Annotated in this window: 57 protein-coding genes, 1 tRNA gene and 1 pseudogene (1 of these 59 running past the window's edge); 42 read left to right on the top strand and 17 right to left on the bottom strand. The window is 53.8% G+C overall.

Features of this window, described 5'->3' with window-relative positions:
- The 28 genes from C7386_RS00295 to tsaD form a co-directional block, all read left to right on the top strand.
- A protein-coding gene (locus C7386_RS00295; protein ID WP_116704606.1) for an ABC transporter substrate-binding protein crosses the window boundary here: on the top strand, window positions 1–198 show its end. Its footprint begins 987 nt before the window's first position; the window shows 198 of its 1,185 coding nt (coding positions 988–1,185); its start codon lies off the left edge, out of view; the stop codon is at window positions 196–198.
- A 301-nt stretch (window positions 199–499) separates the two neighbouring features.
- A complete protein-coding gene (locus C7386_RS00290) occupies window positions 500–1,381 on the top strand; it encodes a branched-chain amino acid ABC transporter permease (protein WP_116704605.1) in 882 nt (293 codons plus the stop codon).
- A 12-nt stretch (window positions 1,382–1,393) separates the two neighbouring features.
- The gene (locus tag C7386_RS00285; protein WP_116704604.1) at window positions 1,394–2,476 is read left to right on the top strand and encodes a branched-chain amino acid ABC transporter permease; all 1,083 of its coding nucleotides are present in this window, start codon (window positions 1,394–1,396) and stop codon (window positions 2,474–2,476) included.
- A 3-nt stretch (window positions 2,477–2,479) separates the two neighbouring features.
- On the top strand, window positions 2,480–3,238 hold the full coding sequence (locus C7386_RS00280; protein WP_110435077.1) for an ABC transporter ATP-binding protein: 759 nt from the start codon (window positions 2,480–2,482) through the stop codon (window positions 3,236–3,238).
- A gap of 17 nt (window positions 3,239–3,255) precedes the next feature.
- A complete protein-coding gene (locus tag C7386_RS00275) occupies window positions 3,256–3,963 on the top strand; it encodes an ABC transporter ATP-binding protein (RefSeq protein ID WP_110435076.1) in 708 nt (235 codons plus the stop codon).
- A gap of 179 nt (window positions 3,964–4,142) precedes the next feature.
- Window positions 4,143–4,769 (top strand): cytidylate kinase-like family protein, encoded by a 627-nt coding sequence (locus C7386_RS00270; protein WP_110435075.1) that lies wholly within the window; start codon window positions 4,143–4,145, stop codon window positions 4,767–4,769.
- A 454-nt stretch (window positions 4,770–5,223) separates the two neighbouring features.
- Window positions 5,224–5,314: transfer RNA gene (locus tag C7386_RS00265), tRNA-Ser, on the top strand.
- 354 nt (window positions 5,315–5,668) lie between these two features.
- Window positions 5,669–6,286, top strand: a complete 618-nt coding sequence (locus C7386_RS00260; RefSeq protein ID WP_165815415.1) for a DUF4373 domain-containing protein — start codon at window positions 5,669–5,671, stop codon at window positions 6,284–6,286.
- Between the two features lie 80 nt (window positions 6,287–6,366).
- Window positions 6,367–6,624, top strand: coding sequence for a hypothetical protein (locus tag C7386_RS13335; protein ID WP_116704602.1), 258 nt, complete (start codon window positions 6,367–6,369; stop codon window positions 6,622–6,624).
- A gap of 57 nt (window positions 6,625–6,681) precedes the next feature.
- Window positions 6,682–7,773, top strand: a complete 1,092-nt coding sequence (gene fliB / locus C7386_RS00250; RefSeq protein ID WP_116704601.1) for a flagellin lysine-N-methylase — start codon at window positions 6,682–6,684, stop codon at window positions 7,771–7,773.
- Between the two features lie 1,050 nt (window positions 7,774–8,823).
- Window positions 8,824–9,486, top strand: a complete 663-nt coding sequence (locus C7386_RS00245; protein WP_318261152.1) for a polyphosphate polymerase domain-containing protein — start codon at window positions 8,824–8,826, stop codon at window positions 9,484–9,486.
- Window positions 9,479–10,156, top strand: coding sequence for a DUF4956 domain-containing protein (locus C7386_RS00240; protein ID WP_116704600.1), 678 nt, complete (start codon window positions 9,479–9,481; stop codon window positions 10,154–10,156). The genes C7386_RS00245 and C7386_RS00240 overlap by 8 nt, the downstream gene beginning before the upstream one ends.
- Before the next feature lie 151 nt (window positions 10,157–10,307).
- Window positions 10,308–12,689, top strand: a complete 2,382-nt coding sequence (locus tag C7386_RS00235) for a carbohydrate-binding domain-containing protein (protein WP_116704599.1) — start codon at window positions 10,308–10,310, stop codon at window positions 12,687–12,689.
- A 393-nt stretch (window positions 12,690–13,082) separates the two neighbouring features.
- Window positions 13,083–13,808, top strand: coding sequence for a sigma factor (locus C7386_RS00230; protein WP_110435069.1), 726 nt, complete (start codon window positions 13,083–13,085; stop codon window positions 13,806–13,808).
- A complete protein-coding gene (locus C7386_RS00225; protein ID WP_110435068.1) occupies window positions 13,796–14,383 on the top strand; it encodes a hypothetical protein in 588 nt (195 codons plus the stop codon). Before C7386_RS00230 ends, C7386_RS00225 begins: the two co-directional genes overlap by 13 nt.
- Before the next feature lie 884 nt (window positions 14,384–15,267).
- Complete coding sequence (locus C7386_RS00220) at window positions 15,268–16,518, top strand: DUF4317 domain-containing protein (protein WP_110435067.1); 1,251 nt, start codon at window positions 15,268–15,270, stop codon at window positions 16,516–16,518.
- 1,545 nt (window positions 16,519–18,063) lie between these two features.
- Window positions 18,064–18,612, top strand: a complete 549-nt coding sequence (locus C7386_RS00215; RefSeq protein WP_165815414.1) for a DUF3793 family protein — start codon at window positions 18,064–18,066, stop codon at window positions 18,610–18,612.
- 56 nt (window positions 18,613–18,668) lie between these two features.
- Window positions 18,669–19,100 (top strand): flavodoxin, encoded by a 432-nt coding sequence (locus C7386_RS00210; protein ID WP_116704598.1) that lies wholly within the window; start codon window positions 18,669–18,671, stop codon window positions 19,098–19,100.
- 417 nt (window positions 19,101–19,517) lie between these two features.
- The gene (locus C7386_RS00205; protein WP_207655830.1) at window positions 19,518–19,727 is read left to right on the top strand and encodes a FeoA family protein; all 210 of its coding nucleotides are present in this window, start codon (window positions 19,518–19,520) and stop codon (window positions 19,725–19,727) included.
- A gap of 21 nt (window positions 19,728–19,748) precedes the next feature.
- Window positions 19,749–19,970, top strand: coding sequence for a FeoA family protein (locus tag C7386_RS00200; RefSeq protein WP_110435064.1), 222 nt, complete (start codon window positions 19,749–19,751; stop codon window positions 19,968–19,970).
- 242 nt (window positions 19,971–20,212) lie between these two features.
- Window positions 20,213–22,726 carry a ferrous iron transporter B gene (feoB, locus tag C7386_RS00195; RefSeq protein ID WP_116704597.1) on the top strand — a complete coding sequence of 838 codons (2,514 nt, stop codon included), beginning with the start codon at window positions 20,213–20,215 and terminating at the stop codon, window positions 22,724–22,726.
- Window positions 22,727–22,757: 31 nt separating this feature from the next.
- On the top strand, window positions 22,758–22,916 hold the full coding sequence (locus C7386_RS00190) for a FeoB-associated Cys-rich membrane protein (protein ID WP_207736795.1): 159 nt from the start codon (window positions 22,758–22,760) through the stop codon (window positions 22,914–22,916).
- Window positions 22,917–23,063: 147 nt separating this feature from the next.
- Window positions 23,064–23,756 carry a TraX family protein gene (locus C7386_RS00185; protein ID WP_110435062.1) on the top strand — a complete coding sequence of 231 codons (693 nt, stop codon included), beginning with the start codon at window positions 23,064–23,066 and terminating at the stop codon, window positions 23,754–23,756.
- A 52-nt stretch (window positions 23,757–23,808) separates the two neighbouring features.
- Entirely contained in the window at window positions 23,809–26,442 is a 2,634-nt protein-coding gene (gene polA, locus C7386_RS00180) for a DNA polymerase I (RefSeq protein WP_116704596.1), read from the top strand.
- A 182-nt stretch (window positions 26,443–26,624) separates the two neighbouring features.
- Entirely contained in the window at window positions 26,625–27,056 is a 432-nt protein-coding gene (locus C7386_RS00175) for a low molecular weight protein arginine phosphatase (RefSeq protein WP_116704595.1), read from the top strand.
- Complete coding sequence (gene rimI / locus C7386_RS00170) at window positions 27,053–27,484, top strand: ribosomal protein S18-alanine N-acetyltransferase (RefSeq protein ID WP_116704594.1); 432 nt, start codon at window positions 27,053–27,055, stop codon at window positions 27,482–27,484. The genes C7386_RS00175 and rimI overlap by 4 nt, the downstream gene beginning before the upstream one ends.
- Before the next feature lie 14 nt (window positions 27,485–27,498).
- On the top strand, window positions 27,499–27,954 hold the full coding sequence (locus C7386_RS00165) for a GNAT family N-acetyltransferase (protein WP_116704593.1): 456 nt from the start codon (window positions 27,499–27,501) through the stop codon (window positions 27,952–27,954).
- A gap of 2 nt (window positions 27,955–27,956) precedes the next feature.
- Window positions 27,957–28,976: a tRNA (adenosine(37)-N6)-threonylcarbamoyltransferase complex transferase subunit TsaD gene (gene tsaD, locus C7386_RS00160; RefSeq protein ID WP_116704592.1), complete on the top strand. Its 1,020-nt coding sequence runs from the start codon at window positions 27,957–27,959 to the stop codon at window positions 28,974–28,976.
- A 762-nt stretch (window positions 28,977–29,738) separates the two neighbouring features.
- On the opposite strand, the gene C7386_RS00155 is transcribed toward tsaD, so the two are convergent.
- On the bottom strand, window positions 29,739–30,902 hold the full coding sequence (locus C7386_RS00155; protein ID WP_116704591.1) for a glycoside hydrolase family 3 protein: 1,164 nt from the start codon (window positions 30,900–30,902) through the stop codon (window positions 29,739–29,741).
- A 234-nt stretch (window positions 30,903–31,136) separates the two neighbouring features.
- Between C7386_RS00155 and C7386_RS00150 the strand changes: the two genes are divergently transcribed.
- From C7386_RS00150 to C7386_RS00115, 8 genes are all read left to right on the top strand, one after another.
- Window positions 31,137–31,847, top strand: a complete 711-nt coding sequence (locus C7386_RS00150; RefSeq protein ID WP_165815413.1) for a flavodoxin family protein — start codon at window positions 31,137–31,139, stop codon at window positions 31,845–31,847.
- On the top strand, window positions 31,847–32,176 hold the full coding sequence (locus tag C7386_RS00145) for a TfoX/Sxy family protein (RefSeq protein ID WP_110435054.1): 330 nt from the start codon (window positions 31,847–31,849) through the stop codon (window positions 32,174–32,176). The genes C7386_RS00150 and C7386_RS00145 overlap by 1 nt, the downstream gene beginning before the upstream one ends.
- A gap of 5 nt (window positions 32,177–32,181) precedes the next feature.
- A complete protein-coding gene (gluQRS, locus tag C7386_RS00140) occupies window positions 32,182–33,114 on the top strand; it encodes a tRNA glutamyl-Q(34) synthetase GluQRS (RefSeq protein ID WP_116704589.1) in 933 nt (310 codons plus the stop codon).
- Between the two features lie 660 nt (window positions 33,115–33,774).
- Window positions 33,775–34,152, top strand: a complete 378-nt coding sequence (locus tag C7386_RS00135; protein WP_116704588.1) for a GntR family transcriptional regulator — start codon at window positions 33,775–33,777, stop codon at window positions 34,150–34,152.
- Complete coding sequence (locus tag C7386_RS00130) at window positions 34,145–34,849, top strand: ABC transporter ATP-binding protein (protein ID WP_110435051.1); 705 nt, start codon at window positions 34,145–34,147, stop codon at window positions 34,847–34,849. The genes C7386_RS00135 and C7386_RS00130 overlap by 8 nt, the downstream gene beginning before the upstream one ends.
- Window positions 34,843–35,652, top strand: a complete 810-nt coding sequence (locus C7386_RS00125; RefSeq protein WP_116704587.1) for a hypothetical protein — start codon at window positions 34,843–34,845, stop codon at window positions 35,650–35,652. Before C7386_RS00130 ends, C7386_RS00125 begins: the two co-directional genes overlap by 7 nt.
- Window positions 35,653–36,064: 412 nt before the next feature.
- Window positions 36,065–36,907 (top strand): hypothetical protein, encoded by an 843-nt coding sequence (locus C7386_RS00120; protein ID WP_116704586.1) that lies wholly within the window; start codon window positions 36,065–36,067, stop codon window positions 36,905–36,907.
- 452 nt (window positions 36,908–37,359) lie between these two features.
- The gene (locus C7386_RS00115; protein WP_207655829.1) at window positions 37,360–37,557 is read left to right on the top strand and encodes a hypothetical protein; all 198 of its coding nucleotides are present in this window, start codon (window positions 37,360–37,362) and stop codon (window positions 37,555–37,557) included.
- A gap of 23 nt (window positions 37,558–37,580) precedes the next feature.
- Here the strand turns inward: C7386_RS00115 and C7386_RS00110 are convergent, their stop codons facing one another.
- A complete protein-coding gene (locus C7386_RS00110; RefSeq protein ID WP_116704585.1) occupies window positions 37,581–38,231 on the bottom strand; it encodes a YczE/YyaS/YitT family protein in 651 nt (216 codons plus the stop codon).
- A gap of 97 nt (window positions 38,232–38,328) precedes the next feature.
- Window positions 38,329–39,042, bottom strand: a complete 714-nt coding sequence (locus C7386_RS00105; protein ID WP_116704584.1) for a helix-turn-helix transcriptional regulator — start codon at window positions 39,040–39,042, stop codon at window positions 38,329–38,331.
- Window positions 39,043–39,400: 358 nt separating this feature from the next.
- Between C7386_RS00105 and C7386_RS00100 the strand changes: the two genes are divergently transcribed.
- On the top strand, window positions 39,401–39,886 hold the full coding sequence (locus C7386_RS00100) for a phosphate-starvation-inducible PsiE family protein (protein WP_110435046.1): 486 nt from the start codon (window positions 39,401–39,403) through the stop codon (window positions 39,884–39,886).
- Between the two features lie 270 nt (window positions 39,887–40,156).
- Here C7386_RS00100 and C7386_RS00095 read toward each other — a convergent pair.
- From C7386_RS00095 to C7386_RS00070, 5 genes and pseudogenes are all read right to left on the bottom strand, one after another.
- A pseudogene (locus C7386_RS00095) lies at window positions 40,157–40,282 on the bottom strand (sporulation initiation factor Spo0A C-terminal domain-containing protein); the annotation flags it as partial.
- 315 nt (window positions 40,283–40,597) lie between these two features.
- Window positions 40,598–41,200, bottom strand: coding sequence for a recombinase family protein (locus C7386_RS00090; protein WP_110435045.1), 603 nt, complete (start codon window positions 41,198–41,200; stop codon window positions 40,598–40,600).
- 209 nt (window positions 41,201–41,409) lie between these two features.
- Window positions 41,410–43,602, bottom strand: coding sequence for a hypothetical protein (locus C7386_RS13330; RefSeq protein WP_165815412.1), 2,193 nt, complete (start codon window positions 43,600–43,602; stop codon window positions 41,410–41,412).
- Window positions 43,603–43,639: 37 nt separating this feature from the next.
- Window positions 43,640–44,740: a DUF5050 domain-containing protein gene (locus C7386_RS00075; protein WP_165815411.1), complete on the bottom strand. Its 1,101-nt coding sequence runs from the start codon at window positions 44,738–44,740 to the stop codon at window positions 43,640–43,642.
- Between the two features lie 62 nt (window positions 44,741–44,802).
- A complete protein-coding gene (locus tag C7386_RS00070; RefSeq protein ID WP_165815410.1) occupies window positions 44,803–45,270 on the bottom strand; it encodes a zinc-ribbon domain-containing protein in 468 nt (155 codons plus the stop codon).
- A gap of 112 nt (window positions 45,271–45,382) precedes the next feature.
- On the opposite strand from C7386_RS00070, the gene C7386_RS13245 reads away from it, so the two are divergent.
- A complete protein-coding gene (locus C7386_RS13245; protein WP_117752136.1) occupies window positions 45,383–45,583 on the top strand; it encodes a ribbon-helix-helix domain-containing protein in 201 nt (66 codons plus the stop codon).
- A 452-nt stretch (window positions 45,584–46,035) separates the two neighbouring features.
- Here the strand turns inward: C7386_RS13245 and C7386_RS00065 are convergent, their stop codons facing one another.
- From C7386_RS00065 to C7386_RS00025, 9 genes are all read right to left on the bottom strand, one after another.
- Window positions 46,036–47,283, bottom strand: coding sequence for a YonV C-terminus-related protein (locus C7386_RS00065; protein WP_116704580.1), 1,248 nt, complete (start codon window positions 47,281–47,283; stop codon window positions 46,036–46,038).
- A 784-nt stretch (window positions 47,284–48,067) separates the two neighbouring features.
- Entirely contained in the window at window positions 48,068–48,610 is a 543-nt protein-coding gene (locus tag C7386_RS00060) for an NUMOD4 motif-containing HNH endonuclease (protein ID WP_110437357.1), read from the bottom strand.
- A 193-nt stretch (window positions 48,611–48,803) separates the two neighbouring features.
- Window positions 48,804–49,790, bottom strand: a complete 987-nt coding sequence (locus tag C7386_RS00055; RefSeq protein ID WP_110437356.1) for a tyrosine-type recombinase/integrase — start codon at window positions 49,788–49,790, stop codon at window positions 48,804–48,806.
- 230 nt (window positions 49,791–50,020) lie between these two features.
- Window positions 50,021–50,770 (bottom strand): sporulation transcription factor Spo0A, encoded by a 750-nt coding sequence (spo0A, locus tag C7386_RS00050; RefSeq protein WP_227109945.1) that lies wholly within the window; start codon window positions 50,768–50,770, stop codon window positions 50,021–50,023.
- A 411-nt stretch (window positions 50,771–51,181) separates the two neighbouring features.
- Entirely contained in the window at window positions 51,182–52,189 is a 1,008-nt protein-coding gene (spoIVB, locus tag C7386_RS00045; RefSeq protein WP_110437354.1) for a SpoIVB peptidase, read from the bottom strand.
- A 178-nt stretch (window positions 52,190–52,367) separates the two neighbouring features.
- Entirely contained in the window at window positions 52,368–52,997 is a 630-nt protein-coding gene (locus C7386_RS00040; protein ID WP_110437353.1) for an ECF transporter S component, read from the bottom strand.
- 90 nt (window positions 52,998–53,087) lie between these two features.
- Complete coding sequence (locus C7386_RS00035; RefSeq protein ID WP_165815409.1) at window positions 53,088–53,861, bottom strand: type III pantothenate kinase; 774 nt, start codon at window positions 53,859–53,861, stop codon at window positions 53,088–53,090.
- An 84-nt stretch (window positions 53,862–53,945) separates the two neighbouring features.
- Entirely contained in the window at window positions 53,946–54,299 is a 354-nt protein-coding gene (locus C7386_RS00030; protein WP_252197247.1) for a putative ABC transporter permease, read from the bottom strand.
- Window positions 54,300–54,684: 385 nt separating this feature from the next.
- Window positions 54,685–56,031 carry a glucose-6-phosphate isomerase gene (locus tag C7386_RS00025; RefSeq protein WP_110437350.1) on the bottom strand — a complete coding sequence of 449 codons (1,347 nt, stop codon included), beginning with the start codon at window positions 56,029–56,031 and terminating at the stop codon, window positions 54,685–54,687.
- Between the two features lie 209 nt (window positions 56,032–56,240).
- Between C7386_RS00025 and C7386_RS00020 the strand changes: the two genes are divergently transcribed.
- The 4 genes from C7386_RS00020 to C7386_RS00005 form a co-directional block, all read left to right on the top strand.
- Window positions 56,241–56,525 carry a hypothetical protein gene (locus tag C7386_RS00020; protein WP_116704578.1) on the top strand — a complete coding sequence of 95 codons (285 nt, stop codon included), beginning with the start codon at window positions 56,241–56,243 and terminating at the stop codon, window positions 56,523–56,525.
- 90 nt (window positions 56,526–56,615) lie between these two features.
- Window positions 56,616–56,939, top strand: coding sequence for a hypothetical protein (locus C7386_RS00015; RefSeq protein ID WP_116704577.1), 324 nt, complete (start codon window positions 56,616–56,618; stop codon window positions 56,937–56,939).
- Window positions 56,936–57,292 carry a hypothetical protein gene (locus C7386_RS00010; protein ID WP_116704576.1) on the top strand — a complete coding sequence of 119 codons (357 nt, stop codon included), beginning with the start codon at window positions 56,936–56,938 and terminating at the stop codon, window positions 57,290–57,292. Before C7386_RS00015 ends, C7386_RS00010 begins: the two co-directional genes overlap by 4 nt.
- Before the next feature lie 72 nt (window positions 57,293–57,364).
- On the top strand, window positions 57,365–57,671 hold a 307-nt coding region (locus C7386_RS00005; protein WP_165815408.1), incomplete at its 3' end, for a ParA family protein.

Here is a 57,671-nt window from a genome sequence, read left to right as displayed (position 1 = left end):
TACAAGCAGGCACTCGAGAATGCAGGCGCTACGCCGGATATGTCCGCAGAGGATCTGTGCGACAAGATGATCGAGCAGTTCACCTCCATGACCTTTGACGGTCTGACCGGCGAGGGCATGACCTGGGATGAGACCGGTGCCGTATCCAAGTCCCCGAAGGGCATGGTTATCGAGAACGGCGCTTACGTTGGTATGTAAGACAGAACCGTAGGGTTCCAACAGCATAAACGCAAGGGCGAGTGAAGGAGGTCTGGAAGCAGTCCTCCTTTACCGCTATTATAAAGAAGATAGGAGGTAGGAGATAGGAGGTAGGAGTGGACGACGATAAACGTTTCCCGTAGGGCGCGACGACTCGGCGCGCCGTATAAACCGTATGCACATCGTTACGAACGGCGCGCCGGGGTCGTCGCGCCCTACGGTACGGGTAAATCATCGGATAAATTCCTACCTCCTCCCTCCTAACTCCTACCTTAAAAGAAAGAATGAGGTGTTCCAAACCATGAGCTTTTTGAATCATTTGATCAGCGGCATCAGTCTGGGCAGCATCTACGCCATCATCGCACTCGGCTACACGATGGTTTACGGCATTGCAAAAATGCTGAACTTCGCGCACGGCGATGTTATCATGGTAGGCGGCTACATGTGCTTCTGCGCTACCACCTATCTCGGCTGGCCGGCGTGGATGGGCGTTGTGCTGGCTGTTATTGTCTGCACCGCGCTCGGTGTTGTTATTGAGAGACTTGCCTACAAGCCGCTGCGCATGGCGCCGTCGCTGGCGGTGCTGATCACAGCCATCGGCGTTTCGTACTTCCTGCAGAATGCAGCGCTGCTGATCTGGTCCTCCAACCCGAAGACCTTTACCTCGGTCGTTACCGGCGAGGCGCTCAGCCTGTTCGGCGGTCAGATGCAGATCTCCAAGGTGACGCTCGTTGCCATTGCGGCCTGCCTTGTCATCATGGTCGCTCTGATGCTGTTCACCGGCAAGAGCAAGGTCGGCACGGCGATGCGCGCCGTTTCCGAGGACAAGGGCGCGGCCCAGCTGATGGGCATCAACGTCAACACGACCATTTCCATCACCTTTGCGATCGGCTCGGGTCTGGCAGCCATCGCGGGCGTGCTGCTGTGCTCCGCGTACCCGACCCTGATGCCGACCACCGGCTCTCTGCCGGGCATCAAGGCGTTCACCGCTGCCGTATTCGGCGGCATCGGCTCGATTCCGGGCGCGTTCATCGGCGGCATTCTGCTCGGCATCATCGAGATTTTCGCCAAGGCGTACATTTCCACGCAGCTGTCGGACGCGATCGTGTTCGCAGTGCTCATCGTGGTGCTGCTGGTCAAGCCGGACGGCCTGCTCGGCAAGCATGTGAGCGAAAAGGTTTAAGGGGGCAGTCATATGAACAAGTTAAAATCCTATGCTGCGTCCAAGCGCGGACGTGACACGCTGCTGTGCTTCGGCATTGTCATTATTGCGTATATCATCGTGCAGGCAGCCATCGCGGGCGGCGGCATCTCCAGCCAGATCAAGGGTCTGCTCGTGCCGATCTGCGCGTATGTTGTCATGGCGATCTCGCTCAACCTGACCGTCGGCATCCTCGGTGAGCTGTCGCTCGGCCATGCGGGCTTTATGTCGGTCGGCGCGTTTGCGGGCATTGTCACCACCACCTGTCTGGCGGATGCGATTCCGCTTGCACCGCTGCGTCTGGCTGTCGCCATGGTCGTTGCCGGACTGTTTGCGGCGATTGCGGGTGTTATCGTCGGCGTGCCGGTACTGCGCCTCAAGGGCGACTACCTCGCCATCGTAACCCTCGCCTTCGGTGAGATCATCAAAAACATTGTAAACGTTATGTATCTCGGTCTGGATGATGCCGGTCTGCATTTCAGTCTGGTCAACCAGAATTTCCAGCTGGGCGACGGCGGCAAGATGATCATCAACGGCCCGATCGGCGTATCCGGCGTCACCAAGCTCTCCACCTTCACCTCGGGCGTTGTGCTCATCCTCGTTACGCTGTTCTTCGTGCTGAATTTTGTAAACAGCCGCACGGGACGTGCTGTCATGGCGGTCCGCGACAACAAGATCGCCGCTGACTCCATCGGCATCTCCACCTCGCACTACAAGCTGCTCGCGTTCGTGGTCTCTGCGGCGTTCGCAGGCATGGCGGGCACGCTGTACGCGATGAACTTCTCCACCGTAACCGCAGCCAAGTTTGACTTCAACACCTCCATTCTGGTGCTCGTATTCGTCGTTCTCGGCGGTCTGGGCAACATCTGGGGTTCGATTATCGCGGCTACTCTGCTGACGCTGCTGCCCGAGCTGCTGCGCGGCCTGAGCAACTACCGTATGCTCATCTACGCAATCCTGCTGATTGCAATGATGCTGTTCAACAACTCCTCCTTCAAGGTTCGCCTGCTGGAGAAGCGCGCAATGCGTCAGATGGAAAAGGCCGAAAAGGCCGGCGGCAAAAAGGAGGGTGCGTAAGCCATGGCAATGCTGGAAGTTACTTCGCTCGGCATTTCGTTCGGCGGTCTGCGTGCCGTTGACGAGCTGAGCATGAAAATCGAAAAGGGCGGTCTGGTCGGCCTCATCGGCCCGAACGGCGCAGGCAAGACCACCGCGTTCAATATGCTGACCGGCGTGTACCGTCCGACTGACGGCGGCATCCGTCTGGACGGTCAGAACCTCATCGGCAAAAAGCCGCATGAAATCTGCAAGCTGGGCGTTGCCCGTACGTTCCAGAACATTCGCCTGTTCTCGCAGCTGAGCGTGCTGGATAACGTAAAGACCGGTCTGCACAACCAGATCACCTACTCGTTCGCAGAGAGCATGTTCCACCTCGGCTCCTACCGCAAAAAGGAGAAGCAGATGGACGAAAAGGCGATGGAGCTGCTGCGCGTGTTCGATCTGGACGGCGTAGCCGACTACAAGGCAGCCAACCTGCCGTACGGCAAGCAGCGCAAGCTCGAGATCGCGCGTGCGCTCGCTACCAACCCCAAGCTGCTGCTGCTCGACGAGCCTGCCGCGGGCATGAACCCGAACGAGACCGAGGAGCTGATGGAGACGATTGAAATCGTCCGCAAGAGGTTCGGCGTAACCGTTCTGCTCATCGAGCATGACATGAAGCTGGTCTCCGGTATCTGCGAGTACCTGTATGTGCTCAACTTCGGCCGTCTGCTCGCTGAGGGCACGCCCAAGGAAGTGCTGAGCAACCCGGAAGTCGTTAAGGCGTATCTGGGCGAATAAGAAAGGAGGAAACACCAATGGCAATGTTGGAAGTAAAGGACATCAACGTGTATTACGGCCTGATTCATGCACTGCGCGACGTTTCCTTCGAGGTAAACGAGGGCGAGGTCGTAGCGCTCATCGGTGCAAACGGCGCCGGTAAGACCACCACGCTGCACACGGTCACGGGTCTGCTGCCGAGCAAGGGCGGCACGGTGACGTTCGAGGGCAAGGACATTACGCACAAGCCGGGTCATGCCATCGTGAAGCTGGGCATGAGCCACGTTCCGGAGGGCCGCCGCGTGTTCGCGGGTCTGACGGTCGCGGAGAACCTGCGTATGGGCGCGTATACCCGTCCGAAGAATGAAATTCCGGAGTCGCTGAAAATGGTCTATGAGCGTTTTCCGCGTCTGGAGGAGCGTAAAAATCAGGCAGCCGGTACGCTGTCCGGCGGCGAGCAGCAGATGCTCGCAATGGGCCGTGCGCTGATGAGCAAGCCGCGCATCCTGCTGCTCGATGAGCCGTCCATGGGTCTGTCGCCGCTGTTCGTCGGCGAAATCTTCAAGATCATCGAGGAAGTGTCCAAGGCAGGCACCACCGTCCTGCTGGTAGAGCAGAACGCGAAGAAGGCGCTGTCCATCGCGGATAGAGGCTACGTCCTCGAAACCGGTAAGATCGTCAAGACCGGCAAGGCAGCTGATCTGCTGAATGATGACTCTATTAAGAAAGCATACCTCGGTGAGTAAGCCGGAGGAAGATAGGAGATAGGAGGGAGGAGGCAGGAGTTTATCCGATGATTTACCTGTACCGTAGGGCGCGACGACCCCGGCGCGCCGAGTCGTCGCGCCCTACGGGAAACGTTTATCGTCATCCACTCCTACCTCCTGCCTCCTAACTCCTCACTGGAATAGGGGGAGGTTATAAAGTGAAACCTTACGTTATTACTATCGCGCGCCAGTACGGCTCGGGCGGCAAGACGGTCGGCAAGATGCTGGCGCGCAAGCTGGGCATTCCGTTCTACAACCGCGAGATCATCACCATGGCGAGTGAGGACAGCGGTGTAAACGCCATGCTGTTCTCGGACGAGCGTCTCAAGGGCGATTTCCTGACGCGCCTGCGCGCGCATTATCACGGCAACGCGCCCGTGCCGAACGACTCGTCCAAGTCCTACCTCAAGGATGAGGCGCTGTTCGCCTATCAGGTGAAGATCATCCGCCGGCTGGCGGATCAGGGTCCGTGCGTTATGATCGGCCGCTGTGCCGACTATATTCTGGCAGGCCGACCGGATGTTGTGCGCGTGTTCGTCCATGCGGACAAGGATTTCTGTCTCGAGCAGGCCATGAAGGTGGACTCGCTGCCGGAGCAGGAGGTCGAGAAGAAGATCGCGGAGATCGACGATTACCGCGCCCGCTACTACAAGCACCACACCGGCCACGACTGGTATGACGCGCGGAATTATGATCTGTCGCTCAACAGCGGCGTGCTCGGCTTTGACGGCACGGTTGAAGAGATCATCAAGTATATGGAAGTGCGCGAGCAGTTTCAGAAGTAAACAGGGGAGAACCGTCTGTGAGAGCAGGCGGTTTTCTTTTTGTCCATTCCCGCAAATGCTGCACGCGCGTACAATAATGATTGCAATATCCCGTAGGGGAGCACATTGTGCTCCCACGCCACTGTTCAATGGGCGCGTGTGAATGGTAAATCCGCCGATGGTTCACACGCACGGACGCAACGGTAACGTCTGTTGTGGGCGAACACTGTTCGCCCCTACGGGATAACGTGTACAGACCGGATAGCAACGGTGCGCCGAGGTCGTCGCACCCTACGGGATGACGTGTACAGATGGGATAGCAACGGTAAACCATGGCAGGAAAACGGTGCAGATTCGACCCCAAAAAACTTTTTCAAAAAATTTTGAAAAAAGGGTTGACGAAACGGGGATTCTGTTATATACTAAACAAGTCGTCAGCGATGAGTCATCAAAAACGACAACAACTTAACAAGATGGAGAGTTGGCTGAGTGGTCGAAGGCGCACGATTGGAAATCGTGTAGGCGTGATGAGCGTCTCTAGGGTTCAAATCCCTAACTCTCCGCCATAAAGAGCTGAAATCGTAAGGTTTCAGCTCTTTTTGCATTACCTGTCGCGAAACTACAGTTTCGCCGACAAGGAGGAACGGACCGCAGGCCGTTCCAAAGTCGTCCGAAAGTTCCTATACAGAAACTTTCTCCCTCCGGAAGTGAAAAAACCGAGATACATGCTCCCGGTTTTTTCGGATTGCAGAGCAATCCTATTGAATACGCGCTTACGCGCGGGCTGCGAACAGATTTTAACATCCTCTGACTGTGAACAGGGGATGTTTTTTTATTTCCCGGAAAATATTTTTTCGGAGTTGACCATTTGTGGTCAATTTTTTATCCGTTCCGGCGGTAGGGTAAAGGGAGGTGCTCACATGGGCAGAAACAGAAAAGTTGGATTGGACTGGTGGCCGCGCGACATCGGCCTGTACCGTGACCCGAAGCTGAGAGCCGCACGGCAGAAATTCGGCGTGCTCGGGCCGTATGTGTACGAATGCCTGCTCGACATTGCCTACGGCGACAAGGGCTACTACATCGCCTACAGCGGCGAGGGCCGCGAGGACACGCTGTGGCAGCTCCGCGAGTACACCGCCGGACTGGAAAACGTGACAATCGAAACACTGGCCGCCGTAGTCGATCAGCTGGCGGCAAGCGGCCTGTTCCATGCTGCGTTATATGAACGCGGCTTTCTCACATCCAAAAGAATACAGATGGGGTATTTTCTGGCGACCGTGACGCGTAATGCAGTGCCCATCAATTTTGACATTTGGCTTCTCACCGAGCAGGAAATGCGGGAGAAGAATCCGAGTGGCAAGTCTTTTGTGCTGCGTGCATTTATTTCCCGCACGGAAAATGCGATTTATCGTACGGAAAATGCGATTTATTGTACCGAAAATCCACAGAGCAGAGAAGAGCAGAGAACAGAAGAGCAGAGGACAGTAGAGCAGAGCAGACCAGAGAAGAGAAAGCTGTTACGGCTGATTCTGGTCTGACGACCGAACTGGAAGAAAAACTGAATTGTAAGTTTGACCATAATTTCTGTCTGGAGCTGCGCAGGCTGCAGAACAAGGGTATGCAGCGTGAGGTGTTCTTAGATACCGCCCGACAGACGGCTGAGAATGCACCGCGCAATCCGGCAGGGTATTTCCGCACGCTGCTGCAGAACTGCGAGCGTGACGGCATTCTCACCGCTGAGGATATGCAGAAACGGGCAAAGCCCGCACCGGCGCAGCCTGCAATCGGGCCGTCGAGCGAACAGCTGTCCGCGTTCGATCAGGAATGGTACGAGCGGGTCAAGCGGTACACAAGGGAGAAGGCGGTGCCGTCATAACCCTTTTCAACCGCGCCCGTGTCTGCTATAATGAGACAGACAAGAGAGGTGATTAGGATGGGCTACATTCGCCGTCCTGCGTATTACAAGGCATTCCGGTGCATCGGCTCGGACTGCACGGAAAACTGCTGTATCGGCTGGGAGATCGACGTAGACGAGGATTCCCTTGCGTACTACGAGACCGTTCACGGCGATTTTGGCGAGCGTTTGCGCGCGAGCATTGCGCCTGCGGACGCGCAGACCGGAGAGCCGGCGCATTTTCGTCTGGACGCCGAGGAGCGGTGTCCGCTGCTGAACGACTGCAACCTGTGCGAAGTGCTGCTTCACTTAGGTGAGGACAAAATGGCGCAGATCTGCACCGACCACCCGCGGTATTACGAGTGGTTTTCGGACGGCCGTGAGGACGGTCTCGGCTTGTGCTGTGAGGCTGCCGCCGAGTTGATACTCGCGCAGACCGGCGCACCGGCGTTTGACGTGACCGAGGCGGACGGCGTATCCGAAACCGGCACGGAGGCCGAAACCGAACTGGAGAACGTGCTGTTTTCCATGCGCGATGCGCTGTTCCGGCTGGCGTGCGAGGACGCGCCGTTCGATGACAAGGCCGACAGGCTCTACCGCACGGCAAAGGCGCAGCAGGAGCAGTACGATGACCTGCTGTTCCCGTTCCCCGAGGACGAGGATGCAGACGAGACGGACGAGGACACGGCTTCGTGGTCGCAGGCGTTCTGGCGGGAGAGCACGCTCACGAGTTTGCTCGAGCTGCTGCTCGGCTTTGAGATCAACAAGGACGACTGGCGCACGCTGCTGACCGGCGCAAAGGCGCATCTGCCGGAGATTATCGCCCGCAGGAATGACTTTTTGCAGGCGTATCAGGGCAAGCGCCATGAATACGATAACCTGCTGACGTACTTCCTGTACCGGCACTTTATGAAGGCGCTCGGGGACGACGCCGTGCAGGACAAGGTGCAGCTGGCGCTCGTGAGCACGGCGGTCATTCAGCTGCTCGATGTGTACGAGTGGCTCGCCAAGGGCGAGCTCACGCACTGGGCGCAGATCTGCATCTGCAAGGCGTACTCGCGCGAGATTGAGTATAACGAGGACAATACTGAGCAGCTTGCCGCCTTTTCCGTCCTTGACGAAATGGAATAAAACAGAACACCGCGGACTGGGGGTCTGCGGTGTTTTTGTTTTGCGGTGCTGAACCACAGCGGGAGGGATTCGCCCCTGACGGGGCGGCAGCGTCGCGGCACCCGCCGCGGGGGCAAAAAGGAAGGGACACCTGCGGTTTCCCTTCCTCTTTGGACTCCTACCTTTCCCTTGTTAGATAGTCCGGCGCAGATTTCCTATATGTGACCGCTTCGAAAATAGGGAACGGCAGAGGATTTTTTCTACCGTAGGGGAGCACAGTGTGCTCCCATGTCGAGACATATTCGCAGTGTCAGATACCATTCTGCTACACAGGTCGGCTACTTTCAGCAGGCGCGACATAACAGTGTCGCGCAACTCTTTGACATGTTGTAACGCACGGCACCTGCGAATTAGGCGTTTGGTACAATTTATCCTCGCAGACCCTGTCTATAACAACGCGCTAAAGGATCGCGCGGCACTGCTATGCCGCGCCTGCGAAGACTTTCCGGTCTGTGTAGCAGTACGCTGTCTGTGAACTGCGAAAAGGTGGAGAAAGACACGCTGCGGTAACCCGACTGCCGTACTCTTTTTCGCAGCGGTCACATGTCGGCAATCTGCGCCAGACTATCTAAGGGAAAGGTAGGAGTCCAAAGAGGAAGGAAAACCGCAGGTTGTCCTTCCTTTTTGCCCCTCGCCGTGGGTACGGCGTCGCCCCCCGCCGTGGGTACGGCGAATCCCCCCCGCCGTGGGTACGGCGTCATCCCCCCCGCGGCGGGCGCCGCGACGTTCCCGCCGTCCGCAAACGGCGAATCCCCCCCGCTGAGGTTCAGCGAAAAATGGCGCTCCCTTGTGTAAAGTTTGTGTAAAGCGGGTGCACCTTTTGTGATACTGCCGAAAATCCGCTGAACGCCTTCGCATTTACAGACAGAAGCAAAAATGAAAGGGCTTTCACCCAATCCGAAGGAGGCGTTCGCCATAAGTGAATATCAATGTACATTCAAGCGATATGAAAAGAAATATCTGGTCACGCAGCAGTAGTACAACGCGCTTGCCAAGGTGTTTGCGGCGCGGATGGTGCCCGACCGGTTCGCGGAATCGACCATCAGCAACATCTATTACGACACGCCGGATTTCCGGCTCATCCGCCGCTCGCTCGACCGTCCGGCGTACAAGGAGAAGCTGCGCCTGCGTACCTACCGCACGCCGGGTGCCGATACCGAGGCGTTTGTGGAGATCAAGAAAAAATACGACCACATCGTCTACAAGCGCCGTGTTGCGATGACCTACAGCGAAGCGCAGGCGTATTTAGACGGCGGCGCGGCACCCGAGCAGAGCCAGATTTCAAACGAGATTGACTGGTTCCTGCAATTCTACAAGGGCATACAGCCCGCCATGTGCATCTGCTACGACCGGCTCGCGCTGTTCGACCAGTATCAGCCCGAGCTGCGCGTCACGTTCGACTCGGGCATTCGGTGGCGCATGGACGATTTAGACCTGTCCTCCGGCTCGGCAGGCGAGCAGCTGCTGCCGCACGACACCTGCCTGATGGAGATAAAGATCCCCGGCACCACGCCCCTGTGGCTGGCGCGGGCGCTGAGCGAGAACGCTATTTTCCCGACCCACTTTTCCAAATACGGCGCGGCGTATCAGACCATGCTGCGCGAGGACCGTTCGCCGCAGTTCGGCAGCGAAACCATTCACATCAACGAAAAAGGAGAAATTTACTGTGCTTGAGACAATTTTCGGTTCGATTCTGACCGCCGGCCTGACCGGCAGCGCGTTCGTTATCTGTTTGCTGGTGGCGCTTGCGCTCGGCGCACTCGTTGCCGCCGTTTATATGTACAAAAACACCTACACGCAGTCCATGGCGGTCACGCTGGCGCTGCTGCCCGCAATGGTGCAGGTTATCATTCTGCTCGTGAACGGCAACCTCGGCGCAGGCGTGGCTGTCTCCGGCGCGTTCAGCCTTGTGCGATTCCGCTCCGCGGCCGGCTCTGCGCGTGACATTACCTGCATTTTCCTCGCGATGACGCTCGGCCTTGCCACCGGCATGGGCTATATCGGCATTGCCATTGTCACCGGCGCGGTGATGTGCATCCTGCTGACCGCCTACGCGGCGCTGTCCTTCGGCAGAAAGCCGGAGGAGGAGAAGGAGCTGAAAATCACCATTCCGGAGAACCTCGACTACACCGGCCTGTTTGACGATCTGTTTGGGGAGTATACCCGCTCGGCAGAGCTGATTTCCGTGCGTACCACCGGCATGGGCAGCCTGTATAATCTGCATTATCATGTAAGACTGGTTTCTCCCGAGATTGAGAAGCAGTTTTTGGACGCGATCCGGTGCCGGAACGGCAACCTCGATATCGTTTGCGGCAAGGTGCCGCAGGTGAAGGAAGCATTGTAACGATAATGACCATGTTGACCGTAGGGCGCGACAAGGTGAATTGCCCGAAGGGCACCTTCTCTTGCCCTTCGGGCAATTCACCTTGTCGCACCCTACGGGATACATTTGTGATGAAATTGAACCATCCGACAATTTGAAAGGATTGAATATTATGAAAAAGAAACTTCTCGCCGCTTTGCTGGCCTCCGCACTTGCGGCGGGCATGCTGCCGACATCGGCGTGTGCGGCTTCGCACTACACGACCGCGAACGCGACGCTCGTCACCTTAACCGACTCGTCCGCGACCGCAAAGGGCAAGTACACCGGCTATGAGATTGACGGCACCGACGTTTCCATCACGGCGGCGGGCACTTATGTGTTCTCCGGCGACTGCGATAACGGCTCGATCACGGTCAAAAAGGGCGTCACGGGCGTTACCATTGTGCTGAACGGTCTGACGCTCACCAATGATGACAGCGCGGCGATCACCCTGAACAAGACCGCCGAGGCGTCCCTGATTGCGGCGGCGGGCACGACCAACACGGTTGCCGACACCGAAGGCTCCAACGACGAGAACGCGGCGGTCAAGGTCAAGAGCGGCGCGAGCCTGTCCATCGGCGGCACGGGCACGCTGACCGTTGACGGCAACGCGAAAAACGGCATCAAGGGTGCGGCTGACGCGGTGATTACGGTTGCGGAGGTTAAACTGAACATCAACGCCGCGAACGACGGTCTGTCCTGCGACGATGAGCTGAACATTACCGGCGGCACGCTGAGCATCACCGCGGGCGGCGATGCGGTCAAGGCGTCTCCGGACACAGGCGACACCGAGAACCCGGACACGACCTCGCTCGGCAATGTGACCATCTCGGGCGGCACGCTGACGCTCAACGCGACCGAGGACGGCATTCAGGCGGACGGCGATTTGACCATTTCGGGCGGCACGTTTCACGTCAAGACGAACGGCGGCCACACGACCGCGCTCACGGACGATTCCGCCTCCTGCAAGGGCTTTAAGGCGGGCAAGACCCTGACCGTCACTGGCGGCACGCTGACCGTGGACAGCGCGGACGATGCGCTGCACGCGAACGCGGATGTGAGCATCACGGGCGGCACGCTGACCCTTGCGACCGGTGACGACGGCGTTCACGCGGACAACGACCTCGTGATCGGCGCCAAGGGCTCGTCCTCGACCACCACGCCGAAAATCAGCATCACCGCCAGCTATGAGGGCCTTGAGGGCACAACGGTGAACGTGTACAGCGGCGATATTGACGTTGCGGCGTCGGATGACGGCGTAAATGCCGCCAGCAGCCAGCTCGGTGAGCGCAGTGACAAGTACGCCATCAACATCGCGGGCGGTGACCTGTATATTGACGCAGGCTCGGACGGTCTGGACTCCAACAACGATATCAGCATGACCGGCGGCAAGGTGGAGGTCTACGGCGCGGATGCCATGATGGACGCGGCGATTGACTATGACGGCACGTTCACGCTGTCCGGCGGCACGCTGTTCGGCGCGGGCATGGAGCCGACAGCCGGCACGCAGGCGTATATCGCAGTCGGTGAGACCTCGCCGTCCGGCGGCGGCATGGGCGGCGGCCCGAACGGACAGGGCGGCGGTCAGGGCATGACCCCGCCGGGTGACGCAAACGGCACGACCGACGGCAATCGTCCGACCCCGCCGAATTTCTCCGGCAATACCTCGACCGACGGCACGTTTACGCCGCCGACCAAGCCCTCCGGCGGCAAGGCGGACGGCAAGCCGTCCGGCAATCTGCCGAACCGCGAGAGCGCCCTCGGCATCAAGGAGGGCAGTGTTATCACCGTGCAGGATTCCTCCGGCAAAACGCTGTACACCGCGACGGCGCTCGGCTCGATGAGCAGTGTTATCTTCTCCTCGGCGGATATCAAGGAGGGCGAGACGTACACGGTTCTGGTGGACGGCACCTCGGTCGGCACGGCAGAGGCAAAGCTGGGTACCACTGATTCAAGCAGCTCGATGGGCACGTTTAAGCCGGGTCAGGGCGGTCAGCCGAACCAGAACGGCAGTCAGGCCACGGTCGGCAGCTTCAAGGACGTGCCGCAGAACAGCTGGTTTGCAAGTGCGGTGCAGTACGTCACGAGCAACAGCCTGATGAACGGCACGAGCACGACCGCCTTTTCACCGAGCGCGACCATGAGCCGCGGAATGCTGATGACCGTATTGGCGCGTTATGCCGGTGAATCGACAGAGGGCGGCACGGTTTGGTATGAAAAGGGCATGAACTGGGCGAAGAACAAGGGCATATCCGATGGCTCTGCCCCGAACCGGAATATCACCCGTGAGCAGCTTGCCGCCATGCTGTACCGCTATGCCGGTGAGCCGGACGGCGCGGCAGACCTGTCCGCCTACACGGACGCAGGCTCGGTTTCCGCGTATGCGGAAAAGGCGGTGCAGTGGTGCGTCAAGAACGGTATCCTGACCGGTAAAACGTCCTCGACACTCGCTCCCAAGGCAACGGCTACCCGCGCGGAGTGCGCGGCAATGCTGCAGCGTTTCGCTGCACTCTGACTGTCACGAAACTACAGTTTCGCCGACAAGCAGGAACGGACCGTGGGCCGTTCCAAAGTCGTCCGAAAGTTCCGCCCGTTGGTTGAAACTTTCTCCCTCCAGAAGTATAAAAATTTGCGCTATCCTTGCGCGGTTTCTTGACCGCGCTGCGCTGATACATGCTCCCCGTTTTTATGGATTGCAATGCAATCCTATTGAATGCGCGCTAACGCGCGAAGAGAACGATAAAGCAACAGCCTGAACGAATGAAAGAGCACCGCAGAATGCAAACTGCGGTGCTCGTTTTTGTACGTCAAAACATACGGAAGTCTACGCAGAACGGTAACAGTCGGTACACCGTTTCAACACAGAACAAAATTATGATAGTATCATCTAAGGAAGGGAGGCGGCGGCATGCAGACGAGCACACAGGCAGTCCGCGCACGCACGGACGAGCCGTTTTTGGAGCGGTTCATTGAGGCGCATGAGGCATTTGTTCTCCGGTGCGCGAGCAGGCACGCAGGCTTTGCGGTCACGCGCAGCGACGATGAGTATTCGGTCGCGCTGCTGGCCTTCTACGAAGCCATCAAGGGCTACGACCCGGCAAGCGGGCCGTTCGGCGCGTATGCGTCGCTTGTGATTGGCAGACGCCTTGCCGACCATTACCGCAGTCAGCACCGGTTTGACGCGGAAACGCCGCTTGCCCCGCAGACGTTCGACGGCACGGTGGACCGCGAGAGCGCGGACGCCGCCATGCAGCAGGCGGTCGCGGAGCAGATGAGCGAAGCCAAACCGGTCAGCGCACAGGATGAGATCGAGGCGGCAAACACGGTGTTTGAGAAGTATGGGTTCGCGTTTTATGATTTAGCGGCAAGCTCGCCCAAGTCGGACAAGACGCGCCGCAGCTGCGCCGCGGCGGTCGGCACGCTGCTGCATTCGCCGGTGCTGTTCGCGTCCATGCAGAGCGCGCACAGCCTGCCCATCAAGGCGCTGGCGCAGCAGTGCGGCGTGTCCGCGCGGACGATAACCCGTCACCGGGATTACATTGTAGCGGCGGCGCTGCTCATCGACGGCGATTACCCCATCCTCTGCACCTATCTGCAGACCATGCGCAAGGAGGCAGAACAATGCGTGCGATAATTACGGATATTCGAGCGGGAAAGGCCGCCGCGCTCGCGGAGGACGGCACGGTTCACCTTGTAGACGCGAAGAACAGAGCGGTCGGACAGGAGATTCGGATTCCGGCGAAGCGCCGCAGACGGTGGAAAAAGCCGCTGACCTGGGCGGCGTGCGTGGCTGTCCTGTGCGGCATGGCGACCACCGGCGTGTACGCCGCGTATGAGCCGTATGCCAGCGTCAGCATCGTGGGCGGCACGGACAGCGTGGAGTATACGGTAAACCGGTTCGATCAGGTGCTCGGCACCCGCGTTTCCGGCAGGGAGCAGCCGCCGGACGGCAAAATTCCGCGGTTTGTACACATTGATAAGGCGGTGGAGCATACCGTCCGGCAGGAAGCGAAGGAAGGCGAGAGCGTCAGCATCACCGTGACCTCGCGCAGCAGCGGCCACGCCGAACGGCTCCGCGAGCATATCGACGATCGGTTTCGGCAGTCCGGCGATGAGAGAAACCCGCCTGAGGTGAGGGTGCAGCCGCCGCAGGACACGGGTAACGCGCCGGAAGAGAGCCGGCCGAGTGAGAGCACAGAGCAGGCATAAAAATGCTCCCGCGCTTGACTTGGCGCGGGAGTGTGGTATAATAAAGATACAAAAGGGAAACGCTGTTGTACAGCGGTCAGACCCTTTCAATAATCAATGGTTTTTAAGTCATTGACCGTTTGGGTACCAGCCAAGCGGTCAATGCGCTTTTACGAGAAAAATGTACAGTACAATGACCGCACAGATAAAAAGCTCAAAGGCTTTCTTCCTCATGCGCAGCACCTCCTTCCGCCCACAGACCGTGGGGAAGAAGAGGGTCTGACCGCCTGCAGTGATTGCTCACTGCGTGTGCAACAGCGTTTCCACGAGTTAAGTATAACAGGACGTGCGAAAAATGTCAATTTCCGCAGGTTGACAGTGTGTAAAAGTGTGATATAATAAAGATACAACGAGGGAAACGCTGTTTACACAGCGGTCAGGCCCCCGATTCATCTACGAAAATTGAGATGACCGTTTGGGTACCAGCCAAGCGGTCATCGCGCATATACGGAGAAAATGTACAATACAATGACTGCACATACCAAAAGCTGAAGTGCTTTCTTCCGCATTTACGACACCTCCTTTCCGCCTCGGACCGAGGGAGGAAAAGAGGAGGCTGACCGCTGATCTATGCAACAGCGTTTCCAAGTCAAAGTATAACACGAATGTACGGGATTTGTCAATTTCCGCAGGTTGACAGTGCCTGAAAGTGTGTTTTAATGTAATTAAAGGGAAACGCCGTCCGCTGGACGGTCAGCTCCCAAGTTCAGTCAAAAGTTTTCACAGATGACCGTACGGTTGCCGCCGAACGGTCATCGCGCTTTTTATGTGAAACCGCTTGCCTTTTGCATGGAAAATGCCGTATACTTGTATATACCGAATCCACACGCTAAGGAGCGAAACCTATGAATATCACCAAGGGCGATGTGCAGGAGCTGCGCCGCCGTTTGAAAAAGACCGAATGCACGTTCGGGCGTCTGTGCGGCTGCTACGTCAACAGCGGCAAGCAGATCGTGACCAAGTTCACTGAGCAGTTTTCCGAACTGGAAGAGGATGAATACTACAAGTACCTCGAGATCGCAAAAAAGACGTTCAGCGGCACGCTCGGCGCAAACCTGCTGGAACTGGAGTTTGACCGCAGCGACAGCGGCATCGAGCACCAGAAATACCTGCTGACGCTCAAGGACAGCAAGCTGGCGAACGAGGAGCTGCTCGACCGTCTGTACGAGCAGGTGATCGAGGAGTACAGCTACCCGGGCAACTACCTGATCGTGGTTTACCACGACGTGTACGACGTGCCGAGCAAGGCCACCTCGGGCGAGGACCAGGACGAATCCACCGAGCTGTATGCGTACTGCGTGTGCGCGGTCTGTCCGGTCGAGCTGGCGAAGCCTGCGCTCGGCTACAGGGAGGACGAAAACCGCATCGGTGCGCGGGAGCGCGACTGGGTGGTCGGTCTGCCCGACCTCGGCTTTGTGTACCCGGCGTTTGCAAACCGCGGCAGTGATGTCAACGCCGTGATGTACTACGTCAAGACCGGCCGTCCCTCTCATCCGGAGTTCATCGAGAACGTGCTCGGCTGTGTCGCGCAGCGCACGGCTGCCGAGGACAAGCTGGCGTTCAAGAACGTGGTGCACGACGCCTTCGGTGAGGATGAGGAGCAGGCGGACGCGGCGTTCTTCCAGATGCAGAAGACCATCAGCGCGATGGTGGCCGAGCGGGAGGAGGACGAGAGCCTGCCGCCGGTCGAGCTGACCGCCGAGGCGGTCTCCGGTCTGGCGACCGAGGCCGAGGTGCCGGACAGCGTGCGCGCGCAGATCGAGAAGTCGTACGAGCAGGTGTTCGGTGACCAGCCGCCGCAGGCGCATAACGTGCTGGACAGCCGTCTGGTCGAGGAGGGCACGGTCAAGGCGCATACCGCCGCCCTGGAGCAGAAGGTGGCAGTGCTGCAGCAGGAGCTGGCGCATCAGGCGGCAAACGCCGCCGACGCGGACGAGGACGACGTTCCGTGGGAGACCGGCACGGTCATCGACGTTCGCATGCCGCAGGAGAGAGCCGCAAACGTCCATACCGAGGTTATGGAAGGGCAGAAGTGCCTTGTCATTCCGCTCACCGGGGATGAATCCGCGCGTATCAACGGCGTGGAAGTGGAATAATGGAGAATTGAAAATGGATAATGGAGAATGAATGCAGAGGTTTCATTCTCCATTTTTTCATTTATATGGTACAAATCATGATGTTTTGGTTGTGCGGCATACGTTTCATCATTTGCACAATATATACCGTAGGGTGCGCCGACCTCGGCGCACCGCATCCAACGATTACCACCATGTTATATGATATGGGCAACCGTTATGGATAACACATTCCAACGATTGGTACAAACCACACCGTAGGGGCGAACATTGTTCGCCCGCAACAGGCGTTACCATTGCGGATATACCATGTAAACCGTCGGCACACGCAAAACCGTTCACACGCGCCCATTTACCGGTGGTGTGGGCGAACATTGTTCGCCCCTACGGTTATGCGTCTGCATATGAATTTACATACGGTGCGCCGGGGTCGTCGCACCCTACACGATATATTGTGCAATAGATTGTATTCGCATATGCCGTGCCTGCGTAGAGTTGCCCGTATGTGTAGCAGTAATCTATCTGTGAACTGCGAATATGTTGCGAAACAAACGCTGCGGTAACCCGACTGCCGTTCCCTATTTTCGCAGCGGTCACATATAGGCAATCTGCGCCAGATTAGGAAGCAAGGGAAAGGTAGGAGTTCAAAGAGGAAGGAAAACCGCAGGTTGTCCTTCCTTTTTGCCCACCGCCGTGGGTACGGCGTCGTCCCCGCCGCGGGGCGCGGCACGTTCCCGCCGTCCGCAGACGGCGAATCCCCCTGCTGAGGTTCAGCGAAAAACTCTCCGCCCAGAAAGGGCGAACACGCTAACGCAGTTCGCGCACCCCGGCTTTCCGGTGCAGAAAAGGAGCCGCCCCGTCAGGGCGAACCCGCCTGCGGCAGTTCACGCACCCCGGCTTTCCGGTGCAGAAAAGGAGCCGCCTGGAAAGGGCGAACACGCCTGCGGCAGTTCGCGCACCCCGTTGGGTCGGTGCAGAAAATCCGGGAAATCCCGAAAAAATTTTCCCGCCCGAAAAGGCAGCAAAAACGCCCATTCTCACGCTGAGAAAACGTCTATCCGAACGGTATAGTTAGCAAAACCTAACCACCCGGAATTCAGCCGAAAATTTCTCGCGAAAAAGTGCTTGACATATTGGTTAGGATATGCTAACTTATATACATGGTTAGCCGAGGCTTACTGATACGCCCCGTTGACCGGCACGCTTCCTCACGGAACGGGAACGTGCTGAAAAGTTATAAAAGAAACAGCTTCCTCTGTATTTTGCGCATCATTCCGAACAAAACCGTATAGGCAATACCGCATAATTGAACAAGAGCGGTTTGCGGCGGATTTTGCGCACTGATGAGGCGTGGTTTTGCAGCAATACTTGACGTATTGCAAAAAATCACAACGAAATCAGGGCACAAAAGACCCGCAAAACACCGCAGCTTTAATTGTGCGGTATTGCCTCAGGGCCTGCGCGGCTGAATGGCTAACCGCAGCCGCGCTGTTCGGGAAAAACGCATACCAAATGTGCAGACCGGAAATACTGTAAACGGGAGGTGCATCAGCAATGCAAAATGGCTTGGATCGACTTTTAGCGACCTACTGCTCGCCGACACTGGCGGGCATCAAACCGGCAAGTCTGGTGTCGTGCGACCGGAATTTATATCCCGATCTGCCGCAGCGATTAAAGGAATACCGCGATGCGTTCTCAGCGCGAGAAATTCACTTCGAGATCGTCTGCGCCTGCAGCGCACGCTTCCTCTTACTGGTATACAGCAAGCCGCAGCTTGAACGCCGCATGGCGGACCCGCAGGTGCAGCATGTGCTCCGGCACTTTGCGTACCCGGTCGGTCAGCCGCTCGACGTACTGCTGCGCAATCTCAAGCGCCGCATCGCCATGTCCAAGGACTTTCCGCACGAGATCGGACTGTTCCTCGGATACCCGATCGAGGACGTTGTGGGCTTTATTCGATACGCCGGAAAGGGCTGCAAATTAAGCGGTCTCTGGAAGGTGTACGGCGATGCCGAAGCGGCATCCCGGCTGTTTGACCGCCTATCGCGGGTATGCCACGCCGTGACCAGACGCGTTGACAAGGGCGAAACCCTTCTCGAAGTGTTTGCAGCATAGCATAACTCGATAGAACTACAAATATAGAACAATACATGCGAAGGAGCAAAATTATCATGAGCAAAGCAGCAGTTATTTTCTGGAGCCAGACCGGCAACACCGAGCAGATGGCAAACGCAATTGCAGACGGCATCCGCGAGGGCGGCATGGAAGTTGACGTACTGAACGTTGCGGACACCACCCCGGCTGACGCTGTTAAGTACGCAAAGATCGCTCTCGGCTGCCCGGCTATGGGTGCCGAGGTTCTCGAGGAGACCGAGTTCGACCCGTTCTTCACCGAGCTGGAGAGCAAGATTTCCGGCCTGAAGGTTGCACTGTTCGGCTCCTACGGCTGGGGCGATGGCCAGTGGATGCGCGACTGGGTACAGCGTACCAACGACGCAAACGCTGTCATCTACACCGATGAGGGCCTCATCCTCAACGAAACCCCGGACGACGACGGCATCGCAAAGTGCAAGGAGTTCGGCAAGGGCTTCGCAGCATTCTAAATTAGATTTTCTCTTGCGGCGTGTGCATACCTGCGCGCAGCGCCGAAACAATTTCTTACGGTCGTAACCGATACGACGGTACCGGTTATGATACAAATATCCTTTCTTGTCCCGGGGGAAACCCCATGGCATACTGCCCGGTATGTCAAAACATAACATGAGCCCGCGGTCATCCGGAACAATGACCGCGGGCTTCCTCCTGTCTGCAGGATGCCCACGGTTAGTAACAGCATACTGCACAATTAGCCGCGGCAAACTCTGTACAGATTGGTTAGCTTCGACAAACTTTTTTTTCTGTCTTGACAACAAAAGGTTAGCTGGTGTAAACTTCAAATGATAAATGGGTTAGAGGGTTCTAACCCGATACAAAAACACTTTTTTCACGCAGAGATTACAGAAAAGGAGAGGGTTACCATTATGCCGCTTACATTGATGGATACGGGGGTTGAAACCACGGTAAAGTCCATTCGAGGAAAAGACCAGACGAGAAAGTTCCTGCAGAATCTCGGCTTTGTCGAGGGTGCAAAGGTAACGGTTGTGTCCTCTCTGGCAGGCAACGTGATCGTAAACGTGAAGGATGCGCGCGTCGCAATCTCCGAGCAGATGGCTTCGCGCATTATGGTTTAATTGCAAAGGGGGCAAACGCAAATGAGCAATCTGAGACACACGCCGGTCGGCGCCACCGTAACCGTCCGCAAGATTGAGGGCGAGGGTGCAACCCGCCGCCGCATCATGGATATGGGCATCACTCGCGGTGCGGAGATCTATGTCCGCAAGGTAGCGCCGCTGGGCGATCCGGTCGAGATCACCGTGCGCGGCTACGAGCTGTCGCTTCGCAAGGCAGACGCTGAGATGATTCAGGTTGACTGATTTCGATTGAAACCACGGTTTCAATCGAGGGCTGACGAAAAACCGCGCCCTTTGGGCACATTTTTTCGTCCCTTGTATAAATTCCGTGATACATGCTCCCGGAATTTATGGATTTGCGCTGCAAATCCGATTTTATGCGTGCTTCGCACGAAGCGCGGATATCGCTTTGCGGCAGACGAAAATTCGTTAAATTTTTTTTACATAGGGATTAGCATCCGCTAATTCCAAGAAAGGGGAAAAATATGTCAATTCGTTTGGCACTTGCCGGCAACCCGAACTGCGGCAAGACCACGATGTTTAACGATCTGACCGGTGCGACCCAGTATGTCGGCAACTGGCCGGGTGTTACCGTGGAAAAGAAGGAAGGCAAGTTCAAGGGCGACAAGGAAGTCCTGATCACCGACCTGCCGGGTATCTACTCCCTCTCTCCGTACACGCTGGAGGAGGTCGTTGCACGTGATTACCTCGTAAACGAGAAGCCGCAGGCCATCATGAACCTGGTGGACGCTTCCAACATCGAGCGCAACCTGTACCTGACCACCCAGCTGCTCGAGATGGGCATTCCGGTCGTTATCGCGCTGAACATGATGGATATCGTCAAGAAGCGTGGCGACGTGATCGACGTAAAGAAGCTGTCTCAGGAACTCGGCGTGCCGGTCGTTGAGACCGCAGCCATCAAGGGCGAGGGCACCAGGGAGCTGGTTGAGGCTGCCAAGAAGGCGGCAAAGGCAGGCAATGCACCCGCAAAGCGTGCGTTCGAGGGTACCATCGAGAACGCTGTCACCGAGATCGAGAAGCTGATCGCGGATGTTACCGAGCCGGCGCAGCGCCGCTGGTTCGCTGTCAAGCTGTTCGAGCGCGACAGCAAGGTGCAGGCGCGCTTCACCCTCGGCAAGGACGTGCAGGACAAGATCGAGAAGCTCATCACCGCTGTTGAGGAGGAGCTCGACGACGACGCCGAGTCCATTATTACCGATGCGCGCTATCAGTACATCGGAAAGCTGGTCAAGGACTGCGTAAAGAAGAAAAAGACCGGTCTGTCCACCTCGGATAAGATCGACCACATCGTTACCAACCGAATCCTCGCTCTGCCGATCTTCGCACTGATCATGTGGCTGGTCTACTACGTTTCCGTATCCACCGCGGGCGGCATCTTCACCGACTGGGCAAACGACGGCGTGTTCGGCGAAGGCTGGCATCTGTTCACCATCGGCGCTGCCGACTATGAGGAAGCAACCGCCGAGTATGACGACCAGATCACCCGCCGCGACGCATGGCTCGAGGCTGCCGACGAGGCTGGCATCGACACCTCTGCTCTGACCGAGCAGCTCGAGGCCGAAGAGGCTGACGAAACCGCTATCGCTGACGCAGCTGCTGCCATCGAGGCGGACCCGGCTGCCGCATCGGTTGTCGGCACTGCCGAGTTCGAGGACGAGGACTCCGGTGAAGTTACCACCGAGGACGTTAACCTCGCAACCTTCGAGGAAACCATGACCGCTGCGGAGCCGGACCCGGCTGACTTCGGTGTTTGGGTTCCGGGTATCCCGGTGCTGCTGGAGAAGCTGTTCCACTCCATGGGCGTTAACGAGGACGGCTGGGTTTACAGCCTGGTAATGGACGGTATCGTTGCCGGTGTCGGCGCGGTGCTGGGCTTCGTTCCGCAGATGCTCATCCTGTTCTTCTTCCTCGCGATCCTCGAGGACTGCGGCTACATGGCGCGTGTTGCATTCATCATGGACCGTATCTTCCGCAAGTTCGGTCTTTCGGGCAAGTCCTTTATCCCGATGCTGATCGGCTCCGGCTGCGGCGTACCGGCTGTCATGGCTTCCCGTACCATCGAGCAGGAGCGCGACCGCCGCATGACCATCATGACCACCTGCTTCGTACCGTGCGGCGCTAAGCTGCCGATCATCGCAATGTTCGCAGGCGCGTTCTTTGGCGGCTCCGGCACCATCGCATTCTCTGCTTATGTTCTGGGCGTGCTGTCCATCATCATCTCGGGCATCATGCTCAAGAAGTTCAAGATCTTCACCGGCGACCCGGCTCCGTTCGTCATGGAGCTGCCGAGCTATCACGTTCCGACCGCCGGCAACGTATTCCGCTCCATGTGGGAGCGCGGCTCCTCCTTCATCAAGAAGGCAGGCACCGTTATCCTGCTGTCCACCATCTTTATGTGGTTCACCCTCGGCTACGGCTGGGAAGGCGGCGCGTTCTGCGCAGTATCCGATATTGACAACTCCATCATGGCGCGTATCGGCTCTGTTATCGCTCCGATCTTCACGCTGCCGGGCTTCGGCACATGGAAATCCACTGTTGCCGCCATCTCTGGTCTGGTTGCAAAGGAGAACGTTGTTGCTACCTTCGGTCAGCTGTATCACTTCGTCGGCGAGGTTGCCGAGGACGGCTCCGAGATCTGGGGCGAGCTGGCTGCGGACTTTACGCAGGTCGGCGCGTATGCCTTCATGGCATTCAACCTGCTGTGTGCGCCGTGCTTCGCTGCAATGGGCGCCATCAAGCGTGAGATGAACAACGGCAAGTGGACTGCACTGGCCATCGGCTATATGTGCGTTTACGCTTACGTTGTATCCACCATCATCTATCAGATCGGCGGTCTGATCACCGGCGAGCTGACCTTCGGTGTCGGCACGGTCGTTGCCATCGCGTTCATCGCGCTGATCATCTTCCTGCTGTTCCGCAAGCCGGCCAAGGCTGACTCCACCGAGGGTCTGCGCCGCATGAGCGTTGACGCCAACTGATTTCTTTCGGATTTGAAAAGAGGCTTTAACCATGAGTATTGGTGATATCATTCTGGCATTGATCGTAGTGGCTGTCGTGTTCTTCGCGGTCCGTTCGGTCTTCGTCAAGAAGTCCGTCGGCTGCAGCGGCGACTGCGCCCACTGCGGCGGCAGCTGTCATCATAGCACGCCTCCGCAAAAGAAGAAATAACACCTCTCGAAAACCGTCCCGCTTTGCGGGGCGGTTTTTTATGTCTGCGGAACGGTATGCTGTGCCCTGCGGCAATGGTTTTTTCTTTGCCTTGGCGGGCAGGCGTGTTATAATGAAATAAGATTCAAACAGGGGAGGCCGGTGTGATTGCTGACCAAGAACCAACTGAAGATTCTCGCCATGGTGTGCATGACGATTGACCACATCGGCGCGGCATTTTTTCCGCAGGCGGTGTGGCTGCGCGTGATCGGACGGTTGGCGTTTCCGCTGTTCTCCTACTGCATTGCAGAGGGCTGCCGTTATACGCGGAACAAAGCCCGCTACTTCGGCAGCGTGTTCGCGTGCGGCGCAGTGTGCGTTATCGCGTTTCTGCCGTTCGGCGGCTTTTACGGCAACGCGCTCATCACGCTGAGCCTGTCCATTCTGCTGCTGTACGGAGTCGAGGCGTGGAAAAGCAGCGGAAAACTGCGCTTTCTGGCATTGACAGCCGCGCTTGCCGCCGTATTTTACCTGCTGTGTCGGACGGTTCCCATTGATTACGGCTTTGCGGGTGTGCTGCTGCCGCTGTACGCGGAAATCGGGCGGCTATTCTGGGAGCGTGTGTTTGCCGGCATTTCGCCGGTCATCGGCGAGCGGCTCGGCTTTGCGGTCGGTCTGCTGGTGCTTGCCGGTGTGATGGGCGGCGTGCAGCGCTTTTGCGTACTGGCGATCTTTCCGCTCCTCCTGCTCGGAAACGAGCGCGGCAAATGGAAGATGAAGCACTTTTTCTATATTTACTATCCCGCCCATCTGGCGCTCATCGGCGCGATGCGGATGGCGCTTGAAGCAGTGGCAGGATAAACGAAAATGTGGTATACTATATATAATGTATCAATGAGCGAGGAAAATACACATGAAAATCATGGTGATAGACGGCAACAGCATACTCAACCGCGCGTTTTACGGTATCCGGCAGCTGACCAACCACGAGGGACTGCCTACCAACGCCGTATACGGCTTTCTGGCTACGCTGTTCAAACTGCAGGACGAGGAGCAGCCCGACCGCACCATCGTCTGCTTTGACGTAAAGGAAAAGACCTTCCGCCACCTTAAATTCGACACCTACAAGGCCACCCGCAAGGGCATGCCGGATGAGCTGGCGGCACAGCTGCCGCTGACAAAGCAGGTGCTCGATGCGCTGGGCATCGTCCGCTGCGAAAAGGCGGGCTACGAGGCGGATGACCTGCTCGGCACCATCAGCCGCCGCGCGGACGAGCACGGCGACACCTGTGTGGTCGTAACCGGTGACCGCGACAGCCTGCAGCTGGTCGGCGGCGGCACGACCGTCATGCTGGTCTCCACCCGCATGGGCCAGACCACCTATCAGACCTACGACACCGCCGCTTTCCGCGAGAAATACGGCTTCGACCCGATTCGCCTGATTGACCTTAAGGCGCTCATGGGCGATTCCTCGGACAACATCCCGGGCGTGCCCGGCATCGGTGAAAAGACCGCCATGCAGCTGCTGCACGACTTCGGCACGCTCGACGGTGTGTACGAGCATATCGAGGACGAGCGCATCAAAAAGGGCGCCCGCACCAAGCTGCAGAACGGCGAGCAGTCCGCGAAGGACAGCTTCTGGCTCGCAACCATCGACCGCAACGTGCCGCTCGACCTCGATGTGGAGCACCTGCCCGCGCAGGACATCGACGAGACCGCGCTGTACGACCTGCTGACGCGGCTGGAGTTCAAGAATTTCATCAAACGGTTTGACCTTTCGGGCGAGAGCGTGTCCGCGCCGCGTCTGCCGGAGCTGAAAACAGAACGAGTGGAGAATGTGCTCGAAGCGTTCAACTTAATGGATTCGCTGACCGACTGCGACCGCGTGTACGCCATCGTGCCGGAAACCTTAGGCGCAGTTTGCCTGCTGGACGGCGACACGGCGCACATCCTGTTCGCCGAGGCGTTCGGTGACGCGTGGAACGACATTCTGTGCCGCCTGTTCGACGGCACGCTGTCGCTCGTGCTGCACGACGCGAAGGCCACCGTGCGGGCACTGCTGCAGCGCGGTATGGACCCGAAGGGCATCGTGTTTGACACCGCCATCGCGGCGTACCTGCTCGACCCGACCCAGTCCGGCTACGACCTGCCGCGGCTTGCGCTTGCGTACTGCAATGCCGAGCTGCCGGAGCTGGATCTGGACGATCCGGCAGCGGTTTCACTCCTCGGCGGTCAGGAGGACACCGAGAAGGCCGTGGCGCAGCATGTCGGTGCGCTGCGCGCCATTTACGCCGAGGCGGCTGACCGGATTGAGCAGTTCGGCATGAGAAAGCTGTACTATGAAATCGAGCTGCCGCTCCTGCGCGTGCTGGCTGAGATGGAAGCGGCGGGCTGTGCAGTTGAGCCGGACGAGCTGCGTGCCTTCGGTGACAAGCTGGACGTGCGTATCCGCGACCTGACCGAGCAGATTTATCATGACGCGGACGGCGAGTTCAACATCAACAGTCCCAAGCAGCTGGGTGAGGTGCTGTTCGAGAAACTCGGCCTGCATGCTCCGAAAAAGACAAAAACCGGCTATTCCACCAACGTTGAGGTGCTCGAGCGTATCGCGGAGGACCACCCGATCGTGCCGCGCATCCTCGAGTACCGCAAGCTGACCAAGCTGAAAAGCACTTACGTTGAGGGACTTCTCAAGGTCATCAGCCCGGTGGACGGACGCATTCACACGCATTTTCAGCAGACCGTGACCGCCACCGGACGCCTGTCCTCGACCGACCCGAACCTGCAGAATATTCCGGTCCGCACCGAGCTTGGCCGCGAACTGCGCCGCATGTTTGTCGCACCGGACGAAAATCACGTCCTCATTGACGCGGATTATTCGCAGATTGAACTGCGCGTGCTCGCGCATATCTCGCAGGACGAGCACATGATCGAAGCCTTCCGGCACGGGCAGGATATTCACGCCGCGACGGCTGCCAAGGTCTACCATGTGCCGCTTGAGGAGGTCACGCCGCAGATGCGCTCCTCGTGCAAGGCGGTCAACTTCGGCATCGTGTACGGCATTTCGGATTTCTCGCTCGCGCAGGACATCGGCGTAACGCGCAAAGAGGCGGGCGAGTTTATCAAAACCTACCTTGACACCTATCCGGGCGTGAAGAAATATATGGAGGACATCAAGCAGACCGGCAGGGAGCAGGGCTACGTTACGACCCTGTTCGGCCGCCGCCGCGCGCTGCCCGAACTGAAGAGCAAGAACTTCAATATGCGCTCGTTCGGTGAGCGTGTCGCGATGAATACCCCGATTCAGGGCACCGCCGCCGACATTATCAAAATTGCAATGGTGCGTGTCCGCGACCGCCTGCTGAGAGACGGTCTGCAGAGCCGATTGATTCTCCAGGTGCACGACGAACTTATCCTCGAGGCACCGAAGGACGAGCAGGAAACCGCCATGCGTCTGCTCACCGAGGAGATGGAGAACGCATTCCGGATGGATGCTCCGCTGGTGGCAGAGGCCAAGGCGGGGCACAGCTGGTACGATGCGAAATAAGAGCTGAATGGAAAATGGAGAATGGAAAATGGAAAATTGATGTGCGGTGCGAAGCACCGTTATTAAATAGGTCGCGCTATGCGCGATACTTCGTCGCAGCGCGGATGGAACTCGCGCAAGGATAGCGACATTCTCAATTCTCCATTCTCAATTTTCAATTATAAAGTTGAGAGTGAAATACAATGGAACAGATTATATTTATATGCACCGGCAACACCTGCCGTTCCCCGATGGCGGAAGGCTTATTCCGCGCACATAACGGCGAGGAAAAGACCGGTTTAACGGCGGCTTCTGCCGGATTATACACCGAAAACGGCCTTCCGGCTTCCGCGAACGCGGTTGCCGCAGCCGGAGAGCGCGGCGCGGATATTTCGGCGCACCGCTCGCGTCAGCTGACCGCCGAGATGGCCGAAAACGCGAAGTATCTGGTCTGCATGACCGGCTCGCACTACGACCGGCTGTGCGAGCTGTTCCCGGACTGCGCGGACAAGATTTTCACGCTGCTGCCCGAGGACATTTCCGACCCGTTCGGCGGCGATCTCGCCACCTACCGCCGGTCTGCCGCCGAGATCGACAAGGGCGTGCAGGCGGTCATCGAGAGCCTGAGCCGATGAACATTGTCGTGATGCAGGAGCGCCATCTCGCGGCGCTGGCGGAGATCGAGCGCGCGTGCTTTCACGCGCCGTGGAGCGAGAACATGCTGCGCGAGGAACTGGGCAAGGGTATTTTTCTTGTGGCGGAGCAGGACGGCAAAACGGCGGGTTATGTCGGCTGCCAGACCGTGCTCGACGAGGGGTATATTACCAATGTTGCCGTGTCGCCTGACTTCCGGCGGCAGGGCATCGCGCGGGCGCTGATTGCCGAGCTGACAGCGAAAGCCGGAGAAAACAAGCTGGCGTTTGTGACGCTCGAGGTGCGCGAGAGCAATGCACCGGCGATAGCGCTCTATACCGGCGCGGGCTTTGTTCCGGTCGGAAAACGGAAGAATTTTTACAGCAATCCCACAGAAAACGCGGTTTTAATGACGATTTCACTGATTTGAAGGAGGATTTTGCCATGCTGGAGCTTCGCTTTGTTGACGCGGAAAACGGGGATTTTCACGACCTGACCGCCAAGCTGGACGAGTATTATTTCATGCTCGTCGGTGAGGTGGAGAAGCGCTACGCCAAGTACAACCTGCCGCATCTGTTTAACTGCCGCATCGTCGCGTACGAGGACGGCAAGCCCGCAGGCTGCGGCGCGTGGAAGAAAATCGACGAGGGAACATTCGAGGTCAAGCGCATTTACATCGCGCCGGAGTTCCGCCGAAAGGGCGTTGCGAGCGCGGTCATTGCGGCTCTCGAGCAGGACGCGGCAAAGCACGGCTTCACCAAAGCCATCCTCGAGACCGCCCGCACGACCGAAGATTCGGCGGCGCTGTACACCAAGCTCGGCTATCGCGTCATTCCGTACTACGGCAGTCCGGCGGGCGCGGAAAACTGCCTGTGCTTTGAGAAAAATTTAGGAGATTAACCATGAAAATACTTGCAATCGAGTCCTCGTGCGATGAAACGGCGGCAGCCGTCATCGAGGACGGACGAAAAATCCTGTCGAGCGTGGTGGACACGCAGATCGCCACGCACGCGCTGTACGGCGGCGTTGTGCCGGAAATCGCGTCTCGGCGGCACATGGAGGCCGTTGTCCGCGTGACTGAGCAGGCGCTCAAGGATGCGGAAATGGACAAGCACGATGTGGACGCGGTTGCCGCGACCTGTGCGCCCGGACTGATCGGTGCGCTGCTCGTCGGCGCGAACTTCGGCAAGTCGCTCGCCTTTGCGATGAACAAGCTGTTCATTCCGGTGCACCACATCCGAGGACACATTGCGGCTACTTATCTGGCGTATCCGGAGCTGAAACCGCCGTTTTTGACACTGATCGCGTCCGGCGGCCACAGCGAGATCGTGATGGTGAAAAGCTACACCGAGTTTGAAATCCTCGGCGGCACACGCGACGACGCAGCAGGCGAGGCGTTCGATAAAGTCGCTCGCGTGCTCGGTGTCGGCTATCCGGGCGGCCCGAAGATCGACAAGCTGGCGCAGGACGGCGATGCGAAGATGTACAAGCTGCCGGATTCGCACATCAAGGATGCGCCGCTGGATTTCTCCTTCTCGGGACTCAAAACAGCGGTCATCAATCTGGCGCACAACGCCGAGCAGAAGGGCGAAACCATCGACCGGAACGGTCTCGCGGCCTCGTTCTGCGCGGCTGTCGTGCATACGCTCGTGCCGCGGCTCGAGATGGCCGTCAAGCAGACGCATGCGCGGCGCGTTGTGTGTGCGGGCGGCGTGGCAGCCAACTCCTTCCTGCGGGCGGCCCTGCAGGACATGGCAAAGCGCGAGCACGTTCAGCTGTTTATGCCGCCGCTGCAGCTGTGCGGCGATAACGCCGCCATGATCGGCAGTCAGGCGTATTATGAGTATCAGGCGGGCACCCGTGGCAAAACTCTGCAGAATGCCTACGCCACCGCAGATATCGGAAAGAATATCTGCGATTAAGATGAATTGAGAATTCACTTCGTCTGCATAGTAAAACCCCGGCCTTGTCGCTTGACAAAGCCGGGGCTGCTCGGGTATAATATACCCAAGAGGACACTGTTCAGCAGTCAGACCCTCAGTCATCGAAATTTGTTATGATGACCGTTCGTGAGTCAGACGAGCGGTCATCGCGCTTTTATACAGAAGATGTACAGCAGGATTACTGCACATACGAAAAGCTGAAATGCCTTTTTCCGCATTCGCGCCACCTCCTTCCTGCCGCAGACAGCGGGAAAGGAAAGAGGGTCTGACCGCTATGTGAACTTGTCCGTTTCGATTATAGCATATACAATCGAAATCTGTCAATAAGCCGCCTTTTGGGGCGGTTTTTTGCATTTCATGACAGGAAAAAGACGGATACATGCGTCCGTCTCTTACAGCAAAAAATAAAAACCGTCTGAAAAGACGGTTGATTGACACAATATGACACACATGCTATAATCAAAGTGCAAACGGTGAAAAAAGGTTGTTCCTCCCTCGATAAAAAGGGAGGTGATCTGGATGTCAATTTCCGAAACGCTGCTGTTGTTTCAGTTGATCACCACGATCGTCTTTGGTATCTTAGGATACATAAAGAAATAACCGCCCCGTAACCGGAGCGGCGTTTCCTCAAACACTTAACTATGGGGAACGACCGCCCGTTACCAGCAGGCCGCCGTTTGTACTTAAGATTATAGCGCAGAGTCTCGGCTTTGTCAAGCGACAAGGCCGGGACTCTGTTGTTTACGCGTCATAGGAAATCAGTCCAAGCTGCATTTTCCAGTCGATGACACGCACGGCGGAAGCGTGAATCTGCGATTTGGAAATCGTGCCGTCCTGCACGGCAGCAAGCACGGCGTTGTACTGGGTCACGAAATCCGACGAGGTGAGCATATCATTGCCCGCCTGTACGGCAAGCACCGCCGCGTTTTCGCCGCCGGTGTAATCGCGGATGGCGTCCATGATCAGGTCATCGGTCAGGATTACGCCGTCAAAGCCGAGTTCCTCGCGGAGAATGCGGTGCACCTCGGCTGAGAGCGATGCCGGTCGGTCGGCGTCCATGCAGTTTACCACATTATGGCTGACGAGAACCGACTGCGCCCCGCTCGCAATGCCCGCCTGAAACGGCAGGAAATCCGACTGCCGGAAGGTGTCCATCGGCCGCTCGTCAATGGCGATGCCGGTGTGCGTGTCCGCGTTATTGCCGTAGCCGGGGAAGTGCTTGAGCACCATGCCGGTCTTGTCGCTGACCATCTGCGTAACCACCGTGCGGACGTATTCGCCGGTCTGCTCGGCGTCCATGCCGAAGCTGCGCGCGTAAATGAAATCGCTCGGGTCGGTCGAAACGTCGCACACGGGTGCAAAATTGACGTTGATACCCAAATCGCGCAGCAGCGCGTCCTTCTCGGCGGTGTCGTTCGTGATGCGGTCAAAGCCGCCCTCGCGGTACAGCGCCTGCGGTGACTGGAATTTCGTGCCGCGCAGATTCGGGTTGGAGCTGACGCGCACGACCGTGCCGCCTTCCTCGTCTACGCCGATGAGCATGGGCGTTTTTGCGGCATTCTGGTAGGCTGCGATGGTATTTGCGACGGATTCTTTGGTCTGGCCGTCAAAATCGCGCGCAAACAGCAGATAGCCGCCGATGTCGTACTGCGCGGTCAGCGCCGCCGCGTCGGTCTCCGGACAGCGCACGAAGAACATCTGCGCGACCTGCTCCTCGAGCGTCAAGCCGTCCGCATACTGCTCCGCCGCCGTCCGGCGGACCTCCTCCGGCGTGGGTTCCGGCTCGGGCTGCTCGACGGTCGGCGCGGACGGCGTTTCGTCCTTTGCGGCGGTGTCCGTGCTGCCGCAGGCCGTCAGTCCGGCGCAGAGCAGACCCAGCAGCAGCGCAAGCATTCGTTTTTTCATGTGTATCACCTCGTTTGCCTACATTATACAAGAGAGCAGGGGAGTTGTAAAGCATAGGGTGAATGTGGTAATATTACAAAGTAGGAGTTTGAGGGCAGGAGGATGCGTGAGAGTGGAGAGCGTGTCACTCGTCAATTATCTGCATATGTGCAGTCGCAGGGGCGAACCGTGTTCGCTCACAAAACGGAAATCCCTAATCCTGTCACTTGTTCCACACAAGAAAGGATGTTCACTATGAACATAACCATACTCTATCCGCACAAACGGAAAACCAAATCGTCCACCTACGGCATTGCACAGATGGTGCTCGACCGCCTGCTTTCGGGCGGCACGCTGCACGAATTTTATCTGCCGCAGGATATGCCGCATGTCTGCGTGGGCTGCTATGCGTGCATGAACGGCCGCGAGGACAAGTGCGGCGGGCACGAATACATGCAGAAGCTCATCGCCGCGATGGACGACTCCGAGCTGATCATTTTCTGTGCGCCGACCTACGTTTACCACATTCCGGGGCAGGTCAAGACCCTGCTCGACCACTTTGCGTACCGCTGGCTGGTGCACCGTCCCGACCTGTCACTGATGTGCAAGCAGGCGCTCATCATCACGACCGCGGCGGGCGGCGGCATGAAATCCACCGTCAGGGATTTGCGCGACAGCATGGATTACTGGGGCATCGGCCGCACGCACGTTATCACGCAGGCCGTATGGGGATATGACTGGAGCAGCATGCCCGAGAATTTCATGCATAAAATTCAGCAAAAGGTGGAGAAAACGGTTTCTGCCATTCGGAAAAATGCCGGAAATGTCACGCCGTGCGCGAAGGTCAGAAGCCTGTTTTACATGTACCGCCTGTTCCATAAAAAGCGCAAAATGAATCCCGTTGACGACGAATACTGGTATCAAAAAGGCTATGTGACGGGGAAACCTTGGAAAAGAGGACGATAATGGCAACCACAAAAGAATTTCTTGCGGAAATATTAGACCGCCTGTCCGGACTGGACGGCGTAACGCATCGAGCCATGATGGGGGAGTACATACTCTATTACAACGGCAAAATCGTCGGCGGAATTTATGATAACCGCCTGCTGGTCAAACCGGTCAAAGCTGCGATAAGCTGCCTTCCGGATGCGCCTTATGAATTTCCGTACGACGGCGCAAAACCCATGCTGCGGGTGACGAAAACCGACGATGCCGCCCTCCTGCAGAAGCTGCTGCGTGCCATGTATGACGAACTTCCGGCACCGAAACCCAAGAAGAAAAGCAATAAGGAGTGAAAAACATGCACACCATCGGACGTTTTGCACCCAGTCCGAGCGGCCGCATGCACCTCGGCAATGTGCTGTGCGCGTTGCTGGCATGGCTGAGTGCGCGGCAGCAGAACGGCGAATTTCTGCTGCGGATTGAGGATTTGGACGAAATGCGCTGTCCGCGCAGCTTCGCGGATTTAATTATCGACGACCTGCGGTGGTTAGGGTTAGACTGGGACGGCGAAATCCCGTATCAGTCCGAGCGCACGGCTGTTTACGAGAAATACGAGGCGATTCTGCGCGAAAAAGGTCTGCTGTACCCGTGCTTCTGCTCGAGAGCGGCCCTGCACGCCGCAAGCGCGCCGCACCTGTCGGACGGCAGGGTGGTCTACGCCGGAACCTGCCGCGATTTAACACCCGAACAGGTGGCCGAAAAGCGCAGAAAGCGTGCGCCTGCAACGCGCGTGCGCGTGCCCGAGCGCACCATCACATTCACGGACGGCGTGTACGGCGATTATACTGAAACGCTTACCGAGGAGTGCGGCGACTTCATCATCCGGCGGTCGGACGGCGTGTTCGCGTATCAGCTGGCGGTCGTGGTGGATGACGGTCTGTCCGGCGTGACCGAGGTCGTGCGCGGGCACGATCTCATCGGCAGTACGCCGCGCCAGATCTGGCTGTATGAGCTGTTCGGCTTCACACCGCCGAACTTCATCCATATCCCGCTGCTGTGCGACCATGACGGGCGCCGCCTGTCCAAGCGCGATGAGGACCTCGACCTCGGCCTCCTGCGGGAGAAATTCACACCTGAGCAGGTCATCGGCGCACTCGCCCGCGCCGCAGGACTGACCGACACCGCAGAGCCGGTCTCCGCGAAGGAGCTCGTGAAAGCGTTTTCGTGGGAGAAGATTCCGAAGCATGAGCTGTACCTGCCGAACGTGTTTCGAGACATCGAGAAAAATTGAGAATGGAAAATGGAGAATGGAGAATTACCGTAAGGGTTTTCCGTTCTCCATTTTTTATTAGGTGCAAACGGTTTTCATAACGTGTGATTTGGCGTCCAATGACCGCCCCTACGGGATAGATTGTACCAACCGTTTGATACGGTGCGCCGAGGTCGTCGCACCCTACGGTAACATTTGTTATCAATTAAAACCCGTAGGTGCTGGGCGGAATAACGTGAAAACGAGTTGCGCGACACGGGTATGTCGCGCCTGCGTAGATGAAACCGCATGTGTAGCAGAACAGTATCTGACACTGCGAACAGGTTGCGAAAGACACGGAAGAAAAAATCCTCTGCCGTTTCCCATGTCGAAGCGGTCACATGTAGGCAATCTGCGCCAGATTAGGAAGCAAGGGAAAGGCAGGAGTTCAAAGAGGAAGGAAAACCGCAGGTTGTCCTTCCTTTTTGCCCCCCGCGGCGGGCGCCGCGACGTCCCGCCGTCCGCAGACGGCGAATCCCCACCGCTGAATCTCAGCGAAAAACACCCCGCCCGTTAGGGCGAACCCGCTTACGCAGTTCGCACATCCCGCAGGGCAGTGCAGAAAAATTTCAGCAAAGGCTATTGACAAATCTGTATGTTTGTATTATTATCATAATACAATAAAACGAAAGGAGAGAGCTTATGCAATGGGAATTGCGGGGGGATCGTCCGATCTATCAACAGCTTGTGGAAAAGCTGACCGAGCAGATCGTCAGCGGACAGCTTGCGGCGGGTGAAAAGGTACCGCCGGTGCGCGAGCTAGCGGCTCAGGCGGGTGTCAACCCGAACACCATGCAGCGCGCGCTTGCGGAAATGGAGCGCGAGGGCCTGATGTTCACCAACCGCACGAGCGGACGCTATGTAACGGAGGACAGAGAAATGATTGGTAAGGTAAGAGAGCAAATCGCAGGAGAACGCATCACGGAGTTTCTGTCCGGCATGAGCCAGCTTGGCTTCACCGAGCAGGACATTGTGGCGCTTCTGAAGAAACGCAGTGGGGAGGAGAAGAACAATGGATAACAACGAACTGGTTATCTGTCAGGGATTGACAAAAAACTACGGTAAAAAGACCGCGCTCAATAATCTGAATCTGACGCTCGGCCGCGGACAGTTTATCGGTCTGCTCGGCCCGAACGGCTCAGGCAAAACAACGACTATCAAGCTGCTGAACGGTCTGCTGCAGCCGACAAGCGGCTCGGTGCTCATTGACGGTCAGGCGCCGGGCACCTACACGCACAGCATCATCAGCTATCTGCCCGACAAAAACTATCTCAACGATGCGATGAAGGTCAACGACCTGATTTCGTTCTTTGCGGATTTTTACACGGATTTTGACCGCGTAAAGGCAACCGACATGCTGGATTCGCTGCAGATCGACCCGCTCAGCCGCCTGAAAACGCTCAGCAAGGGCAATCAGGAGAAGGTGCAGCTCATCCTCACCATGAGCCGCAAGGCGCAGCTGTATGTGCTCGATGAGCCGATCGCGGGTGTTGATCCGGCGGCGCGCGACTACATTCTAAGCACCATTCTCTCGAATTACAGCGAGGACGCCTCCGTCCTGCTGTCCACGCATCTTATCGCGGATGTGGAGCGCGTGCTTGACGAGGTCATTTTCCTCAAGGAAGGCGCGATGGTGCTGCACGACACGGTTGACCATATCCGCGAGGAGCACGGAAAATCGGTCGATGCACTGTTCCGGGAGGTGTTTGCATGTTAAAGCTGCTGAAATATGAGTGGAAAGCCTGCGCGCGGACCTGTCTGCCGCTGTACGGCGTGCTGATTCTTATGTCGCTTATCAGCCGTATCCTGTATGTCATTCCGAAGAATGCATCACTGGACTTTATGCTGCCCGCCATCAGCTCCATGCTGTATATGGGCGTGATGATGGCCGCATTTGTGGTAACAGCGGTCATTCTCATCCAGCGTTTTTACAAAAACCTGCTCGGCAGTGAGGGCTACCTCATGTTCACCCTGCCGGTCACGGTTTCGCAGCACCTGCTCAGCAAGACCATTATCGCGGTCGTGATGATTGGTTTGAGCGGTCTGTCGGCGCTCATCAGCATCTTCATTTTTGCGGATAGGATGATTCTGTCGATGGATGAGGTGTGGCAGGCTTTTACCGGTCTGAGCACTCTGCTGCCGCACAGCGGTCAGGAATTCCTGTTTGAACTGGAGCTGCTCGTGCTGGCTGTCCTCAGCATTGCGGGCATGGCGCTGTTCCTCTATATGTGCATTGCGCTCGGTCATCTGGCAAGCCGTCACCGCCTGCTCATGTCGATCGTGTGGTATGTTGTTCTTTCTACCGCACTGCAGGTTCTCCTGCTTATGGTGATGATGGGCGCGGGCAATGCCGTGCCGGAGCCGTTCGTAGACCTGATGAAAGTCTGGTGGAGCGGCATTACGCCGATGGGCGCGGCGCATCTCATGCTGCGGTTCTGCTGCGTATTCACGCTGCTCAGTGACGCGGTGTATTTCCTCGTTACGCGGTGGATTCTGGTGCATAAATTAAATCTTGAATAAACAGCAGGAGCACACCAAACGGTGTGCTCTTAGTTTGTCGGAAAACTCCATATTCCCACAATTTCAAATAATTCGCGCGGCAGCGCGCATAAAATAGAATTTGCTTCGCAAATTCGTAGCCCGTAGGCCTCTATCCTTAAAAATGTTTAATGAGAGCAAACCGGGAGCATGTATCCGCGCAGCGCGGCCGAGAAGCCGCGCAAGGATAGCGCCGTTTTTTACACTTCTGGAGGGAGAAAGTTTCTGTATAGGAACTTTCGGACGACTTTGGAACGGCCCACGATCCGTTCCTGCTTGTCGGCGAAACTGTAGTTTCGCGACAGCCTCGGAGCACACCAAACGGTGTGCTCTTTTGCTTGCTATCAGGGCGTATCTCTGGTATGATTAAAATAGTAAAAGGGAGGTGTGTCCTGTGAAATGTCAGCACTGTGGTATCCATTTTGACGATGAGGAACGCGTATGTCCGATGTGCGGCGCACGCGCGGGCAGCAAGGGCCGCATGACGAGACCCGCGCCGAAATGGCACGGCAAGCCGCGCGAGACCTACACCGAATATCATCCGACGATAGAGAACAGCAGCTCAGCGAAAACCGCAAAGAGCAAGTCGCGTCCCATCAAGGATAAGCCGAAGAAAAACCGCGCAAAGGGTGCGGTGATTGCGGTAATTGTTATCGCTCTGCTGCAGTTTGTGCCGGCTATCTTCGCGTTTGTGGTGGATGATCTGGTGCCGGAAATCGAGAGCAGCTTCGGAAATGCCCCTGCACCGGATTATGATTCGGATTACAGCGATGATTATGATACGGACTACGATTCCGACTATGCTTACGACACGCTCTACGATGTATTTGGCGACAACGGCATTACGGTGTCGGCGTTTGACAACGTCTATACGTTTCAGGCTTCCGGCGATGGCAGCAGCTATGAGTTCTCGTACACCGAGAACGGCAACAGAACATTCCGCAGCACGGGCACGGCCTTCTGCTACCGCGAGGACGATGAGGACTTTTATTATCGGGATGAGTACCCGTACGACGAGTACATTATGTACAGCGTATACCTGTATCCGGAGCATCAGGAGACCAACGGTCCGCAGCAGGACTGGTGCGATTCTATGATGCGGAGCAAGGTGGACAGTATTTTGCTGAATGTGTTCCAAAGCCGCACCACGGATGAGGTTGTCGTGGAGGATATGGAAGGCATCGGCCTGTTCGGCAGCGGCAATGTTTTGCCGTTTAATAAGGTGCAGGAAGGATAGTAAACATCCTGCCGAAAAACAGCAGCCCCGGTTCTGTCACTTGACAAAACCGGGGCGCCGCGCTATAATATAGCTACAAACGGCGGCTCGTTCGCACCGAGCGGTCGTTCCTCAGATCGATTTTATGTCGAGAAGAAAGCCGCTCTTTACAACGGGTGCGGTTGGTTTATTTCTTCATGTATCCGAGGATACCAAAGACGATCATGGCGATCAACTGAAACAGAAGCAGTGCTTCGGACAGCGACATCACGATCACCTCCCTCCTCATCGAGGGAGGAACAACCTTTTTTCACCGTTTGCTGATTTGATTATAGCATGCGGACAATATCCTGTCAATCAACCGTCCTTATGGGCGGTTTTTGTGTTTTTACGGGAGAATTTTGTGCATATGCAAAAGAAAAGTCACTCATAAATTGAATAGTAACTTGTGACGCGCAAGCGCATTCGGTATAATGATAGGGCAGAGGAGGGGGAACGCCGCATGGGACGGCGACCGGCTGGTCGGTCTCGTGCGCCTGCTCGATGACAGCGAATATATCGAAATCATGCCCGAGGAGAGCAAAAACGCTGTGTTTTACCAGCGGTTTGGGTTCAAAATCATAGAGGACACCGCGCCGATGCAGCTGTGCAACTTCGCAAATAAGAAATGACTTTACAACCTTCTGCCTGAGAATTACCGCTTTCCGGCAATTTTCGCAATGGTTTCCGCCGCATTCTCCTGATGCACCTTGGCGGGCTTGAACTGCACGGCTGAAAAATTGAGGTTGATCAGCGGACCCAGTCCGACGGCGGAAATAATGGTGCCGACACCGACCGGACCGCCGAGAAAGAAGCCGATGACCGTTACGAGCACATCTACGACCGCGCGGCACGCGCCGGCTGACCGCCCGAACTTACGCGCGAGCGCGACCATCAGCGCGTCACGGGGGCCGCTGCCGAGCGCGCTTTTCATGTACAGCCAGGTGCCGAGCGCAAGCAGCTCCAGACCGCCGATGAGCATGGCAATGCCGCTCACCAATCCGTGCATCTGCGGGATGAGGTGCGCCGCCTGGATCGCGTCGATTATGACCGCGCAGCCCGCAATGTTGATGATCGTGCCGAAGCCGAAGCTCTCGCCGAAGAGCACGGCCGTGAGGATGGCTGCCGCGCCTGCGATAGCGGACGCTGTGCCGTAGGTCATGCCGGTTCGCAGCGACATGCCCTGCTGCAGCACGCTCCACGGCTCGAGTCCGACATTCGCCTGCAGCATCATCGCAATGCCGATCGAACTGACCGCAACACCCAGGATCAGCCAGAACAACCGGCGCATGTAATTTTGAAACATGAGAGCATCCTCCTGCTATCAGACTAAAGTGAAGTAAAGTAAAACGGCAAAATCGGAAGAATTTCGCTCCGGTTTTGCCGTTTGAGTTTTGATATTGTTATTCCGAAGCGGAATTGCTGTCGTCCTTTTTAATCTGGGAAAGATAGCGATACACACTGGCCTGCGAGCAGTGCAGCGCGTCGGCCACATCCTTGACCGCGCCCTTCAGCAGGAAGATGCCGCCGTTTTCAAGCGAAGCAATGATTTGCATACGCTCGTCCGGCGTGAGACGGTCGGCGGTCACGCCGAGGCGGATGAGCTCGCGGCCGACCGCATCGCCTGCCACCGCGTCGATCGAGTTGTGGAAGCTCTCGGTCGTTGCCGGAACCGCTCGCGGGAACGGATCACCGGGTTCGGCCTGCTGCGGTGCGATATGGTCGTCGATAAAAATATCCGGATGACACAGTCGCAGCACGTTTTCGCTGGCGGCCAGATACCGGCTGTCGTCAAAGTTGATGCACAGCATGCCGACCAGCTTGCCGTTGTGCTTGATGAACATTGTGCTCGAGCGCAGCGTCTTGCCCTCGGCAGAGAGGCCGCAGTAGTGCAGGCGGTAGTCCTGCGTTTCGTAGCTTTTGTCCATCAGGATTTTGAGCGCCACATTGGTAAGCGGTGCGCCGATCTCACGGCCGCTGATGTGATTGTTGGCGATGGCTACTATGGAGCGATTTTTGTCGGTCATATCATGCAGAGCAACCTCATAATCCGGTCCAAGTGCCTGTCCGAGAAATTCTGTCAGCTTGATGTAGTGCTGCAACAGCGGATTAGCCATTTGCCCACCCCGTTTCAAAGAATTTTCTTTGCAGTGCCTTTGATTGCATGGCATTGCCTTTTTATTGGTTTACTCTAATATTATTATAGCTTAACAATGATAAGTTTGTCAAAAAATAAACGCAAATAATTTCTCACAACAAAAATAAAAAGTTATTATGCAAAATAACTAAAATGAGGATAAAGTGCATAAAAAACTTGTGAAAAACCAGTAAACCATACAAAACTTGTTAAAATAATTGACAAGGCGTAAAAACCATGTTAAATTTATATCAAGGAATGAGACACAGACTGATAAAAAATTACAAAACTGAAGAAAAGGGAATGTAAAAATGAGGAGTAGAGAAAGGGAGACTGCCATGAATTCTGATTTTCGAGACAAGCTCTCCAACGCCGCAACAGCGGTTGAGATCACCCTTGGCATGGTGATCCTGATCGCGTGCATTGTGTCCGGCATCGGCATGGTCGCCATGACCGATATGAACAAGCTGTTCGGTGATCCGGCGTATCTGCAGGCGCGCATGAGCTCGGCCTGCCTGATCATCATCGGCATCGAGCTGATCAAGATGATCACCAGCTACACCATCGACTCGGTGGTTGACGTTATGCTCCTCGCCATCGCGCGTCAGATGATCGTCGAGCATACCTCGCCGATCGAGAACCTGATCGCCGTGCTGTCGATCGGCATCCTGTTCGTGATCCGGAAGTATCTGTATATTTCGCGTCTGGACCGCCGCCGCAGCAAGAAGGAGATCGAGGAGGACATCCGCGCAGAGGTTCTCGGCGTGGAAAACCGTAACGAGCCGAAAAAGCCGGAACCGCCCGAGATTGGCTCATTGATTTGACATAAGGAAAATGCATATCACCTGAAAACCGCAGCGCCCGAGAGGGCGCTGCGGTTTTTCATTGGAAAGGATACAGATAAATTATTTCATTTCTTCACAATATCAGAAAAAGTTTATAGGCTTGAACCTGCGTTTCACTCACACTTTCACTATGTTGGCAGATTTGCAAGCGATTTGCTGCGATTCACATAACAGCGTAAATAGTACGCATACTATACCGATAAATCGTTTCCTGAATGATATTACTGCTTCTTGTGTTGTAAATTTGCTTTACGCCCCAAACCGCATCTGCAGCCGCAGTCTGTCGGCAATCATCGAGATAAATTCGCTGTTGGTGGGTTTGCCCTTGACGCCCGAGACCGTGTAGCCGAAGTAATTCTGCAGGGTCTCGATGTCGAAACAGGGAAAATGAGCGTTTTCTGCAACAAAAACATAGCCGTAATAAATTGTAAAATAAAAAGTTTATGGGGTTGGTGTGCTATGGTTTATTGGGTTAAGTGTATCCCTTTTTAGGGAGAAATGCAAGTGTGATTTGAAAGAATATCGCTGAAAATTTGCGGATGGAGATGTATAGATTAGCTATAGGGCATCACACGAGAACCAATAGGAGAATTTTGTAAATCAGGGAAGAAAAAGATTATACTTAACTATCACAAATTGAATTATTTTGCGGCAGTTAAGTATAATTTTCTTTTTGTGCGCATAGCTGAGTTACTGCGGTTTTTTCACCAATTTATAGAAACTGGTTCGCTTTGTGCCTGTTTTCTCCATAGCGACTTTAGCCGTGATTTCGCCATTCTTCCACTGGGTATATACCTCGTTCCAGTTTGCGGGGAATTGGAGCGCAGGACGCCCGAATTTCACGCCTTTGGCCTTAGCGGTATTGATACCCTCAGCCTGTCGAGATTTGATTGTAGCGCGTTCTTGCTCGGCTATCGTGCCTAATACCTCGATGAGAATGTTGTTCACCATTTCGAATACCCATTCTTGCCCCTCGGGTAAATCCATCATAGTAGTAGGCAGGTCGATAACCTTCAAACGGATGTTGTTATCCTTGAACCATTCAAGTTCGGTTTTAATATCCCGCTTGTTACGGCTCAGGCGGTCGAGCGACTTAATAATGAGCGTATCACCTTGACGGAGCATACCGTTCTTTAACGCCTGATAGCCCGCTCGGTTGAAGTCCTTGCCGCTCTCTTTGTCAGTGATAATGTCCCGCTCGTCAGCGCCTAATGCCTTGAATGCCGCTAATTGACGGTCTAAGTTCTGGTCTTTGCTTGATACACGTGCATAGTAGAAGGTGCGATTGTCCATATCGTAAATCTCCTTTGCTCTATGCGAATAGTATAGCAGTTTTGTTCGTAATAGTCAATCGTTTTACAAACATATCCGCAAACTAAAATACAATATTTACGAACTAAGACTTGATAGCAATTTACTGTATTCGTAAAAGTACACTTTTGCGAACATTAATACACAAGAAAAGGGATAGCGCAGGGCTATCCCTCTTTGAATATAGGATGTTACCAGAATTTCCAATCAGCTATATCATTTTGCCACTGTTCAGTTTCACCTGCAAAAACAAATGTACCATCAGACTTCAAACCAAGGCTATATAAATTTCCAGCCCAGATAGCAACGATATTTTTCCAATCGGACGTATTACATTGACCGTGCTCGTTATCTCCTGTAGCAACAACTGTTCCGTCTGCTTTTAACCCGAGTGTATGGTTTGTTCCTGCACATACGGTTATCATATCATTCCAATCAGATACTTCACATTGAGAAGTATTGTTGCTACCAGTAGCCACAATAGAACCATCAGTCTTAAACCCGACAATATGATGTTCTCCTGCTGATAGAAATGCAATATCTTCCCATGTTGTAGCAGCGCTAAAATCGTAGTTATCGCGGTTTGCAACTACCACTGTATTTGCTGTTGTTAAACCAGCAGTATAGCCATCACCTGCAACGATATGTTTGATATTCTTCCATGCAGAGACTTTACATTCTTCTCCGCCGCCATCCATCTTCCAACCTGTTTCTCCAGCGCGTTGCCGTCCGCTCCAGCCCTCTGCAACTACAGTACCATCTTGCTTTAAGCCTACTACATGCGGAGGGCCAAAACCAGAATCACCAAGGACAATTTCTTTAAGATTGCTCCAACCAGAAACAGCATTACTCATAAAACCATATCCGCCGCCATCTGTTACAACACTGCCATTGCTTTGCAATCCCATTACAGCGTTTCCAAAACTGTGTGTAAATTGAGAAGCGCGAACAGCAGAGAACGAGATAAGATTTTTCCAATTTGGTACAGAAGGAACAGCGCCTGTATTACCTGAAATTTTAATAGAACCATCAGAAGCAAAATAATATATGCAACTTTGTCCTATACGGATTTTGCTATCAAAGTTTCCTAATTTGCGAGCCTGAGAGATACTGTCCTTGTAGGGAACAGCTTGTAAAAATTCATGTAGAGCGGTCGAAGTATCATTCTTACTCAAGGCTGTTGTAGCTGCGGAATAATGTGCTTCGCCTATTTTATTTTTGCAGTCTGTGGCTTTTTCAGCAGAATCCTTATAACTGCCTAAAGCGGCGAATATTGATTGCGCATCCGCGTATTGTTTAGCTTGATATGCCGCCATGGCCTTATCATATTGCGTTTGGTTTTGAATTTCTGTGATTTGTGCGCGTGCATCGGAGTAATCACCAAGCGTGGAGAACAAAGAAATTGCACCTTCGGTATCGCCCTGTGCTAACTTGTCTTTAGCCCAGTTGTATTTAGTTTCCAATACTTTTTCAGAAGCATCCTTAAAATCACCAAGACTAATAAAAGCCTGTATAGCTTCATCATATTCTCCGCTTTGTGCTTTATGCTCTGCATTAGAATACTGAACGTTCGGTATAATAACCTGCTTTGTTAATACACCCAATAATGCGATTGCGATAACGCCACTGCCGATTATGCCAACTTTTTTAGCAGTGGTTTTGAATTTTTGTTTTGCAAGTGCTGCTTTCTGCAAGCGTTCCTGCTCTAATAATTGCTCTTGCTGCGCTTTCTCAGCTAAAGCGGCTTCGTATTGCGTTAAGTGGTCGTGCAGCTTACCAGAATCATTTACGTTCAGCAAATCTTGAAAGTTTATGCCGCATTGCGGACAACTTTCGGTATTGTTTAATACCACTTTGCTACATCCACAAATAGTAAACCCATTTATATTAGCAGGCAGATAATTATGCTTTTCACTGTCTGTGCATATCTTATGCAAATCCCGCTTATACTGGTCTGCCAGTTCACCTAACGAAGATATAGGCTGCTGTTCATACTCAGCTAATTCATACGCCCGCTCGGAAGTATTTTCCCATGTGGTATCATCGCTAAAAATAATTTTTAACGGAATAATACAAACATTTCTGGTTGTATTATTAGGTAAAGCTACAGGCGTTTTATCTCCAAACAGCGTATAAGGCTGTACGTTAATATCAAGATAGGGGAAGTTACCAACATTCGCCAATTCTTGATGTGATACATCAGAACATTTAACAGCGATATTCATAGCTTTGATAGACTTATCAGCTATATTCTCAAACTTACACTGTAAGAAAATGCTGTTGTTAGTATTGCTCTTTGTGAGTGCATAGGACTGTAATAATACAGGGCAATCCTTTAGCCAGTGTAAACGCTGTTCGTGTTGTACTATTGTATATTTTTCCATACTATCTTCCCTCGTAATGATTTAGGGTTGTGGTAATTTAGTCGAGCAAAGCAATTCTGTTGCTGCCATCTGGTTCACAACAGTAAATATTGTTGACAGATTGCGGTACACCGTTATCGTCAGTATCAAAAACAGAGTAAATCAGTTTGTTTCCAGTATACATGACACGCGATGTATAAGGGTCATCGGAAATCAGTTTGATATTTTCGCCGTTGGTATCAATGGCATAGAGCCGTTGCTCATCGTTCATATTAGCAAAATACAGATAATCATTTACATAGAGCAAATCACCTGTATATGCGCCTGCATACAATACTGCTTCTTCTCCTGTATCAATATTACGTTTTACTAAATCGCCAGTAAAGCTATTGTCTCTGGTTGATTTATAGTTACGAACGTAAAATAATGTATGTTTGCCGTCATAGATAGGAACGTACATGTGCGGAGAAGAAATACGAACATCTTCTTGCGTGGTGAGATTGAATTTGTGTAGTGTTTCTTCGTCCTTATCATCCTGATAGAAGATGATATTGCCGTCAGGCGTATAGGGATAGTACACTTCCTTATCAATTAAGCGCTTCATATTAGAGCCATCTAAATCACAGGAAGTAAAATAGGGTATATCGTTTTCATCATAGAGGTTAAAATACAGTTTATCGCCCTTAATTTGCAGAAAAGCAGTTTTACCATCTACAATCTTTGTTGTATTACTTCCACCCAAATTCATTCTGTAGATAGGTGTATGCTGTCCTTCGCTATCCTCACTCAAAATGGCATATACAAATTCATTGTAGAAATCAAAATCAACGATATAGCAGCCATTTAAGGTAGTCCATGTACTATCTTCCAAACGACGTTTAGCAAAGTAAAGTTTTCCGTTACCCTCATTTGCGGCTGCACCGTAAATCCAACCATCTTTTATCTGATATAAGCCAAAATCGACATTGTTTCTTGCCATTTCAATCGGAATATTGGCTTTGTCAGCTTCGGTTAATGCAGGGGACAGTTCATCTTCAATAGAAGTTGGAACTTCTTCGGTTTCCTGTGAAGGTGCTGCATCCGCAGTAGAAGTATTTTCGGAAGTGCTGTTGTCACTCTGCTGCTGCTGTCCTTGACATGCACAGCAGGTCAGAAACATACAGTAAGTTAATAAAAACAATGCTATTTTCTTCATTATGTATCACCAATAGTATATAAAACTTAAATATTAGGTAATTCTTCTGCAATAGTGTCAGATGTAGGACGTACTTCAACAGTCTGTTTCTTATTATTCAGCAGCAGTGAAGTACAGAATAAGCCAGTTGCACATAAATACATCGTACCAGTTAAGGCCATGAAGCCAGCAAAATATGTACCGTTGATAATGTAGTTATATGCGTCACCGCCTACATAAGCATTTACATTATCGTCATAATCGTAGTAATAATCACTGCTGGAGTAGTTTTTATATACGTTTTTAACATGGAATCCCTTAATTAAGAAACAAGTTCCAATAATAGCTAAAATCAAAGCAGCAATCGTTAAAAATTTAGGAATGTTATTCTGCACCGAAGGGGCAGGAGTTGATACAGGAAGAACATTGTGAGAGATTGTATTTCCACAATGTGGACATTTTTCTACCGTATCACTGATTTCGTTGTTGCATTGAGGACATTTTACTAATGCCATATAAATTACCTCCCTTTTTCCATAGTGTAACATATAACACTACACTTGTAAACCTTTGTAATATACAAATACTACAAATATTCATGTAGAATAATACAGAGGTATGATGATTATGAACAACAATGATGATAAGTTTATTATTAGAGCGAAAAAGAACTACGGTGAAACATCCGTGGTATCTTGTCGTATGCCTAATGATGTATTAAAACAGCTTGATAAGGTATCTGCTCGTACTGGAAGAACCAGAAATGAGTTAATTTTGAAATGCGTTGAATTTGCATTAGATAAATTACAAATTATTGATGAGCCGTAAGACTTAATAATATAATAAAGTACGATTAAAGTTCGGATTATGCATTATAGAATGATTTTATGGTATAATAAGTAGAAATAAAATATATTATTTGTTAATAATGCTAAATGGTTATATACGATAAATGTTCAATGAATTTTTTGTATTAAATATGTGATTTGGATAAACGATACGCAAAAATAAATAGTTATATCGTTATCGTTTTTATATGTTGGATAAGCTACAACTACCGATTACTGGTATATTAATTCCGCAAGGTTTCCGCCGCTGGCTCGTAAGAGCTAGCGGCGGTTTTTGCTTGTTGATAGATATATTAGTGTAAAAATATTTGTGTTAGTGTGATTATAATTTATATGAACAGCTTTCATTGTTGCTGGTGGTATATAGACATATATTTATTCTAAGGACGCAAGGCTTGTATTCCTTTATTTACCAAGGGGTTTTGAAGCAGTTTAGCAGATTTCTCCTGCTAAGTACTCTGAGAGTATTTCTCGCATACGCGCAGAGGGGAGATATAACTCTATAGGCTTTCCATCGCGTATCTGAGAGCGAAATACCCATTGCAGCAGCATAGTAAGCGGAAAGTGTTTTAGGTTGACATCAATATTGTTATGAAGCAGCCAACGTACTAAGTAGGGATGTGGATACAGATTGAGCAGGTAGGCCAAAATACGCCTGTCCCTATATGCGTTCGTGGCTCTACAGTTGCAGGACACAAAACTTTTGCTGTAACAGCCGCCGCCTTCTATTGTACTCTTGTAGTCCGCATATGTGCTCCATAGGGTGTCTGTTTGCCTTCCATGACAAATATTACGGATAAAATTACTCGCATTGCACCTAACACGCGATAACATTTGTGTAGAAGCGTTCTGGTAAAAACTTTTTGATAGAGTAACAGCTCTTTGATTGCGCTCATCAGGTGGACGAAAGTTCAGTCTGCCGCTATACAGGCGTATAAGTGACTTGCATTGTTCACGGAACGCGGTATCATCGAATTTTCCTTCACATAAGGTGTTATCCGCAATATGATAATAGGCATATGGAATACGACAAAATCGACGGTAACAGTCGTAATTGCTATCTGCGAATAGGTATGTAAGTATGAAAATTTCGTCAAAACAGTTGAATATCTCAGGATTCATAACACCAATGATACCAATACGGTTCTGTTCAGCGGTTAAGTCATCGACCAAGTAGAAGCTGTGTCTGTCACAAAGTTTGTACAACTCGGAAAATCCTGATATTGAACCTGTATATTCGCGTTCAGGATTTAGCTGCAACTGCTTATTTGTTTCTGATACCTTGAAGTAATTTTCACTTTTAAGCATATGAAAATCCTCTTGCGGCACAATTAAGGTATCAAAAATGCAGTCAGGTTCTTCATCTATTATTAGGGTATAGTGCTGTCTGGACAACAAATCCATCGTTTCTGGATTGAAATAGGAGAACAAGGCGTGTGTTGTAGCAATATTTTTACCCTGTTTGATGAAGCGATGACATTCATCTAACCTGCTGCGTTCATTCGTGGGTATGTGAAAATCCAAGGCAGGACATTCTGTTTGTATGCGTTCGCGCTCTGTTTTATAGGGCGTAACAAACAGATATTGCCTATCAGAAAAAGTGTTCATAAGGTGTATCATGCCTGTGGTTTTGCCTGTTCCCATAGGCATATCTACTACTTTTAGTTCTGTGTTTGGCATATGATATGCACCTCCTGTAGAAAAATTGCTATAGGCATCACCTCGCTTTCTGGAAAGCAGATATTACTTAATGAACGCGAACCACATATTATAATCAGAAGGTTTTAAGTATAGTGTTGCGGTATCTCCAACATTATATTCAACGCGAGAATTTGCCCATGCTGATTCATTGTTGATTTTAACACGATAACAATATTTATAAATATTACCATTAGTTGGACGCTTGCCTAAAATTTCACAATCACAAATTTTTTGCATATAAATTCACCTCCTTTCGACCAAAATGTTATCAGAATCAAAAAAGACTGCCTAAAGGCAGTCATCAGAGAGTGGTATACACTTAAAATAGGGTGCAACAAACCAAGCTGGCGTAAAATACTCCAACCTATATTCGATACACAATATTTCAGGTGTTACCACCTCCGATGCTGACAAACTTCTATTAGCTAATAGATACAAGCGAGCACGCCTTGTACTTCGGATACTCCCTTGATTGTATAAATATAATATCATAGGAGTCCATGCCTGTCAATACTTTGCCAAATAAAAAGTTTATTTTTCTGCTATTAATACTATTAAAATAATATTATTTTGGGGATAAAAGTTGCAAAAACTTTATAATCGATATTCCGCATACTCTCTCGGTTTTTACACTTTTCAACGTGTAGGATACGGCAAAAACGCAAACGTGCATTACAGCGCGTGTGAACGCTGAGAACGCGAAGGGAGTGCTTACTCTATTAAATAGCGAACGAGCGGGAGTGCTCCCGCTCGTCCAATATCGTTAAGCTGCGTGATTGCGCTTCTGCTCATTTATCCATTCGTTGTAGTCTGTAAGATTCATCCAGCGATAACCGCCGCACAGATTGTTTTCTCTTGTGCAGCAGGAACGAATACTTCTCTGCGGAATACCTCTGTCATTTTCGGCTTCTGCGGCAGAGTTATATGTGTTAAGCAGTTCATAAGTATCCTTATCCAGACACACAATAGGAATACCTATGTGATGTTTACGCATATGCTTGCGTCTGCTGCACCAACGGAGATTTTCTACACGGTTATCTGCGCGATTGCGGTTTCTGTGGTGTACCTCAGGTAAATTCCATGGATTGGGGATAAAGGCTTGTGCTACCAGTCGATGAACGCGCTGTGTTGTTCCGTGAATGTGTACTGTAGGATACCCATATCTATCCAACCATGGGTGTAAAATGTATTCTCTGCCGTTGAGGTAAATATGTTTTACCCTGCCGTGATTTGATACCTGATAATCAGGAAATTCAGCAATCATGCTCCATACTTCGTTTGTTAGGGTACTTAGGTCATTAAGCATATGACCCCTCCTTTATAGAATATTTTTGGAACGCTTTTACACTTTCTGTAAGCTGCATTCGTGATGTAGGTATATTACACCATTCGTGGAAAAATTGCAAGCTTTTTGAGAATTAAACGACTGATTTTCAAATTACTTGACAAATTTCAGAATTTTTGATAGCATATATAGCCTTGTCCGCTTCAAGGCTGCTTCACTGTCTAACCCTCATATTTGCCACAGGCGAGAATCGCTGATACTGTTCCCGCAAATCATCATCTGTCAAATCGAGATAGGCCGCTTCGGTAATAGCGACGGACGAATGTCCGAGAATTTTCGACAGCGTGAAAATATCGCCGCCATTGAGCAGAAAACGCTTTGCAAAGTTATTGCGGAACACCTTTGGGGAAACATTCGGCACGCCTGCTCGATTGCCGTAAACACGCATATTGCTTTCAAAGCCATTGACGCTGAGTGCGCGATTGTGCGTGGAAGGGAACAGGTATTCACTCTCTATAAAGCTGTCCTTGTGGCGAATCCACAGCCGCAGGGACTTGCGAACCTCGTTGCTGAAAAACACCGTGCGCGTTTTCTTGCCTTTGGTGTTCTCACATGGCAGAACGATACAGTTTTTGAGCAGGTCTATATCGCTCATCTGAATGGCTAAACACTCACCAATGCGCATACCCGAATCAAGTAGCAGTTCGATAATCACCTTGTCGCGGTACTCATGGAATTTTGCCATATCAAGTGAACCAATAATGCTTTCAAACTGGCTGTCTGTAATAAAATCCACAGAATGACGCGCATTTTTCAGCTGCTTTATCTTGCGCATAGGACTGCGTTCGATATAATCAAATTCAACCAAGAAGTTAAAGAATACGCGCATATTACGAATATAATTGTTGATAGTTGTTTTAGAAATACTGCGTTTGTAGTCTGTACGCCGCTCAGGATAATTCTGCTGTGTGTGATTGCAGCTACACGCCACAGTATACTTACCACGCTCCTGCAAATAGCCAATGTACGCAGAGATATGAAACGCTTTTACCTGTTCTGCACTTGTGATGCTGTGTACCTGCTCCAGATAATTCGCCAGCAAATACAAGGTCTGATTGTATGCTTTGAGCGTCTTTTTAGAAAGCTGCTTCATGCTGCAATGGGTCAGGAATTGTTCGATTTGTCTGTCAATTTCACGCATAAAAAAACACCTCAGTTTATCAGGCACGCGAACCCAATAAACTGAGGAATTTATTCACAATATCAGAAAAAGTTTATAGGCTTGAACCTGCGTTTCACTCACACTTTCGTTATGTTGGCAGGCTTGCAAGCGATTTGCTGCGATTTACATAACGGCGTAAATAGTACGCATATTATACCGATAAATCGTTTTCTGAATGATATTACTGCTTCTTACGTTGTAAATTTGCCTTACGCCCCAAACCGCATCTGCAGCCGCAGTCTGTCGGCAATCATCGAGATAAATTCGCTGTTGGTGGGTTTTCCCTTGACGCCCGAGACCGTGTAGCCGAAGTAATTCTGCAGGGTTTCGATGTCACCGCGGTCCCACGCGACCTCGATCGCGTGCCGGATGGCTCGCTCCACGCGGGAGGAGGTCGTCTTGAACTTTTTAGCAATCGACGGGTACAACACCTTGGTGATGGCGCTGACCGATTCGATATCCTCGACCGCCATCATGATGGCCTCGCGCAGATACTGGTAGCCCTTGATGTGCGCCGGCACGCCCACCTGATGAATCACCTCGGTCACGCGGAGCTCAAGCGCCATGCTTTCCTCGGCCTTGACCGCGCGCAGCTGACCGGTCCGCCACAGGCGAAGCCGCTCGCAGACCGCCTGCGGCTCCATCGGCTTGCGCAGGAACAGATCCACGCCGAGCGCCGCGCATTCCGCGCCGATCTGCGGGCTTGCAAACGCCGAGAATACCATTACCGCCGGATGCGGTCCGTCCTGCTCGTGCAGGCGGCTGAGCACGCTCATGCCGTCCATCACCGGCAGCATCAGTTCAATGATAAGTACATCCGGCCGCAGCTCATTGACCGCGGAAAGTGCCTTTTCGCCGTTTTCCGCAATGCCGACCAGCTCAAAATCGTCCGCACTGTCCAGCACCGCCGACATGCGTGCGCAAAATTCGGTGTCGTCGTCTGCAAGTAAAATTCTCATTTTCTCATTCATATATCATAACCAGCTTTCCGATAAATTTCATCTCTTTTTCTTGGCAATAGATTACCATATACTACCATAACTTGCAAGACCTTTTGTAAAAAATTGGAGAGAAAATTGCAGACAGCATTCGACAAAATCTGTCGATTTACCCAAAATGACCGGTCGGACCGACTGTTTTTGCAATTTCTGCATATTTTCAAAATTCCCCGGAAATAGACAAAATACAAGCAAAACTGCGTTTTTCGACAACAAAATCAATCAAATAGGGGAGAGAAGCATTTCAGAAAGATAAAAAAGAGGGCGGCCAACGGCCGCCCAAACGCCAGACAAACCCATTACGGCCGCAGCGCGAACAGAACTCGCGCAAGGATAGCGGCATTTTCCATTCTCCATTTTCAATTCTCAATTTTAGCTTGCCGCCAGCATTTTCTCCATCGAAATGCCATACCCTTCCATCGGATTATCGACCAGCACATGCGTTACCGCGCCGATCAGCTTGCCGTTCTGCAGGATCGGACTGCCGCTCATGCCCTGCACGATGCCGCCGGTTTTCTCCGCAAGCTGCGAATCGGTCACGCGGAGCATCATGCTGCGCCCGTATTCGTCGTTCGCCGGATAGAGCTTGACAATCTGGACAGAATAACGCTGCACGCTGTCGCCGTCCACGTTGGACAGGATTTCCGCGTCACCGATTTTGATTTCGTCTGCCGACGCGACCGGCACGCACTGCAGCTCGCCGTACAGCGAATCGTCCGTTATGGTGCCGAAAATGCCGCTTTCTGTGTTTTGCGCCACGGTTCCGAGCGGTTTTTCGGTCGAAAATTCGCCCTGCAGCGAACCCGGTTCACCCGCCTTGCCGCGCTGCACGCTGCTCACCGTCGAGTGAATGATCGTGCCCTCCTGCAGCGGCAGCAGCACGCCGGTCTCGCTGTCGCAGATGCCGTGACCGAGCGAGCCGAACGCGCCGGTCTGCGGGTCAACGTAGGTCAGCGTGCCGATTCCTGCCAGACTGTCGCGCGCGAGCACGCCGATGCGGTACGCACCGGTTTTGTCCCTGCACGGCGTCACCGTGACGCTTTTCTCCGCGTCTCCGCGCTCGAGCGTCAGCTTGATCGGCTGTCCCGCCGAGAGCGCGACCTGCTTCTGCAGATCGTCGTTCGAGTGCAGCGCGGTCTCACCGGCGCGGCACAGCACATCGCCCTCCTGCACGCCCGCCTCCTTCGCAGGGGAGTGCGTACCGTCCGCGCCCTGCACCTCGGTCAGCTGCACGATAAGCACGCCCTCCGCCTGCATTTTGATGCCGACCGTGTGCCCGATCGGGATGACCTCGGCGATTTTTGCCGCCTGCGCGGAGACTGTCACCGCAAACAGCAGGAACAGGGCGAGCGCCGTGCGTTTTGCGTGATTTTTTTGCATTTTTTCACCTCCGCTATTACTATGCCGCGCGGAGCACGAAAACAACGCTGTGAACCTTTTCTATTCTGCCGGACATTTGGCGGCACGGAAATTCTCTGGCTGCGGAAAGGTTTTCCGGGAACACAAAACGGCAGTTTCTCTGCGAAAAATGAGAGAAACTGCCGCAATTAGCAATCATTTATTCTGCTTTTGCAGGCGCACGATGACCGAGGAACGATGCTACCGCACGGGCGAGCACGCCGCCGACCGCACAGCCGACGATAATCTCGATCAGACCCTGTACGCCGACCAGTGCAACCACGAAGGACAGCGGGTTAGCCACGCCGAGAGAGGCAACGCGCTCCTGCACGAAGTCGGTCTTGTAGAACACCAGAACAATGTAACCCATGAAGAAAATGGTATTCAGCAGCGGCGCGGACATCGCACCAACGAAATAGCTCCAGCTCTTCTTGTGGTCCACGCGGCGCAGCACGCGGAACAGCAGGCCGACACACCAGCCCATCAGCACGCGCATGACAACACACAGAACGAAGGTGTTGATCGGACTGATCTGGAAAAATGCACCGGTCATAACGGACGCACCGGTGATGGCGTCCTTCATGCTGACCAGACCGAATACGCCGCCGAGAATCGCACCGGCGGTCGGGCCCATGGTCATCGCGCCGACAGCGATCGGCACGGTCAGGAACGACATGTACAGCGGGCCGACCGGCACGCTGCCCAGACCCATCAGCTTCATCACGACCTCGATCGCCGCCAGCAGCGCCAGCTGCGCGAGATACCGTACATTGGTAGTTTTGTTATTCATTTGTAATTCCTCCTGCTGCCGTCCTGCTTTGACAGGTACAGCGCAATACAAAAATTGTGGTGGTCAGCGAGATTTGTTCACTGCCACATCTTAATTTCCCCGATTTTTCTTCCAAATCAGGTGCAGACCGTCGAGCACAAGGCTTTCATCGTACTCGAACGGGATACGCAGATAGGGAGTGACGAGCGGCGCAAGCTCTCCGGTGAGCACGACATACGGCGTTTCACCGAGCGCTTCCGCAAAGCGTTCAACCATGCCGTCCACGAGCGACGCGGCACCGTAAACCGCGCCGACGCGCATGGCATCGACCGTGTTCCGGGCGAGAATACCCTCGTCCTTGGCGTCGATGGCGACCGCCGGAAGCTGCGCCGCCTGCTCGCGGAGCGCGAGCAGACTCAGCTGCACGCCCGCCGTGATGGCTGAGCCGACCAGCGCACCGGACCCATCGAGCGCGGTGAACGTGGTCGCGGTGCCGAGCGTAATCGCCACGCACGGCAGCTTTCCCTTGGCACGGGCAGCCACCGCAGCGGCTACGCGGTCCGAGCCGACCTGCCGCGGCTGCTCGGAGCGGATGTTGAGTCCGGTCTTGACGCCGCTCGATACCTCGATGACATCGCGGATGCCGAGCAGGCGCAGCGCACCCTCGAGCACGCCGACCATGCTCGGAACGACCGAGCTGACAATACCGCCGTGGATGCGGCGCACGTTCACGCCGTACAGCAAAAGCACCTGCTGCAGCTTGCAGGCGTAGTCGTCGCGCGTCAGCTTAGGCTCGGTTGCGATGGAGGCAGAAAAAACCTGTCCGTCCTCCTCATAGCCGCCGAGCAAAACGCGGCTGTTTCCTGCATTGACTGCGATCAGCATGGTGTGTCTCCTTTTCTGCATAGTTTACCACTATTATAAGACATTAAAAACTGTATTGCAAGGGGAGAGGTACACATTTTCGTCTTATTTCGGCAGCATAATCGGCGCGGCGAGCAGCGTCCACAGCACGGCGTATTTCGGGCAGATCTGCCCTTGAACATTGCCGAATTCGTGCGAGTAATCCCACACGCGCAGCCGGAAATGCCGGTTGACCGTGCAGCCGACCACATATTCCGCCGCCGTGATGCATGCCGCGCCGCACAGGCAGCGGGAGAGCGGGCTTTCCTCGTGTACGCGCCGCCGCAGCCGCCGCAGACCGACCAGAACCGTACCGCCGGTCAGCGCCATCGTCCAGTGGGTGCGTCCGCGCCAGAGAAGCTCAAGCGCGGCGTAGCCGGCCGCGCCCAACGCAAAGACTGCGGGAGTTTGCAGTTTCATTTTCATCACCGCATTTATTTTACCCGGAATGGCGGGATTTACGCAAGGGTGGAGTAATTGAGAATGGAAAATGGAGAATGGAGAATGAACGTGGAGATTTGGTATTTTCCATTGTGTGGTTTATCGGTGCATATGGTTTACAAGGACGCGCAATGCGCGCCCTTTGTTGGCGGTATGCACACGCATTACCGTAGGGGCGACCACTGGTCGCCCGCAACAAATAAAACCGTATCGTTCATTTTCCATTCTCCATTCCGACTCGCTAAGAGCCGCCTACGGCGGTTGCTCGCTGGACGCCCACTGCGGTGGGTGTCTCCATTCTCCATTTGCGAAGAATAAAAAAGGAGAGAGCACAACACTCTCTCCTTGGATACAGCAAAGGGATTCAGTCTTCCAGCTTGACACGCGCCTCAAGGTACTTTCTCCGCTCCTCGAAACCCGATCTGCCCAGAAGTGCAAACATATTCTTCTTATAATCCTCAACACCCGGCTGATTAAACGGATTTACGCCGAGCAGGTAACCCGAAATGCCGCAGGCCTTCTCGAAAAAGTAGACCAGATAGCCGAAATGCCATGCATCCGTGCGGTCAATCTCAATGATGATATTCGGCGTGCCGCCGTCCATATGGGCGATCAGCGTGCCCTCGTACGCCTTCTGGTTGACGTGCTGCACGGTCTGACCTGCCAGATAATTCAGGCCGTCGATATCCTCTTCGGTATGCTCGATGGTAATCTCGGAGCGCGGCTCCTTGACCCACAGCACGGTCTCGAACATGATGCGCGAGCCGTCCTGAATGAACTGACCGATGGAATGCAGGTCGGTGGAGAAATTTGCCGAGGTGACGAACAGACCCTTATGGTCCTTGCCCTCGGATTCATCGAACAGCTGCTTGAGCCATTCGCCGAGCATGACGAGTGACGGCTCGTAGTTTACCATGATCTCCATGGATTTGCCCTTGAACAGCAGCAGATTACGCAGTGCCGCATAGCGCGCGCAGTCGTGCAAGGAGCCCTGAGAATATTCCTCGCGGGCGGCGGCAGCGCCTGCCATCACCGCGTCAATGTCCAGACCGGCTGCAGCCATCGGCAGCAGACCGACCGGCGTGAGCACCGAGAAACGGCCGCCGATGTTATCCGGCACAATAAAGGTCTCGTAGCCCTCGTCATCCGCCAGCTTTTTGAGCGCGCCGCGCTCCTTATCCGTCGTGGCGAAGATGCGCTCGCGCGCCCCCTCCTTGCCGTATTTGCTTTCGCACAGCTTTTTCAGCTCGCGGAAGGCGATGGCAGGCTCGGTGGTCGTGCCTGACTTCGAGATGATGTTGATGCAGAAATCGCGGTCACCGATCATCTTGATAATGTCGTTTAAGTAGGACGACGAAATGTTGTTGCCGGCAAAGTACACCTCCGGAATGCCCTCCGGGCGGACCTGGTTGTAGAACTGACCGTTTACGAACTCGATGGCTGCCCGTGCCCCTAAATACGAGCCGCCGATGCCGATGACGATCAGCACATCGCAGATCTGCTGAATCTTCTTTGCCGCCTGCTTGATGCGCGCAAACTCGTCCCGGTCATAATCCACCGGCAGATTCAGCCAGCCGAGAAAATCGTTTCCGGCGCCGGTGCCGTTCACGAGTGTGTCCTGCGCTGCCGCTACCTGCGCGGTGTAGTCCGCAATCTCAGCCTCGGTCCGGACAAATCGCCGGAGACCGGTCAGTTTCAGTTTAATTCCCATTACTGCATTTCCCCTTTTGTTATTTCCTCCAAGCCATTTGGCGGGATTTGCTCTCCCTCATGTATCTAAGTATAGCATACTGACGGAAAAAGGCAAGCATTTTGTTCAAACCTTACAAAAACCCCAAAATGCAATAATTAACTTACCGCAAAGGAGTAGTCCTCGAGGTAAGTTTTTTTATTACAAAAAATCCGAATGGAGGTGCAAAAATGTCCGAAGTAAAAAGAGCAATTACCGATGCAATGCGTCAGCGTATTTACGAGATGTGGATTGCCGGATATAAGGTAGCGAACATCGCAGCCGACCTCGGTGTTAATGCTCACACAGTAAAGAGTGAGTTGGAGCGCGGCTACACCGGTGACATTTACATCGGTGGACGCAAGGTTTATGACCCTGATCGTGCATCCGCAATTGCAAAGATGGTAAAGGCAGGGCGTCCTCCAGTGCGCATCGTGCCGCCCGTTGTATTAGGCAAGGAGCCGCATCATGACTGATACGCGGGTTATTTGCTCGGCCTGTGCAGCGAGGTTTCTCCGCCGTTTCCAGTCTGTTGCGAGCACAACCAATTAAGGAGGAAAAAAGTAATGCCTTACCGTTTTCACCCGACAAAGCGCGGTCTGTATAAGCTGGTCGCTGAAAAAGCCGCCGAGCTGTCGTGGCTTGAGCTGCCGAAAAGCAGCGAAATGTTGTTTGAGCATGGCAAACACTCTGCTTGGCTGCGCTGGCCATATTATGAGATTTACTTTACGCCGTCCCCGTACCCGCTGCTGGCGGTTGAGCAGTATGGCGATGCACCCTCCGATGAAGCGAAGTGTGTTCGTCAGCGCAAAGTTTTCAATTTTTCGCTTGCTGACTTGCAAGCGTATGGCTTGATCAAGGAAGTTCCGTCAAAGGAGAGCTGCTTATGAAGTACCAGCTGGCGGAAAAATCCCACTATCTGCTCAAGCACGCGATGTATGAGCCGACTTATGAAAAGCTCAAGGACGATCCGAACTGGTCGATTGAACCGTTCACCTACACTTTCATGCACGAAGATCCGACTTCCGATAAGGTTTCTCTCGGCTGGGTTACAGGCATGACAGCGCATATCTGTATTCAGGCCGATACAGCGCATTTTATCGTAGAGCAACGCAAACAGGACGGTTCTCTGCCGCAGCGCAAGGAAATCGAGGTCACTTTCGACGAGCTTTTCAATTTTGGATTGGTCGAGATCGTGCCGGATAAGCCGCACCAGAGTTTCTTCTGGCACAAAGATAAGTAAATAAACAGCAGCGTGGAAACTGCTGAAACCATGTGTTCCAATGGAACACACGACTACAAAGGGGATAATTTTATGAAAACCGTATCTATCATCAACCTCAAAGGCGGCGTTGCTAAGACACTGACCACCGTCAGCATGGCCTATGCGCTGTCGCAGCAGTATAATGCGCGTGTACTGGTCGTAGATAACGACAAGCAGGGAAACTGCTCCAAGACCTTTGGCGTACACAGCTATGACCGCCAGAGCATTGCCGATCTGATGCTTGACCGCGATGCCGATTTGGGAGAGGTTATTCAGCACACCAAGTACGACCGCATTGATGTTATTCCGGCGAATATGACATTGCTCACCGCAAATATGCAGGTGATGATGGACAGTT

This window comes from Agathobaculum butyriciproducens (genome assembly GCA_003096535.1).
GTDB classification, from domain to species: Bacteria; Bacillota; Clostridia; order Oscillospirales; family Butyricicoccaceae; genus Agathobaculum; species Agathobaculum butyriciproducens.
The sequence above is the reverse complement of the archived record's forward strand: the minus strand, read 5'-3'. Positions and strand labels throughout refer to the sequence as shown.

Coding starts and splice junctions, on each gene's coding strand:
- C7386_RS00290 (WP_116704605.1), top strand. CDS start 500: ATGAGCTTTTTGAATCATTTGATCAGCGGCATCAGTCTGGGCAGCATC.
- C7386_RS00285 (WP_116704604.1), top strand. CDS start 1,394: ATGAACAAGTTAAAATCCTATGCTGCGTCCAAGCGCGGACGTGACACG.
- C7386_RS00280 (WP_110435077.1), top strand. CDS start 2,480: ATGGCAATGCTGGAAGTTACTTCGCTCGGCATTTCGTTCGGCGGTCTG.
- C7386_RS00275 (WP_110435076.1), top strand. CDS start 3,256: ATGGCAATGTTGGAAGTAAAGGACATCAACGTGTATTACGGCCTGATT.
- C7386_RS00260 (WP_165815415.1), top strand. CDS start 5,669: ATGGGCAGAAACAGAAAAGTTGGATTGGACTGGTGGCCGCGCGACATC.
- C7386_RS13335 (WP_116704602.1), top strand. CDS start 6,367: ATGCAGCGTGAGGTGTTCTTAGATACCGCCCGACAGACGGCTGAGAAT.
- fliB (WP_116704601.1), top strand. CDS start 6,682: ATGGGCTACATTCGCCGTCCTGCGTATTACAAGGCATTCCGGTGCATC.
- C7386_RS00245 (WP_318261152.1), top strand. CDS start 8,824: ATGGTGCCCGACCGGTTCGCGGAATCGACCATCAGCAACATCTATTAC.
- C7386_RS00235 (WP_116704599.1), top strand. CDS start 10,308: ATGAAAAAGAAACTTCTCGCCGCTTTGCTGGCCTCCGCACTTGCGGCG.
- C7386_RS00230 (WP_110435069.1), top strand. CDS start 13,083: ATGCAGACGAGCACACAGGCAGTCCGCGCACGCACGGACGAGCCGTTT.
- C7386_RS00225 (WP_110435068.1), top strand. CDS start 13,796: ATGCGTGCGATAATTACGGATATTCGAGCGGGAAAGGCCGCCGCGCTC.
- C7386_RS00220 (WP_110435067.1), top strand. CDS start 15,268: ATGAATATCACCAAGGGCGATGTGCAGGAGCTGCGCCGCCGTTTGAAA.
- C7386_RS00210 (WP_116704598.1), top strand. CDS start 18,669: ATGAGCAAAGCAGCAGTTATTTTCTGGAGCCAGACCGGCAACACCGAG.
- C7386_RS00205 (WP_207655830.1), top strand. CDS start 19,518: ATGCCGCTTACATTGATGGATACGGGGGTTGAAACCACGGTAAAGTCC.
- C7386_RS00200 (WP_110435064.1), top strand. CDS start 19,749: ATGAGCAATCTGAGACACACGCCGGTCGGCGCCACCGTAACCGTCCGC.
- feoB (WP_116704597.1), top strand. CDS start 20,213: ATGTCAATTCGTTTGGCACTTGCCGGCAACCCGAACTGCGGCAAGACC.
- C7386_RS00190 (WP_207736795.1), top strand. CDS start 22,758: ATGAGTATTGGTGATATCATTCTGGCATTGATCGTAGTGGCTGTCGTG.
- polA (WP_116704596.1), top strand. CDS start 23,809: ATGAAAATCATGGTGATAGACGGCAACAGCATACTCAACCGCGCGTTT.
- C7386_RS00175 (WP_116704595.1), top strand. CDS start 26,625: ATGGAACAGATTATATTTATATGCACCGGCAACACCTGCCGTTCCCCG.
- rimI (WP_116704594.1), top strand. CDS start 27,053: ATGAACATTGTCGTGATGCAGGAGCGCCATCTCGCGGCGCTGGCGGAG.
- C7386_RS00165 (WP_116704593.1), top strand. CDS start 27,499: ATGCTGGAGCTTCGCTTTGTTGACGCGGAAAACGGGGATTTTCACGAC.
- tsaD (WP_116704592.1), top strand. CDS start 27,957: ATGAAAATACTTGCAATCGAGTCCTCGTGCGATGAAACGGCGGCAGCC.
- C7386_RS00155 (WP_116704591.1), bottom strand. CDS start 30,902: ATGAAAAAACGAATGCTTGCGCTGCTGCTGGGTCTGCTCTGCGCCGGA.
- C7386_RS00150 (WP_165815413.1), top strand. CDS start 31,137: ATGAACATAACCATACTCTATCCGCACAAACGGAAAACCAAATCGTCC.
- C7386_RS00145 (WP_110435054.1), top strand. CDS start 31,847: ATGGCAACCACAAAAGAATTTCTTGCGGAAATATTAGACCGCCTGTCC.
- gluQRS (WP_116704589.1), top strand. CDS start 32,182: ATGCACACCATCGGACGTTTTGCACCCAGTCCGAGCGGCCGCATGCAC.
- C7386_RS00135 (WP_116704588.1), top strand. CDS start 33,775: ATGCAATGGGAATTGCGGGGGGATCGTCCGATCTATCAACAGCTTGTG.
- C7386_RS00130 (WP_110435051.1), top strand. CDS start 34,145: ATGGATAACAACGAACTGGTTATCTGTCAGGGATTGACAAAAAACTAC.
- C7386_RS00125 (WP_116704587.1), top strand. CDS start 34,843: ATGTTAAAGCTGCTGAAATATGAGTGGAAAGCCTGCGCGCGGACCTGT.
- C7386_RS00115 (WP_207655829.1), top strand. CDS start 37,360: ATGATAGGGCAGAGGAGGGGGAACGCCGCATGGGACGGCGACCGGCTG.
- C7386_RS00110 (WP_116704585.1), bottom strand. CDS start 38,231: ATGTTTCAAAATTACATGCGCCGGTTGTTCTGGCTGATCCTGGGTGTT.
- C7386_RS00105 (WP_116704584.1), bottom strand. CDS start 39,042: ATGGCTAATCCGCTGTTGCAGCACTACATCAAGCTGACAGAATTTCTC.
- C7386_RS00100 (WP_110435046.1), top strand. CDS start 39,401: ATGAATTCTGATTTTCGAGACAAGCTCTCCAACGCCGCAACAGCGGTT.
- C7386_RS00090 (WP_110435045.1), bottom strand. CDS start 41,200: ATGGACAATCGCACCTTCTACTATGCACGTGTATCAAGCAAAGACCAG.
- C7386_RS13330 (WP_165815412.1), bottom strand. CDS start 43,602: ATGGAAAAATATACAATAGTACAACACGAACAGCGTTTACACTGGCTA.
- C7386_RS00075 (WP_165815411.1), bottom strand. CDS start 44,740: ATGTTTCTGACCTGCTGTGCATGTCAAGGACAGCAGCAGCAGAGTGAC.
- C7386_RS00070 (WP_165815410.1), bottom strand. CDS start 45,270: ATGGCATTAGTAAAATGTCCTCAATGCAACAACGAAATCAGTGATACG.
- C7386_RS13245 (WP_117752136.1), top strand. CDS start 45,383: ATGAACAACAATGATGATAAGTTTATTATTAGAGCGAAAAAGAACTAC.
- C7386_RS00065 (WP_116704580.1), bottom strand. CDS start 47,283: ATGCCAAACACAGAACTAAAAGTAGTAGATATGCCTATGGGAACAGGC.
- C7386_RS00060 (WP_110437357.1), bottom strand. CDS start 48,610: ATGCTTAATGACCTAAGTACCCTAACAAACGAAGTATGGAGCATGATT.
- C7386_RS00055 (WP_110437356.1), bottom strand. CDS start 49,790: ATGCGTGAAATTGACAGACAAATCGAACAATTCCTGACCCATTGCAGC.
- spo0A (WP_227109945.1), bottom strand. CDS start 50,770: ATGAGAATTTTACTTGCAGACGACGACACCGAATTTTGCGCACGCATG.
- spoIVB (WP_110437354.1), bottom strand. CDS start 52,189: ATGCAAAAAAATCACGCAAAACGCACGGCGCTCGCCCTGTTCCTGCTG.
- C7386_RS00040 (WP_110437353.1), bottom strand. CDS start 52,997: ATGAATAACAAAACTACCAATGTACGGTATCTCGCGCAGCTGGCGCTG.
- C7386_RS00035 (WP_165815409.1), bottom strand. CDS start 53,861: ATGCTGATCGCAGTCAATGCAGGAAACAGCCGCGTTTTGCTCGGCGGC.
- C7386_RS00030 (WP_252197247.1), bottom strand. CDS start 54,299: ATGAAACTGCAAACTCCCGCAGTCTTTGCGTTGGGCGCGGCCGGCTAC.
- C7386_RS00025 (WP_110437350.1), bottom strand. CDS start 56,031: ATGGGAATTAAACTGAAACTGACCGGTCTCCGGCGATTTGTCCGGACC.
- C7386_RS00020 (WP_116704578.1), top strand. CDS start 56,241: ATGTCCGAAGTAAAAAGAGCAATTACCGATGCAATGCGTCAGCGTATT.
- C7386_RS00015 (WP_116704577.1), top strand. CDS start 56,616: ATGCCTTACCGTTTTCACCCGACAAAGCGCGGTCTGTATAAGCTGGTC.
- C7386_RS00010 (WP_116704576.1), top strand. CDS start 56,936: ATGAAGTACCAGCTGGCGGAAAAATCCCACTATCTGCTCAAGCACGCG.